This window comes from Veillonella sp. CHU740 (assembly GCF_003992055.1).
Classification (GTDB): Bacteria; Bacillota; Negativicutes; order Veillonellales; family Veillonellaceae; genus F0422.
Window position 1 is genome coordinate 1 of sequence record NZ_RQVD01000013.1, and the last position, 57,671, is coordinate 57,671.

Below are 57,671 nucleotides of genomic sequence, written 5' to 3' on the forward strand. Positions count from 1 at the left end.
TCCAATATCCATCATGTGGAGTTTCAACTCTACTTTCATATCGGTCAAATAATTCTCCCAACTTACGCTGTTCCCAATCTTCCGTAAACCCAGGGAATCTGAGTTTCGGTACTTTACGTTTTGTTTCACTCATTGTGACACCTCTCTTTATCCTTCACTTACGTAGGCATCGGCAAAGTCATAGATAGCCTCAATTAATTTGTTCCCGTACGCGATCGTTTTCATCTCTTTCACGGCTGGGTCTTGGGCTTTTACCATATACTCTTTCCGTGCTGCTTTTTTCAATTCTGTCATACGACCTGTATCATCAAAGTCCTTTTTACCATATACATGGTTCGCAAATAGTGTTAGCAATTCTTCGCTACGAATGCAATCGACGATACCCCACTTTTGGCGAAACTCAAAGATTTCATCTTTCACAATCATAGTGTTCGCCTCTTGGATGATATCCTTGCTATCATCTAATTTCACAGGATAAGAAACATCACTGCCTTGTGGCGGATATTCCCCTGTATAGATAGCCTCTGCGGCCTTGTTGATTTGTTTCGCATATTGACGGTCTTCCAGCGCCATGGCAAAGTCTTGAATCCGTGTTCGGTACGCATCTGCATCATCCATACGTTCCTCGTGGACAGCATTCATCAATTCTTCCACTAGTTCTGTCAAATAATCGTAGTTCACTTTTACGTCTTTCACGTGAGTCATACGCAATTCAATTTGCGCCACTGGGACATCGTACTTCTCTGCCATGCGCTCTTTCAAATCATTGTAGAGGGCCGTGGTCAACACTTCTTCTTGCTCCACCGTCATGCCTACCATGGCCACCAAATCTTCTGGTTTATCGTAATCGAAACCGATGGTTTCCCCATCTAGTTGCTCCGCATCATATTGTTTCAGCTTGGACATACCAGAGCTATATTTACGCATAAGGTCAAACATTTCCTCTTGCTTCGCTTCGCTAGGTGGCACTTCTGTAAACGTATCCGTCAAATCCGCTAATCGGTTCACCACATGTTGCACTTCTGCTAATTGGTCTTTAAATTTTTTTGCTAATACGCCGTCTTTTTCCAAACCACCATCGTCATCCACTGGTCCCAATGTGCCCTGCACATTTGCCGATGCACGGTTCGCATAGATACGCAAAGCCTCGTTCATCAACTTTTCGTTTTGCACAGGCCAGCGATAGTTCACAATTCGCCCCCACGGTTTGCTATGAGTATCAGCGATACGATTCGTTCTCGAGTAGGCCTGAATGAGCAACGCTCCTTTCAGTGTGCGGTCCACATACAAAGTATTCATCTGTGGCGCATCGAATCCCGTTAAGAGCTGATCCACTACGATGACAATATCCAAATATTGACCATCTCTAGCAGTACGATTCAAGCGTGTCGTCAAATCTTGGGTATACCCAGACACATCATCGAGTCCAAAATTCGTGCCAAATAGCTTGTTATAATGATTCATCGCCCGTAGCAACCCATTGTTCGTATCTAGTTGGGTATCACTATTATTCGTACTAGCACTGAAAGTGACCCCCACTTTCAAGGTAAACTCGCCCCGTGCTGCTCGCTCTTGGTTCACTCTCTCAAATTCATCAAAGTACATCATCGCCATAGGCGTACTAGGGCGGTTGCCCCCTACATGGGTAGTGAGCATCGCGTTGTACTTGCCCTCTACAGATCGGTTTTTCCAGTGCGTAAAGATGTCTTCCACCACCAAACGGACATGATCCTTGTTGTTATCGTAGAAACTTGGCTCGATCATATCGTCCATATCATCTGGCGTAAGGTTGTTGATACGATGTTGGATGTCCGCCTCCGACCAATTCGGACGTGTATGGCGGTAGAACTTAGGCAAGTAATGTTCCTTCATATCCGCTTCGTCAATGGTGGTCTCAAAGTCTACTTTAAAGCCCAATACGTTTTTGTCTACAATAGCCTCACGAATGGTATAGGCATGGAGCAATTCACCAAATACTTCTCGTGTTTTGGTAGTGTTTTTTCCTGCCACTTCGTCAAACATCGGTGTCCCCGTATAGCCAACCCAAGCAGCGCCTTTAAACACCGTTTGCAACTCCTCAAAGCTGTCACCCCCCGTAGAGCGATGTGCCTCATCGACGATGAACACAAAATTTTTCTTCGGTAAGGTAAAGTCTTTTCGTTGGATTAACTTCGTCAATTTTTGTACAGATGTGACGATAATACCATTGCCTTTTTCATTCAATTTCCGTTTCAGTACATTTGAATTTTCCGTACCACCTACCGCATCAAACTGTCTACCATCTACGTCGATCGTGCCCTCTGGGTCATAAGCCTTATAGTTTTCTTCTGTTTGTTTCGTCAAGGCAATGCGATCTACCACGAACACTACTTTATCTACATGAGGCATACGGCTCGCTAGCCAAGCTGTTTTAAAACTAGTAATAGTTTTACCAGATCCTGTAGTATGCCAAATATATCCCAATTTATTGATAGGCAATGTAAAGTCTACTTGTTTCAATTGGCTCAGCACCGCTTTCGTAGCATACACTTGGTATGGTCGCATCACTTTCAACATTTGCTTATTCTTCGTTCCATCTAAGATGGTAAACTGCGTAGACATTTGGTGCGCCATAGGAATGCTGAGGAACAAGTCAGAGAATACTTTCCAATCTGTGACGACCTTATTGGTTTCCGGATTTTGCCACTGAAAGGAAAAGTCCTTATTGAACATGTCCGCCGTCGTGTTTGCCATGTATTTAATTTGCGTCGGTGTCATGCCCACCAAGATTTGAACGGTAGAGAAAATATCGCTATACTGCCGTTCTTCAATGTATTGATGCATTTGGTTTAATGCCTCATTGGCAGCATGTCCTGATGCTTTTTCCTCGATTTGGATAACAGGTAACCCATTAATTAAGAGGGTGGTATCAAAGCGACGTTCTGGTCGTCCTGCAATCTTAGGAGCTCGTTGTATTTGTGTGACCACTTGGTACACCGTATTGCCTGCCCCAATTTGTTTCTGATCGAATACAGTGAGATACACATGGCGTCCATCATCTAAATCCACTTCTACTTGGGAGACACCATTCACCCCATAGAGAAACTGCCCCGCTAGGTACGGCGTATATAGTTCGTTAATCACTTTTTGGACTTGTTTAAACTCTGTATCACTAAGTGGCTGCTTTAAATCCTTTTGATTTAGCTGATATAAAATACGCCGAAAATTTTCCCACAACGCTTCCGTAGTCTTAATATGTGGTTCATATTTCCACAATTTACTTTTATAGACCAAATGCGATCCATACGGAGCTTGCTGTTCTTTTACATCTTGTGTCAACGTAATCGAGCCCGTGGTTAATTGCTCTACTAGTTGTCGTTCAAAATCCATTTCGTTTAGTTTTGTCATATTTTACACCCCCTGTAATTGTGCTACTCGTAATGTATACATATTATGTGCTACTCGTTGTTGTAAAGAACGCACTCGTAATTCCTTGTAATACACATCGCCGATGATTCGTTGTACTTCTATTGGTGGTAACTTCGGCAGTTCTATGTCTTTCAACAGTTTTAAACTGTACCGAATCACTTGACTGCCTTGCAAATTTTGTTGGAACTGACGTTTAATACTTGGATGCTCATTGATGAGGAACATCATGTATTTCAAGTCAATCTGCTTAGACGTAGGCACCATACGCACATAGTTCTGAGTGAAAATGTACCCTTCATGGTCTTTTCCGACGATAGTCGCTTCCCCAGAGATGGCACTAAATAGCAAGTCTCCTTCTTCTAGTAGATCCCCTGTGAAAGTCGTTTTAATTTGTTTCCGATCTTGTCGTTCACCAGGTACACCATGTATATCTTCGTATAGTTCATTTTGACCATACAATGTATATGTTTTTGCCTCTCCTGTTACATCTTCGTCCAAGCGATATTGAGATACACCTGTATTACTATGAAATAAGTCTTTGATATATACCATGGAAATCATCTCCTTTTCTCTAATTTTGCATTTAAAAAAATTACCGTGGTTAACTTATGACTTAAGTATACACGGTAATTTCAAAAAATGCAAATATATAATTGTAATTTTTAAAAATTATTGTTTTTGTGATTTTCTTATATTGTTTTAAACATTGATATTATTTTCTCTTATCTACTATATCCTGTATCAATACCCTTTTGTAACTCAAATTCAGCCTTATTAATAATCTCCATTCTAATATTTTCTTCTTTTGACAGCTGTATTCCCATATCTGTTAATCCTTTTATATCTAACTCAGATAATAGATTCATATATAGTTGTCTATCACTTTTATTAATAATAATAGGAGCAACCCCTTGTTGCAGACAAGAATGAACAATTAAGGCCCTCCCAGTCCTTCCATTGCCATCAGAAAATGGATGTATTCGTTCAAATCGTAAATGCTGCTCCATGATGACTTCTATTTTTTCTTCCACAGTATTAGAGAGATTGAGTCTATATTCTAACGTATCACACCAGTTTTTTAATTCTGATTGCACTAAATAAGGCTCTGTAGGAGTAAAATCAGCACCTATGATTATATTATGAATTGTTTTAAATGCTCCTGCATCTTCTCTAATATCTTGTAATAAATTTCTATGAGTATCTTTTATTAGTTGAATGGTAATTTCCTTGGGATAATTATCTTTTAAAAATCCCATATATTTCTTATAGTTTTTGACTTCATAAAATTCACGTTCATTCATTACTTTAGGAATAATACCATCCAATAAAATACTTTTAGTTTCATATTGTGTCAGTGTATTACCTTCAATAGCTGTACTATGATGAGCCATTCTAACTAGCATATCATCTAGATAAGTATATGAAAGGTTCAAACCAATCACCTCCTTAAAAACGAAGTTTCTATGTATCTGTTTTAGACAACCACAACTTTTCAATGCCCAATCCAATAGCCACGCTTAGCGCAATAGCACAGATTTCAAATACTGCTGGAGTAATATACACTAATGGACTACCTGTAAACGCTGGCAATGCTTTTCCTGCCCAGACTTTCACAATGTCTGGAATGTAGCCACCGAATAGGATATGTGCATTGGTTGCCACCCACCATACCGCCATTACTACGATGGCAGTGACACGAGGCCACAATGATGTACGGCGTGGATATAAATAAAATACCATGCTAGCTATGGTAGTGATGATTAATGCAATGAAACCGATTTGAAGGCTCGCAAATAAACCTACAAATCCTTCCATCCCCAAAGATGCTTGAATACGTGGATCTGTCAGATTTAAATACATAACATCGCCTAAAAACAATAATGGCAATGGCAATGCATAAGTAGAAATATTCAAGACTGTATCGATAAAATAATGACGTTCCTTGCGTTGCATCCATCTATCTAGTGCACGAGTTGTGGCTAATATCAGTGCTACCACGATGATCATCGTTAGAATCCATGCAGCTATAATCATCAATGGGTCTTGTGGTAATGTAAATGGCAAAATACCATTTCCAAAGAAGAAAAAGAAATTCCACCATATCCAAGCATATACATAATGACCTTTACCCAACTCAAAATCAAATTGACCTGCCAATCGAGGCACTGCTTTCAGCGTCAATGGAATGGCTAATGAAGATATGGTAAACATAATGATGCTAGCTGTATCAAATTGGCCTAAACTAAACACTAGACTTAACGGAATAATCCACAATAGGGACCATCCATAAAATTTTATATAACTTCTCATATTACACCTCTGTATTCTTTCCACCTGCTAATGCCAATACCAAAGACAATGTCACTTGGCAATACATGATGATGGCAAACACCACATCACGACCAATAGTAGATAAGTTCCACAACCAAGATAAATCTAAGTTGTTAAACACCAAGAATGTACCACCTTGTACTAGTGCCCAAGCTAACACGTACACACAAATCGGTATTCTACGAGCCTTAGGACCAAATCCACTTTCACTAGAACGCAAGTAAAAGATAGGAATGAACAGGGATAATATCCCATAGCTCACCCCTGCCACCATGGCACTCATGCCTGTATGAATTGTGTACGCCCCTAGGGGAATCAATATAAAAAATATACTCATATATAAGGTGCGCCGCACCACATCTTGAACTGTTGACATACCTATTCCTTTCTAAACTCATAGTATCTTTACCTATAGTATATCAAACATCGACCATCTTATAAATACATATACTATTTCATTTTTACAAACAAAAAAGCACCCTTGCGGATGCTAATTATGATATACTAATTATAAGAACTCGATGTGAGTTAGGTTCATCACCGAAACGACCCTAGCGCTCCACACGTTAGGGTCATCATATGCGAAGATTTTAAGATGAACCTAACGCCAAACACACATCGGGTTCTTCTTGTTATTACAACTATAGTATATCACATTTTAGGCTCTCGTCAAAGACGAGAGCCTTTATAAATATGTTATGCCACAACTGCTTCAACTTCGATGCAGTCATCATCAGTTGTTTTTGGTTTTTCCAATAATGGAGTCATGCTATACATACCTACGCCTAGTGTGAACAAGTTGTGGATCCATGCAGTAGAGCTAGGAGGCATTACCCCTAATACGCCCAATCCTACAAGACCACCATTCACGCCTACGATGGAGTTATAGTTAATTTTGATACGATCCATCAACTTCATAGAAATACGTCGTAAATCTACGATAGCAGATAGGTTATCACTAGACACTGTCACATTGGCAATTTTTTGTGCAATTGGTGCACCTTCATTCATACCAATACCTACATGCGCCTCAGATAATGCTAGGGAATCATTGATACCATCCCCAACCATCATCACTGTATAGCCTTCTTCTTTTGCTTTACGAACGTAATCAGCTTTATCTGTTGGCATTACTTCTGCATGTACTTCATCAATACCAATTTCTGCTGCTACGCGCTCAGCATTTTTACGACTATCACCAGTCATCATAACGATTTTCTTCACGCCTAACTCATGAAGTTCACGGATAACATCCTTTGCTTCTTCACGTACTGGGTCTTTGATACAAATAACCGCAGATAGGACGTTGGAAATCGCTAAGTATAAATAGGAACAACCTTCTGGAAGGTTTTCAAATTTAGCTTCTTCACCTTCTGGAATCGTTGTTTTTTCATCTTCAAAAATGAAGTGATGGCTACCGATACGTACTTTACGGTTGCCCACTTTAGAAGCAATACCGTGCGCCACAACATATTCTACTTTAGAGTGCATTTCTTTATGCGGCAAATGATGATCTTTTGCTGCATTCACAACAGCTTTCGCCATGGAATGAGGGAAATGTTCTTCTAAGCATGCTGCTAATGTCAACATTTCGTCTGCATCATTGCCATTGAAAGGAATAATCTCTTGGAATACAGGTTCTGCTTTTGTTAACGTACCTGTTTTATCGAAGACAATCATATCTGCTTCTGCAATACGTTCCAAGAATTTACCACCTTTTACGGTGATACCACGATTAGACGCTTCTTGCATAGCGGATAATACTGCCAATGGAATGGACAATTTCAATGCGCAGGAGAAGTCTACCATAACGAAAGATAAGGCTTTCATCACATTGCGAGTTAATGCAAAGGTTGCAAAAGCACCTAAGAAACTCACTGGTACTAATTTGTCTGCCATGCGATATGCTTTTTGTTCCATACCAGATTTCATTTGTTCAGATTCTTCGATCAAGTTTACGATTTGCTCGAAACGAGTGTGTTTGCATGTAGTACGTACTTCAAAGGAACATTGGCCTTCTTCTACAACAGTACCTGCATATACAGAAGTGCCCGCATCACGACGAACAGGTTCAGGTTCCCCGGTCATAGAGCTTTCGTTGACAAGAACAACGCCATCTACTACTTGACCATCCAATGGTACTACTTCACCTTGACGAACCACTACGATATCGCCAACTTGTACGTCACCAATTGGTTTGCTCACTTCTACGCCATCCACAAGTACCCAAACTTTATCCACGTTTAGGGACATGCTTTCTGCTAAGTTAAGAACGGATTTACGTAATGTCCACTCTTCTAAGATTTCGCCGATGCCCAATAAGTACATCACAGCGCCCGCTGTAGAATAATCTTTTTGTAACAAGGCTGCACCAATAGCTACGCCATCTAATACTTCTACAGTGAGCTTGCGTTTCCATAATGTTTTGATGGCTGTACCAATAAACTTGATACCATCAAACCAAGACCATGCTGCTGCAATAGGTGCTGGCAAGACAAGTTTTTTACCGATATACAATAATGTTTTATCGATCATTTCCTCTTTGTAACGTTTGTTCACAAGGCGAGGAGAAAGTTCATGGAGTGCTGGCGCATTAGCTAAATCTAAATCTTGCAAAGAAAACAATGCTGCCCGTACTGTACTTTCATCACCTGTATGTTGGATGATCACATCCCCAGAACGCGTAAAGAAGTTTACTTTATTGATAGTATCAGATTTCATCAATGTATCTTCGATATATTGAGCTTGTGCATCATTAAATTTACGGCCTTCGATACGCACATGAAGACGACGAGACAAACGTTGCAATACTTTAAATTGCATCATGTATTATTTACCTTCTTCTAATACTTCTTCATCGCGAGTTGCATTGATTTCTTGTGCTTCTGCCAAGATGCTACCTGTGGAAGCTTGTAATTTTTCAGTTGTTTTTAAGATGCTATCTTTTGCACGAATACCAGCCGCTACTACGTTAGCATATACTTTACGAGCATCTTTAGAAGTTAATACTTTTAAACCTACTGTGCCTAAAGCTAAACCAGCTGCGAATACATTAGCGTCTCTTAAAGTTTCTTTTTTTACGTTGAACATTATTAGTTCCTTTCTGTGATTTAATTCACATTAATACATGATAATATAATACAATTAAAAATCATAAAGATAAGAGGGGCCCGTGTTATCGAGACCCTCTTACCAAACTTATGGTATAGAATTAGTTACTTTACTTCTTGCTCTTCGTGACCACCACAGCCACAACCGCATCCTGCTTCGGAATCGGATTCGGAGGAGGAACCACATCCACCACCGCATCCGCCGCCACAACCGCCTGCGCTTGTAGCACTTTTATATACTCGGTATGCAACATATAGAACAGCTAGTAAACCAATTGCGTATACAATAACACTATCCATAGTATACACCATCTCTTTCTCATTTTCAAGTACTTTTTTAAAATTATTTTGCGAATGCAACAAACTGCATAATATCAGTGAATTTTTGAAATAAAATTTTTCTCAATCTCAATTATATTATTTATTTACTATCAATATTGATTATCCCAATCCCAAGGCACGACCAATATGAACTGCTATGTATGCACCTACCCAAGCTAGGATACTAGTGTAAGCAAATACGGCACCGAACCATTTCCAGGAGTCAGTTTCACGTTTTAATACAGCCATAGTGGCCAAGCATGGTAAATATAGCAAGGCGAATACCATCAAGCCTAAACCGATGGCTGGGTTGAAGTCTGGATCAGTAGACAAGAATTCTTCCAAGGATTTAGAATCTACATCACTTGCTTCGATCGCGTAAATAGTACCTAATGTACTTACCATTACTTCTTTCGCTGCTACTGCGGCTATTACGGCAATGTTCACACGCCAGTTAAATCCAAGTGGTTCCATTACAGGTTGAATAAAACGTCCTAATTCAGATGCATAGGATTGTTCAATTTTTTCTTTACCTTGTTGAAGATCTAATGCTTTGATTTCATCTTCTTCTGCTTTATGGTTTACATATAAAGCCCAAGCCACTGGATATAACTCGTCAGCTTTTAATTCTTCGAAGTATGCAGGTTCTTCTACAGCTTCTTCTTCAGTTGCTTTTGCACCATCTTGAGTTGCTTCTTCTGCTGTAGCTTCTTCCTCTTCAGCTGGCGGGTCATTTTTATGCTCTTCGTCTAGGGCAAGCATTTGACCTAAGATATCATTCGCATCTGCTTGTTGTTCTTCTGTTACTAACATAGCATTCACTAAAATATCATCTGCCATTTGAGCATGTGTCATTGTCACTTGTTCACGAGCCGCATCATAATCTTGAGAGTATTCTACATCTTGTGGGAAGGATGTTAAGAACCAAATAAGGATGGATGCTGCCAAGATGAATGTACCTGCTTTTTTAAGGTACATCACAGAACGTTCCCACATATGAATGCCTACGGAACGAAGTGTTGGCATATGGTATGGAGGCATTTCCATTACGAATGGTTCTGCTTCACCTTTAAATACATACGTACGAAGTACTTTTGCAGTTACAACGGCTACGACGATACCCAATGTATAGATACCCAACAAGATCGTTGGTGCATCTTCTGGAGGGAAGAATGCTGATGCTAATAATGTATATACTGGTAAACGAGCACTACAACTCATAAATGGAGATACTAAGATCGTAATCATACGGTCTCTTGGGTTGTCAAGGATACGAGCACCCATGATGGATGGCACGTTACAACCAAAGCCCAATAACATAGGGATGAAAGATTTACCATGTAAACCTACACCACGCATCACGCGGTCGATAACAAATGCCGCACGAGCCATGTAACCAGTATCTTCTAAGAAAGAAATACATACGAATAATAGAACGATGTGAGGGATAAAGCTAATAACAGCCCCTACACCACCTATGATACCGTCATTCAACAAGGATTTTAACAATCCATCTTCTAAATTAGCGCCGATGAAATCTGTTAATAATTTGAAAGCACTTTCCAACCATCCTTTAGGATATTCTGCTACGTTAATAACCAAGTAGAACATTACCCACATGATAAACAAGAAGATAGGAATCCCCAACCAACGGTTCGTTAAGATTTTATCAATGTTGTCAGATTTAGAATCTTTATGTTCTGGAACTACTTCAAGAATCTTGTTGAATACGTCTACTGCAAAACGGTGACGATATTCTTGGAACACAATATCCATATCAACAGATTTGTTCAATTCTGTGCGCAATGCTTCTGCTTTGCTCAACACGGTACCAGATTTATCTAATTCTTGTACTTTTTCTAGGATATCTGTATCTTGTTCTAACAATTTAATAGCTACCCAGCGATGTGGATAACGACCAGTGTCAAGTTTCGCTACTTCTGCTTCTAATTCTGCGATAGCTGGTTCCAATACGTCACCATAGTTAACGCGAACATTAGGAATTTTGCGTTCTTTAGATACTTTCACAATACCACGTAGCGCACCCTCTGTCCCTTTATTGGAACGGCCGATCGTTTCTACTACTGTGGAACCTGTTAATTCTTCTAATTTTTTATTATTGAACTGTAAACCCATTTCTTTTGCCACGTCTACCATGTTCAAAACAAGTAGCAATGGTTGTTCTAGTTCAATCAATTGCGCCGTTAAATATAAGTTACGCTCTAAGTTAGACGCATCCACTACATTGGCAATCAATTCTGGATTTTCATTGATGATAACGTTACGTGCTGCCAATTCATCGAGAGAACGTGCTGTTAAGGAGTATGTACCTGGTAAGTCAATGATTTCAATGTCATGACCATCAATTTTCGCTTCCCCAACTTTTTTCTCTACTGTAACACCTGCGTAGTTACCTACGTGTTGACGGGCCCCCGTCATATTGTTAAATAAACTTGTTTTACCACAGTTAGGGTTACCGGCTAAAGCAACCTCAATCTTGGCATGTGTGTTGTCTGCCATCTTAGCATCTCCTTTTATTGGACTTCAATATCAATCATTTGTGCTTCACTTACACGAAGTGATAACTCAAAGTTTTTCACTTTGATTTCCACTGGATCTGCCAATGGCGCATACTTCATCACGCGCACCGCTGTACCAGGTACGACACCCATATCTACTAAACGATGCTTGATGTTACCAGCTCCATTGATAGCTACTACAGTACCAACTTCACCTGGTTTCATCTCGGATAGTTTCTTAACCATACTACACCTCCTACATACAAAACATAACAACCAAACCTATCATATATAGTTATATGAACAATACTTATATTATAGCACATTATAAGAGATAATCAACAATGAATCTCATTTTATTTTTATCTTTTTGTGAAATTATAAATCTATTTTTATCAAGTGTATTTTGTGCAAACAATCTATTTGCTTAGGGTATACCAATTATATCTTTTTATCATTATCAATTTCAATTTTTAATTAATAATGATATATGAGCTGTATATTTCTCATTATCTATAACTAAAAATGATTCTACAAATACTTATAAAAAATACCTATTTTAAGCAGATACCCTTTCCTTCACAACTAAACTATCTATTCTATGGCATTACACCCCTATGTGAAAGAACTTTCACAGGTCCACCTAGCTAGAAGTATGATATAATATAATCATTAAGTCATTTAGAAACGGAGATACACTATGAAATCATTTCAATCCTTAGGCATTGTGACTGAGCTGATACAAGCATTACAAAAGGTAGGCGTGAAACAACCTACACCAATCCAAGAAAAATCCATCCCCCTCATCTTCAAGGGGCAAGATGTCATTGCAAAAGCACAAACAGGAACGGGAAAAACCCTAGCTTTCCTATTACCGTTATTACAACGTATCCATACAGATGTACAACAAGAGCAAGCACTCATCATCGCCCCCACTCGTGAGCTTATCCAACAAATTGCGGAGGAAGCTCGACACTTAGGGGCCATCTTAGGCGTAGATGTACTACCTCTTATTGGTGGCAAAACTATTGAAGGACAACTTCAAAAGTTAGGTCGTCGCCCTCATGTTATCATCGGTACTCCAGGTCGTTTATTAGATCACGTGAATCGTGGTACTTTACATTTGAACTCTATCCGCCGTGTTGTATTGGATGAAGCTGACCAAATGCTTCACATGGGGTTTTTACCAGATATTGAAAAATTGATCAGTGGTACCGACGGTAAACGTCAATTATTGATGTTCTCCGCTACCATTCCAGACAAAATCCGAAACTTAGCGAAAGCTTACATGCAAAAACCAACATCTGTTACAGTACAAGGAGAGAATATTACTCTTGATACGATTGAACAAAAAGTATACATGATGGAGGAGCAAGACAAAGTAAACCGTCTTGTAGCTATGTTGGAAGCAGACAATCCATACCTTGCCATTGTATTCTGTAATACGAAAGAAGGGGCTATAAAGCTGGCTTATGATTTAGCTCGAAAAGGTGTAACACTAGGTGAAATTCATGGCGATATGACACAAGGTCGTCGAACACAGGTACTAAAAGAGTTCGCGAAAGGCAATCCACCTATTTTAGTAGCTACCGATATTGCAGCCCGTGGCATCGATATCGAAGGCGTTAGTCATGTGTACAATTTTGATGTGCCTCATGATATGGATTATTATATCCATCGCATCGGCCGTACTGGTCGTGCCGGTTCCACCGGTGTTGCCGTAACCTTCGCCACTCCAGCCGAAGAAATTTGGGTACGTCGTATCGAACGATCTATTCAAGCTACATTAACGAAATATACAAAAGACGGTCAAGTCAAAACTAAAGGGTCTGGCTTAGCGCCTAAGAAGGAAATTGCTAGCAAGAAACCTAAAATTAAAAGTACCTACCAAGCTACGAAAGCAAAAGCTCATAAAGCTCGCGGACACAAAGGTGCCAACACTCGCGTACGACGCGCTAAATCCAGTGGCTCTAGTAGTGGCGGACGCAAAAGAAGATAGATCTATTGCTTACTGGCAGTAGGCCCTATACGAAGATACAAGCACAATAAAAAGAGGAATGTTGAACACATCGTATCAACATTCCTCTTTTTTATTATCTGGATTATATAATTTGTTACTGACTATGGATCTAATACAACAAGTATAGATCATTTCCTATGCGCATAGATGGCTGGTTTTCCTCCTACATCGGCGCAACTCGTACGACAAGAACTACCCTCGCTGCACTTCCAAATAGGTTCTGGTTTCTGTTCGTATTGGACTAAATATCCTTTTTTGCATCGCGGACAAGTATACTCTTTGTGTGTTTCATCCAATATCTTTCCTGAAGTTTCAAAGTTCCCCCTGTTTCCTTCTGTATTGGAAACACTACGAGTAGAATTGCTCGCTGATTCTCCTTTTACAGCGATTTGTTCCGTATGTTTACATTTAGGAAAGTTAGAACATCCATAAAACTCTCCATACGGACCTTTACGTAGCAACATGTCACCAGTCTTACACTTCGGACAACTGCGGCCTGTACGTTGTGCCGTCGCCCCTATTCGGCGCTGTGTACCAGCTCTTTTATTTGCACTGTGCACCATATCTGTTTTTGGTGTATGCCCCACACGGTCCTTTACAAAATCAATTAGTTCCACTATGAATTTAGATTGATCTTGCAAAAATATATCTAGTTTTTCTTTTCCCTCACTCATCTGAGCCAATCGTTCTTCCCAAATCGCTGTGGAGTCTGGATACAACAGGGTGTCTGGCAAAGCATCCACCAATGTGTAGGCTTCCTCTGTAGGTATCAAGGTTTTCTTTTTTCCTTCTTCCTTTAGGAATTTGCGACTCACTAACTCTCCAATAATCGTAGCCCGTGTCGCTTCTGTACCAATACCAGACACATCCTTTAGTTGTTTTTTTAACTCTTCCTGTTTCACATATTTGTGAATCTCTTTCATTGCCTGAACTAATGTGGCCGACGTAAAGCGGCTAGGTGGCTTCGTTTTACGTTGATCCACCTTGCTATCCTGCGCTGTTACAGAGTTTCCTTTTTTCACAGCCGGCAATGATGCTTCTTCTTGGTCTTCTTCTGTCTCATCAGAGGATTTTATTTTTTTATACAACACTTTCCAGCCTAAGTCTATCACTACACGTCCTGATGCGGTAAATAATTCCTCTTGATGCGTCACTTCAATACGCGTTTGTTCATATACATGTTCTGGGTAAAACTGCGCTATATATGCTTGGGCAATTAAAAAGTAAATATTTTGTTCCTGTTTTGACAACGTATGATACGGGCATCGTACAGTCGTAGGAATAATGGCGTGATGGGCGGTAACCTTTTTATCATTCCAAGCACGACTCTTAATACTTGGAGTTCCTCCTTTTGCCCATTCCCCTAATTCTTTGTGACCCATTGCAATTATATTTGATAGAATCGTCTGCCCATCTGAAAGCTGATTCACTGGCAAGTATTCACAATCCGACCGAGGATAAGAAGTATATTTCTTTTCGTATAGCTTTTGAGCAATATCTAGTACTTCTTGTGGCGTATAATTAAATAATTTTCCCGCCACAATTTGTAGAGAAGATAAAGAATACGGCAATCGCTGTCCTTCTTTTTTCTTTTTCTTTTCTACAAGGGTGACTAAAGCTTGCGGCTCTCCCATTAATCGATCGCGCAAAGACGTAACGACAGCTTCCTCCAACATATGTCCATCTGGATCTAAGCCTATTTGAGTGTCTTTCGGTTTCCAAGTAGCCCAAAATGCGCCTTTTTCATGAGCATATTGTATTTGTAAGACATAATATTCTACAGGTACAAAGTTCTGTAACTCTCGTTCACGGCGCACCACCAAGGCTAACGTTGGCGTTTTCACTCGACCGATAGGAAACGTAACTCGTCGCCCCAAATGCTGTTGTTCTAGTGTATAGGCGCGAGATAAGTTCATCCCCATCAACCAATCTGCTCTAGATCTAGCTAATGCGGAATCTCTAAGATAACGAAATTTCTTATTATCTTCCAAATGGTCTAAGGCATACCGCATCGATTTTTCATCTAAGGCGTTTAATAAAATTCGTTGCACTGGTTTTGTGTTACCCAAATAATCCAACATTTCATCAATCAGCAACTGCCCTTCTCTGTCTGGGTCACCTGCATTCACGATCGTTGTCGCCTTTTGCATAAGTTGGCTAATCACTTTAAATTGTTTCGCACTATCCTTTTTAACTTTCAATTTCCATGTATCTGGCAGTATTGGCAATGCGTTAAAGTTCCAATATTTATATTTTTCGTCATATTCTGCTGGTTCTACCTGCTCTAACATATGTCCAAAGGCCCAGGTAATGACATTCTCACCTTGTTCAATATATCCATCACGTCGCTTTGCACTCTGTGGGTTAGGCAAGACTAAGCTCAACTCTCGGCCTACACTCGGTTTTTCTGCAATAAATAAACGCATATGCTCCCTCTTCCTAACTACAATCTATTACCAAGAACCTTTTTTACATTAGTTTTTATTATACTACATATTGTACCAAATAAGTAAAAATCTACTCTAATTATTCTCCCTCTATCTTGTATAATCCTTTAAAATTTCCTACCAGTGCTACATATTACATATATCATTAAGAGTGTTATAGCGCAAAATATTCCTATAGATACGGTCCGTTTTCCAACTTTCACTATCCTCTCCTATACAGGAAGGGCTCAAATAGTATATAATTTTAAGGATATGAAAGTATATAACATACACATGTATTAATAGAGGTGAATTATGACATTTTTAGAAGAAGTTACACGGCGTCGCACGTTCGCCATCATTTCTCACCCAGATGCGGGTAAAACAACATTGACGGAAAAACTGTTGCTATACGGCGGCGCCATCCACTTGGCAGGTTCAGTTAAGTCTAGAAAAACGCAGAAATATGCTGTGTCTGACTGGATGGAAATCGAAAAACAACGTGGTATCTCTGTCACTAGCTCTGTATTACAATTCGATTACGATGGTCATCGTGTCAACATTTTGGATACACCTGGTCACCAAGACTTCTCCGAAGATACATACCGCACCTTAATGGCAGCTGACAGTGCTGTCATGTTAATTGACGTTGCAAAAGGTGTAGAAGCGCAGACGAAAAAGTTATTTGCTGTTTGTAAAGAACGTGGGATTCCTATCTTTACCTTCGTCAACAAAATTGACCACTTCGGTCGCAATCCATTTGATTTGATGGAAGAAATTGAAAACTCCCTTGGCATCCGTGCTGTCCCTATGAACTGGCCTGTAGGCATCAATGGTGAATACCAAGGTGTATACGACCGGGAAACGAACACTGTAGAACTGTTCGAAAAAGATGAATCTCATGGCCAAAAAAAACTGGCTTCTACAAAAGGCGATGTGCATGATCCAGCATTCCGTGACTTATTAGGGGAAGAAGTGCATCAATCCTTAATCGATGATATTGAACTTCTCGATGTCGCTGGCGATGCATTCGATTTAGAAAAAGTAAAAGCTGGTGAGTTGACACCGATGTTCTTCGGTTCTGCTATGACAAATTTTGGGGTAAAACCATTCCTTGAAAAGTTCTTAGAACTAGCTCCAATGCCTGCGCCTCGTACAGCTCGTGAAGAAACAGTAGAACCTACATCTGAAGACTTCTCTGCTTTCGTATTTAAAATCCAAGCTAACATGAATCCAAATCACCATGACCGCATTGTGTTTATGCGTATTTGTTCCGGTAAGTTTGAAAAAGGCATGAATGTACTTCACCAACAATCTGGTAAAACGTTACGTTTGTCTCAACCACAACAATTCTTAGCTACTGAGCGTACGATTATCGATGAAGCCTTCCCTGGCGATATTATCGGCGTCTTCGATGCTGGTACGATGGGGGTAGGTGATACTCTATGTGCAGCGAATCACAAGGTAACTTTCAGTGATTTCCCTGTCTTCCCACCTGAGTTCTTTGCCCGTGTTACACCAAAAGATTCTATGAAGCGTAAACAGTTCCTAAAAGGCATGACGCAATTAGCACAAGAAGGTGCAGTACAAATCTTTGAGCCACTATACTCTATGGACTCCTTTGTAGTGGGTGCTGTTGGTATGCTTCAATTTGAAGTACTACAATATCGTCTCAAACACGAATATGGTGTCGATTTAGTCAATAATTCCCTACCATATGGTGTGGCTCGTTGGATCGATGGCGAGGTCGATGTAAACAGTCTCAAAGGTATGGATAATGCGATGATCGTAAAGGATAATCGTGGCCGCTTAGTTGTATTGATTTCTAACGAATGGCAAATGGGTTGGGTGGTAGAACGTAATCCAGATGTAACATTCTTGCACACACCGAATATTGAAGCGTAATTACATACCGTAAATAATAAAAACCTAGACGATGTCACTCATCGTCTAGGTTTTTTATTATGCCAATATATAGGCAATAATCACTAAGCGTATCTCTTACTATGTAACTATATGCAGAAACAGATACTAACCTTTAACATGCATGATAGATATTACTAAAACAATGGTAACAAATCAGCCAATCCTTTCATGTTCCACTCTAACAATGTATCATGAATTTTCCACAAGAATGCATTTTCCCATGGATAATGGAGGCGAATCCAGAAATTTTCAAATGGTGTATCATTGAAAAATACTGCTTCTCGTGGTAATTTATAGAGATCTTGCCCTGGCTCTACATTTCCAGCCTGTACCGTAAAGGCCATCCGGTATCCACTTTCTTGCGCCATTCTATCAATATCTTTATTTGCAAATCCTCCTGGATACGCAATATAGCGAACTTGATGACCGATACGATCCTCTAAAATCGCTTTGGAGCTAATTAGTTCATCTCTTGCATTATCTAATGACATATCTCGCAAGTCTTTATGATTTACCGTATGGCTTTGAATATCAATGCCATTGGCTTGCATCTCTTTCAATTGAGGCAGATTCATAAATCTATTCTCGCCAATAGAACTAGTAATCATAAACAAAGTAGCCTTAAAATTATATTCTTTTAAAATGGGAAAGGCCTCGTTGTAATTATCTATGTATCCATCATCAAAGGTAATCAATACAGGTTTATCTGGCAGCTCTTTACCATTCGTTACATACTCATATAAATCATCTAATGTAATCGTATGGTATCCCTCATCATGAAGATATTGCATTTGCTTTTTAAATTCTTCCGGAGGGACTACCAAAGAATGCCTAATGCCAGAGTCGATACGATGATAATTTAACACAGGTACTCCTGTCGCCTTATAATCCAAAGAACGTTGATATTGTATACCGAGACACAATCCAATACATATAATACTACCTAATATTATTATTAGTGTTTTTTTCACAGTAACCTCGCATACTAGTACGTTTATAACTTTATATCCACATGGATCTTTCCAATACTCTTCAAAAAGTACACGTACTATAGTACCATAGTTCGTCTAATTTATCAGTGTTTTTTTCATAAATTGTTCAAGATATCTTTATTACCATGACACAAATAGTATTCTGCATGCAAATTCTTACTTATCCTGTACATCTATATCAATACGATACCATGATACATATAGACAATATAGTGCCTATTTTCTAGTTCAACACATATGTAAATAACTTCCAGTTATATCTATTTTGCATTATATTTATTACAAATTGTAATGCGCTTATATCTGTGTATACATCATGCACTGCTTCCTCATAACTATAAATGCTTTATTTTTCTACATTCTATAGAATTATCAATTGAGTTGTGCGCAATTTTATTGATGCCCTATTATGAGACACCTTATGTTATCACTACATTAATGGCTATAAACCCGAAAAATAACATATGACGAGTGACTCTTTTTCATGCTATGATAGAACTATAAGTTTATTCTAACAAGATTCTTATACCAAAGGGGGTTATACTATGAAAGGTCTAATAGACTTGAGTTTAGTCAATGGAATCTGGACATTGAAACTGTCTATGATTCAAACGGTAGCCTTAGCTATTGTCACATTGTATTTAGGTGAATTTATTAAAAAACATTCCACCTTCTTGCAACGTGTCAGCATGCCTGCACCTGCTGTAGGTGGGTTACCATTTGCATTCTTATGTGCCTTTTTATCCTATTATAAAGTTGTTAATATTGTCTTCGATGGTGCCTTGCAATCATTCTTGATGTTAGCTTTCTTTACTACTATCGGCCTTATGGCAAGTCTTAACGTCTTAAAAAAAGGCGGCGTTGCCATTATCTTCTTCTGGATTGTGTGTACGATTTGGATTGTCTTCCAAAATGGTGCCGGTATCATGATTGCCAAAGCTATGGGTATTGAACCGATCTTCGGTATCATGGCAGGTTCTGTTTCCATGATGGGTGGCCTTGGCACAGCAGGCGCCTTCGGTCCTCACTTTGAAGAACTCACTGGTGTCCCTGGTGTAGCTTCTGCTGCGATTGCTGCCGCTACATTTGGTATGGTGGCCGGTACATTGCTAGGTGCTCCTGTAGGCGACCGCATCATCAAAATGCACAATGTCCCTACTCCTGTAGATCATCCTGAATTATTAGAAGCTGATGGTATCGATATTAACGAATCCGACTCTGAAAGTAAATTATTTGACTTACAATCCTTAATGCATGTCATCGCTTTTGTAGGCATCTCTCTAGGTCTTGGTACATTAGTGAGCGCTGCTCTATCCTCTGTATTTGGCCCATTACCAGCCTATATTGGTGCTATGATTGTTGGTGCTTGCATTCGTAACTATGCTGATTTTACTGGTCATATTACTATTAATGGTGCCGCTCTTGATGCTGTATCAAATGTATCTTTGAGTATCTTTGTTACTATGGCTATAAATAGTTTAAAATTAGCACAATTAGTAGATCTAGCATTACCTTTAATGGCTATCTTAGCTGCACAAATGGTGTTGATTACTATCTTTGCATATTTAATCTACTGGCTGTTCAAACGCAACTACGATTCTGTTATGTTAGGTGCTGGTGCTATTGGTTTCGGTCTTGGTGCTACACCAAATGCGTTGGTGAACATGTTATCCTTAGCTTCTAAATATGGCCCATCTCCAAAAGCATGGCTAGTCGTATCTTTAGTAGGTGCGTTCCTTATCGACTTTACTAATGCATTCTTAATTACATTTATGGCGAAATTGATTTAATCAACTCGTACATATAAACTACTCTAAACGAAAAAGGATTCTACAACATCTGTTGTAGAATCCTTTTTCATATGTACTTATTTATCTTCTTGGTCTAGTTCATACCACGCATTGCCAATGAGAGCAAATTCATCTAATGTAAATGTCTCTCCACGACGAGATCCATCAATATTCGCTTTTGCTAAAATGGCTTCAATTTTCTCCTTACTGAGACCAGTCGTCTTCATCGTGTTGCTAAACGTTTTTCGTCGTTGTGCAAAGCCAGCTTTCACAGCACGGAAGAAGTAAGCCTCACTATGGACTTTCACAGGTGGCTCGCTACGCAATGGGCAGCAGATGACTGCACTTGTTACCTCAGGAGCTGGTAAAAATGCCTTCGGTGGCACATCTATGACAATATATGGATCTGTATAATATTGTACAGCCACAGATAAGGCGCCATACATTTTTGTACCTGGTTTGGCAATCATGCGCTCTGCTACTTCTTTTTGCACCATCACAACTAATCGTTCGATAGGCAATTTAGACTCTAGCAAGGACATAATGATTGGCGTTGTAATATAATATGGTAAATTCGCTACTACTTTGAATGGCTTATGGTCCATCAATTCAGGAATATTAACTTTCAATACGTCCCCATGAATAATGCGCACATTATCGTATGCCTCTAGGGTTGTGTCTAAGACCTCTAACAAACGTCTATCTAGCTCTACAGAGGTAACGTTAGCCCCACTTTGGGCCAAGCCTTGAGTCAATGTTCCAATCCCCGGTCCTACCTCTAAGACAGCATCCCCTGCGTCAAGTTCTGCAGCCTGTACTATTTTGTCGACCACGGTGCGCTTAATCAAGAAATTCTGCCCTAATTTTTTACTCATTTGAATGCCAAATCGTTTGCATATATAATGCACAACCTCTGGACTTGCAATGACTGATTCTATCATGAATTCTCCTACTATTTGTTTTCGTCTTCTGAAAGAGCTGCAAAGAAAGCCTCTCTACTAATGCCATAATGATTTAACCGATATAAAAATTGCTTCCCATTGCCATACCCTATACCAAGTTTAGCACCTATACGAGCCCTCATAGCAGCGCTACTCGAGCCTCCACTTAAATCATATTGGACTAAATCTTGCATCGTAAATAACTCTGATGATTCCATAGATTCAATATGCAGTACCTCTAATGCCTTACGTATAGACTCAGGACTCGCTTGCTCAATTCCTATATCATCATTGGCATACGCTTCTTCTCGTGGCACAAATGCATGCTGAGCCAAGGGAAAGCGCTTCGTTAAAAATCGACGAATCCGCTCACCTGCATAGTCAGGATCTGTCAAAATAATAATCCCTCGTTTTTCATACGCATCTTTAATACGACTTAACACAGGCTTGCGTAAATTAAACCCCTCCGTGGCAATACACTCCACCTCTAAAGCTTGTTGCACCCGTTGAATATCCGATTTACCTTCTACCACCAAGACCTGTTTTAACATAAGACCGAGCTCCTTCACACCTTCGTATTTTATTATTATACCATACATAGGATATATACGCATAATACACCACATTGCTATTCACAACAAGCAAATAATATCATCCCGAGGAATGCCGTTACAAGTAGTAGCCTTATGGCGATTTTATTTAGAAGTAAAAGTAAAAGCCCGTAACATACTCCTGAACAAACCTACCGTAGGATCAGTTTGAGAAGGAGTATGTTACGGGCTTTACCACCTTTTAGCACTATATAAACGCCATAGATTACATAGTGAAACAAGTAACGACCCTGAACAAACATACCGCAGGATCAGTTTGAGAAGGAGTGTGTTACGGGCTTTACCACCTTTTGGAACTATATAAATACCATAGATTGCATAGTGGAACAAGTAACGACCTAAAGAACATATACCTCAACGGTACGTCTTCCAAATTGTATAGCTTCTCCGTAATCTTCCATGACAACATCGATTCGTGACCCTACAATATCACCGCCTGTATCGGCAGCCAAGGCCTCTCCATATCCAGGAATGTATAACTTTGTTCCCAATGGAATCACATTAGGATCTACAGCCACTACACCGTGTTTTGCCTGTATACCAGAAGCCGTGATACCATCTCCCCCACCATCAGTCGGAAGATATGCAGTTGCTTCCATTGTTAACACTTGCTTGACCTGTCCATGAGATTTAGCCATTTCCATACTACTCACACCTGTACGGATAATTGTAGGTTTCATAGGGGTAATAATAGTTCGTCCTATTTCATGTACATGTACAGGTTTTCCATTTTCATAGGTGACTTCTTCATTCACCTCTTCAACCCCTTCTGAACCCGTTTGTGCTAATTCTTGGGTTCCTTCTGGTAATGTATCCACTTGTTCATATTGTACTGCGACCGGTATTTTTGCTTGCCGTGTTTCTATTTGTTTATGTTCCCATCCCATTGAACTCCACATATATCCAGCGACTGTGAATACCACTAAAAGCAAAGCACCTGCTATAAAAAACTTGGTTCTCTTATTCTGTATCAAAGTCTGTATCATTGATTACCTCCATGGGTGGCATTCTACCATAGGTGGATATTTTACGTCAAACTAACACCAGAAAACCGCTTAATAAAGCCTTTTTAAATAAAACTCCATTTTCCTTCTATCAATTATATCTCTATTTTGTCTTTTCTATGAAGACACTTCTATTTGAATTTAAGCTTTATAAATTATACTCAAGCATTATCAATTACATATCTTACTAGTATATACACTTCTATAATAATCCATAGATTGATTTACTTATGCACAGCTCATCCCCTGTGTATAACTATATCCACAGATATATTAAGTGTATCAATCTTTCTGTCATGGATTTCTATGTCACTCTCTATTTCTTTCATTTTTTTGATAATGCATAATTGATATGATACGCATTTTAAGAATAGGTATTTCTTAAAACTCATAGCATGTCTTTTCTAACTTTATAAAAAATAGTCGCAAAATACACGAATTGTGTTATTTGCGACTATATATCTATGGATTAGCACTATTTATAACTCTAAAATAGGCTCCCATGTATTCATTTTTTCGATTAATATTTCCCTATCATTTTTACATTGTTTCATAAAGAATGTCTGTGCCGAGACTTTATGATCCTTTTCTATTACCTTTCTATAGGAACCATCAGCACGCATACTATGAGCTTTTTGATTGTCCTCTAAGTACAATTGCAGAATATGCTTCAATGTTTCTTGCAACGCCTTATCCTCTACAGGAACCATCAGTTCTACACGGTCATTCAAGTTTCTAGGCATCCAATCAGCACTAGAAATATAGTATGGACTTTCACTATGGTTTTTAAAATATAAAATCCGATGATGTTCCAAGAATCGTCCTACAATAGATCGCACTGTAATATGATCACTAACTCCTTCAATTCCAGGACGGAGTGTGCAGATACCACGTACTATAAGGTCGATTTTAACGCCTTTACAAGAGGCTTCATAGAGTTTGGCAATGATATCCTTATCTAATAAAGAGTTCATCTTCGCTACAATATGCCCCTCTTTACCCGCTGCTACTGCTTGAATCTCCCCATCTATCAGATTCATCAAAGCAGTACGCAAAGTCAATGGCGCTACAATCAATCGTTGCCATTCTTGCGCTTCTGCATAGCCAGATATAGTATTAAAGAATAGAGAGCTATCATCGGCATAAGAGTCTCTGCAAGTCAATAATCCACAATCGGTATAGAATCGTGCCGTCTTGCCATTGTAATTACCGGTCGCAAAATGCATATATCTTCGAAGGACTTCTCCTTCTTTTCGAACAACCATCGTAATCTTAGAGTGCGTTTTTAACCCACGCAATCCATAAATTACATGACAACCAGCCTTTTCTAACCGTCGTGCCATGAGAATGTTGTTCTCTTCATCAAAGCGTGCTTTTACTTCCATCAATACTGTCACTTGCTTACCTAATTCTGCAGCTTTTACCAAGGAAGCAACAATAGGGGAATCACCACTGACACGATACAAAGTTTGTTTAATTGCTAGGACATCCGGATCTATTGCCGCCCGAGCAATAAATTCTTCTACAATAGAAAAAGAATCAAATGGATGATGCAACAACCTATCTTTCTCTCGGATATAAGCAAAAATACTATGGGGATCTTTTTCCTTTACACAGTCTAACTCTTTTGGCTCAAATGGAGTATATCGTAAATGGTCATACCCTGCTATATTACAAAATTCATTAAATGATGACACATCTAATATACCTTCTGCAATATACACCGCTTCTTTTTTTGCCTGTAAGCCTTGTAAAACAAACTCCAATAATTCTGGACTGTAATTTTGACATACTTCTACACGGACCACTTCCCCTCTTCGACGACGGCGAAGTGATTTTTCAATTTCTCGTAATAAGTCTGTTGCTTCTTCTTCAATATCTAAATCTGCATCACGAGTCACTCGGAATGTGGTAAATGAGTCAATATGATGACCTACAAAGAAATCTTCGCAATAATAATTGATGACATCTTCGAGCATTACAAAATGACGGTGTACATCATTAGGGACTTCAATGATCCGATTTAGCACAGATGGAATCGGTAAGATTGCCATCTTTTCTTGTTTCACATCATGGATAGGATGAATTTTTACCACGGAATTCAGTGTCTTATTCACCAAAAACGGAAATGGATGACTCGCATCTACTGCCAAAGGGGTTACGACAGGAAAGATATGACTACGAAAATATTGATATAACCAACGTAACTCACTTTCTTTCAAGTCTTTTACTTTGACAAAGTGTAAACCTTCTTTTTGTAATCGTTTCAAAATGTCATGAAAATACGTATACTGCAGTGATACTAGCTTTTTCGTGGCTTCACTGATTGCCTTTAACTGTGCTTTTGCATCCATATGAGCCGCATCATATTTAACGACACCACTCTGCTCTTGATGTCGCAATCCAGATACTCGAATCATAAAAAATTCATCTAAATTAGAGCTTCCTATTGTTAAGAATCGTAACTTTTCCAACAGTGGATTACTTCTGTCGATTGCTTCTTGTAATACACGTTGGTTGAACTTAAGCCATGATAATTCGCGATTAAAATAATACTTCGGATTATGAAAGTCTTTCATAGTATCACTCCTAACCCAATTTCCAATGTACCACTAATTCTCTTCTAAACTCTTTCTTGCATTGTTTCTTTAACTTTTCAATGGCCAAGTCCATCATGGAAACATGACTTAGCGCTTGTACTTCTACATACACATCGATACGTTTCTCTCCAATGTGGCTTTGAATAGACCGAATCGTCCGTTCATGGCTTTCATCAAAAGCTTCCGCTAAGGCTAAGGGAAAGGATAATTTATTGATGATATCTCTGTCCCCATCTTTCAATATGGAAAGGTACGGTGACTGTTTTAAAAATTTGCTATTAACCCCATGAGAAAAGGCTGCCACAAACGCACTGATTAACTGCTCTCGATGCGATAGTCCATAAATATTACTATTAATAATCATATACGCACTATGCCTTGCATGACTATAATAATTGATTTGCTTCCCTAAGTCATGTAATAAAGCCGCCACTTTCAGTACTATTTTTAAGCGGTCCCCCTTTGGCATGATTGATTTCCACTGTTTCCGAAGATTATCTGCTAGGCCTGAAATATACTGAGCATGTTCCACATCATGAGGTGTAAATGCACGTAATATATTTAATGTGGAATGGGTGACAATATCATCTATCATACCTTGATTTTTCAAATAATGTTGACCATAGTACTGAAAGAATAATCCTTCCCGCAATCCACAACCACTCACAATCATAGCAGAAGCTTTCGTAAATTCCATTAGCTCTACAATAATCGCCATTCCTGCCACAATGATATCTGCTCGCTCTGAGGATAGACCAGAAATCTTTTTCCGTTCACCTCGAGGTGTCTCTTTAATCTTAGTAAATAACTCTCCAATGGAAGCCTTCTTGACTTTGTAATTGTGCAATCGAGGGATAGGATAGTTTTTCTCTCGTTGGTCCATTTTAGCAATATTACGAGCGGTTCCGCCAATCCCAATAAGAGGTAACTTTGCATTTCTCAGCCAGCTTTCACGATGCAATACATGTTGTATTTGCGATATCATGGAATGATACTCTTCGGGTGTAAATTCCTGACCTGATTGAAATTGCCCCGTCATCACCAAGGCCCCCATCGGTAAGCTAATAGATTTTTTTAATTCTCGGTTTTGAATTAAGCTAATTTCTATACTGGCTCCCCCAAGATCAAAGACAATAAAGTCATCTAAGCCTATGGTGTTCACAACCCCTAAGTATCCTAAATAGGCCTCTTCTTCTCCACTAATGGCTCGTAAAGAAATGCCCGTTTCCGCATAAACACGATGGATAAATTCATCTCCATTGTTAGCTAATCGTACAGCTGCTGTAGCAATACCATACACTTCTGTCACTTCCATAGCCTTCGCCATATGCGATAGAGCCTTCATCGTTTTGATAGCCCTATCCATAGCCGGCTTTGTCAGCATTTGGTGGCTCCACATCCCTTCGCTGAGTCGAATGGATTCTTTCTGTTGATATACCAAGCGATAACTGCCAGACTCTGTAATTTCTGAAATAACAAACCGTACTGAGTTTGATCCTAAATCTATTAATGCTACTCGTTTCATAGGTCTCCTGTGTGCACAGAAAGGCACTTTCCGTATATGCTACTGTGAAAGTGCCTTTCTCATTCTATATTACTCAATACCAAAACAGCGCTTGCCATTCTCTAAAGCAATAGACGCTAGTTCTTCTACATCCATACCACGCAATTGTGCAATTTCTTGAGCTACAAATTGTGTTTTAGATGGGTCATTGCGACGACCTCTGAATGGAGGTGGCGTCAAATAGGGTGAATCTGTTTCGATGAGCAGACGATCCAATGGAATGTGTTTCGCCACTTCTTTTAGATTCGTAGATTTAGGGAATACTACAGGTCCTGCAAAGGATATGTAATAGCCCATTTTAATAAATTCTTTTGCCATTTCTAAACTGGTTGAGAAACAATGAAAGACCCCATAATTGCCTTTCCCATGTTCCAATAGCATATCTCGAATGGCACCATGTGCATCACGATCGTGAATAATAATCGGTAAATCCACTTCTCTCGCAATGGCTAATTGGCGTTTAAAAGACTCAGCCTGCACATCTCTATCGGAAAAATCATAGTAATAATCTAAACCGATTTCACCAATGGCTTTTACCTTTGGATGGGAAGCCATTTGTTTGAACCATTCATAATCTTCTTCGGTAGCATCTTTAGATTCATGTGGATGCACACCTACTGCTGCATAGACACGATCATACTGTTCAGCCAACGCAATGGCAGACTCTGCTGTTTTACGATCGACGGCAGGACACATAATATACTCTACACCTTGATCAAAGCAGTCCTGTATCATCTGTTCCCGATCATTATCAAATCGTTCATCATTGATATGCGCATGTGTATCAAACAATCGCATTATCTCACCACACTTCCTGGAGTTAAGGATTCAATATTTGTTACTTCTAATTGATCATCTTCATTAGAGGCCGATAAAATCATACCTTCTGACATATGGCCCATGATTTTTTTCGGTGCTAAGTTCGCCAAATAAATCACTTTTTTACCAATTAAGTCTTCTGGTTTATAGAATTGAGAGATTCCACTCACTACCGTGCGTGTTTCAATGCCTAAATCTAAGGTAAACAACAACAATTTTTTAGATTTTTTTACAGCTTCGCAAGTCAATACTTTCGCTACCCGTAAATCTAATTTTGCAAAATCATCGTATTCGATAGCCTCTTTAATCGGTGGAATATTGCTAGTATCTACCACTTCCTCAGTGGATTCTTCTGCAGCTTCTGGAGCCACTTCTACCATTTCAGGAATTTCAAAACGTGGGTAGATTGGATCCCCTTTCACCACTTTGGTACCAGTTGGAATAGCCCCAAATGTGCGTACATCATCTAATTTAGCCTCTGCAAAGCCTTGTAAGCCAAGTTGTTCCCAAATTTTAGGTGCCCCTGTTGGAATCACTGGATCCACTAAGACAGCGATAATACGCAAGGATTCTGCCAAATGATACATGACAGCTTCTAAGCGCTCTGTATCGCCTTCATTAGCACCTTTTGCCAATACCCAAGGCATCGTTTCATCAATGTATTTATTGGTACGACCGATGAAAGCCCACACCGCTTTGAAAGCTTTGTTATACTGCATATCTTCCATCAATTGCTCGTAGTCTTTTACTGTTTGCTCAGCTAGAGCAATTAAATCCTTGTCAACATCTTCTGTTGGCGCATGTTTTGTAATGATACCACCATGATATTTTTCAATCATTGCTACGGTACGATTCAACAAGTTACCCAAGTCATTGGACAAGTCTGCATTAATTTTTGTAATGAAATTAGGCAAACTGAAATTACCATCATTGCCTAAATGCACTTCATTCACCAAGAAATAACGCAATGCATCAGAACCGTAAGTGTCAATCAACGGAATTGGGTCGATCACATTGCCCAAAGATTTACTCATTTTTGTGCCATCTACTACAAGCCAGCCGTGACCATATACTTTTTTTGGCAATGGCAAGCCAAGGCTCATGAGCATGATAGGCCAAATGATTGTATGGAAACGCACAATTTCTTTACCTACTAAGTGTAAATCTGCAGGCCAGTACGTTTCAAATAAATCACTGTTTTCATCTAACGGGTTTAATGCAGAAATATAGTTAATCAACGCATCAAACCATACATACATAACATGTTTTTCATCAAATGGTACCGGAATACCCCAGTTAAAGCTAGTACGAGATACCGCCAAATCTTCTAGGCCCTGTTTCACGAATTGAATCATCTCATTACGACGTGATTCTGGTTGAATAAAATCAGCATTTTCTTCAATAAATTTGAACCATTGATCAGCGTATTTATTCATACGGAAGAAATAACTCTCTTCTTGTACCACTTCTAATGGACGACCGCAATCAGGACATGTTTTTTCTGGACCTAATTTAGATTCTGGCCAGAATGTTTCGCATGGTATACAATACAATCCTTCGTAAGAAGATTTATAAATATCTCCATTGTCGAATGCCTTTTGGAATAAATGTTGGCAATATTTAATATGTCTTTCATCGGTAGTTCTAATGAAATCATCATGAGAGATGTTCAATTTTTCCCATAAATGCTTAAAGCCATCTACGATTTGTGTCGTATATTCTAAAGGAGTAATGCCCATCGATTCTGCCATACGTTGGATTTTTTGGCCATGTTCATCAGAGCCTGTTAAGAATCTCACATCATAGCCAGCTCTACGTTTGAAACGAGCGATTGTATCAGCAATGGACGTACAGTATGTATGCCCAATATGTAATTTCGCACTTGGATAATAAATTGGTGTCGTAATATAATACGGTTTCTTAGTCATCTGTTCTCTCCTTACTATACAATTCAATTTCATTATATACATCGCGCCGTGAAAGGCCACGTTCCTTTGCAATTTGACGGGCTGCCTCTTTTTTAGGCACTCCTTCCTTGATTAAAGCTAAGGCTGCTTCCAATGGTGAAAGTACAACTTCTTCTACCATTGATTCTTCTGTCATCGTTTCACTGCCACCCACCAAGAGGACAAATTCCCCTTTTTCTACGATGTGACTGAAATCATTTCGTAACGCTAGCAAGGTGGTTCGTGTGAAAGTTTCAAATTTTTTCGTCAGTTCACGACCTACTGTAATAGGACGATTCCCTAACCCTTCATATAAACTTTGGATCGTTTCTTCTATACGGTGAGGAGCTTCATAGAAAATGAGAGTCCCCTCATAGGTAACAAGCCGTGATAGCATATCTTTTACATTCTGCTTTCGTTTTGGTAAAAACCCGACGAAGTGAAATTCCTTTGTGTTTTGCCCTGATGCGATAAGCGCCGTTAAACCTGCATTCGCCCCTGGTAAAGCAACAATAGGTATACCCACCTCGATGGCTTCTTTCACCAAATCTTCACCGGGATCAGAAATAGCAGGCATCCCTGCATCACTCACAAGCCCTACCGATTGCCCTTCTAATAGGCGTCCAATCAGTTCTGCCCCTTTGTCCGCCTTATTATGTTCGTGATAGGAAATCATAGGCTTAGCAATATTAAAATGTTGTAATAATACCCCTGTATGACGCGTATCTTCCGCTGCTACCACATCCACCTCTTGCAATGTGCGCACAGCCCGATACGTCATATCCTCTAAGTTCCCAATAGGTGTGGGAATTAAAAATAATGTCCCTGTATGACTACTCATAATATGCTTGTACCTCATCTGTATAGGAACCATCTAATTCATAGATATATAAAGGTGGTTCAACCATCATACCTTGCTTGCCACCATATTTTAATTCTAGTAATACTAGCTTACTCACTTTATCTTGATTACCATGAATAAAGCGCATTCGTTTTACCCTAAATTGAGTCTGTTCTATAGCACTTAACAAAGATTCTAATCGTGGGGATGTATAAATCATCCACAGTGTACCGCCAAATTTTAAATACCGTTGGGCTTGTAGCAATCTATCTTTCATAGAGTGTTGTTGTTCATGTAAGGCTAATGCTATACTTTCTTCTTGTGATAGAAGTCCACTATTGGTTTCAAAGTATGGAGGATTCATGTAGATACCATCAAACTGACCATAGTAAGCTTTACCTGTATCACTCATGTAATCTAGCTCCACCATAGATACAGCCTCTGCAATATCATTATTAATGACACTTTTCTGGGCTAACTCAATCACATAGGAGTTACAATCTACCCCTACCACATGACGGGCCCCACGATGATACAGTACATGAGGAATCACCCCCGTACCTGTACCTAACTCTAAATAGTGTTTCCTCGGTTTTGCCTCACCAAAATGAGCCAATAAGATAGCATCAATAGAAAACTTAAACTCTCGTTCATCTTGAAAAAGCTGAAACCCACTTAATAACAATTCTGTAATTGTAATATTACTCTTCATCAGGTAATGCCACTTCCGACCAGTGTAAGTCGATGGTACGTCCTGCTTCTAATTGTACCTTTACGGTCTTTTTCATGGTATTAATCTTCAAGACCTTACCTAATCCTTCATCGGTAACTACTTCTTTACCAATACCTGGTGGCTCTGCCACAATAGTTGGTTGTTTTGCTTTTTGTGAATATAGATCTCCTCCTTTTTGGTAGGAGTCATTTTCATAGTTTAAGCAGCACATTAAACGGCCGCAAATACCGGAAATTTTTGTTGGATTCAAACTTAAGTTTTGATCTTTCGCCATCCGAATAGACACAGAAGCAAAGTCTCCTAGGAACGTCGCACAGCATAGAGGACGTCCACAGGCACCGATGCCATTTAATACCTTCGCTTCATCACGTACGCCTACTTGACGTAATTCAATACGCGTGCGGAATACATTGGCTAAATCCTTTACCAATTCACGGAAATCAATACGCCCCTCAGCAGTAAAGAAAAAAACAATCTTATTTAAATCAAATGTGTACTCCACATTGATCAGTTTCATCGGCAGTCCACGATAGGCAATTTTTTCCAATCCGATCTCAAAGGCTTTTTCTTCTCGTTCTCTATTTTTTTCTACTTGCTTATAATCTTTCGGCGTTGCTTTACGCGTCACCTCTTTTAATGGTTGGACCACGCTATCTTTCGATACTTTACGAGGTCCAATTACGACTTCCCCAAATTCCAACCCACGAGAGGTTTCTACTATCACACCATCTCCTGTCGTTAGGGTTACAAACCCTGGGCTAAAGTAGTAGATTTTTCCAGCTTTTTTAAAGCGTACTCCTACTATTGTAACCACTATATATCCTCCTTCACAGCCTCACGCAAGGCTAATATAACTCCATCTATGACAAGGCCTGTGCGCACATTAAGTCGCAATGCCTGTTCTGCTTCTAATGTAACAGGAATCACCCGTTGTAATGCTTTTGATGACCATCGCTCTAGAGTAGCTTGCATAGAAAATCGATAATCACTCAAAATCATTTTTTCAAGAGGTACACCATATCGCAATGCCAACATATCTCTTGCTAATATACGTAACCAACGCAATATATCTATGACTACATCTTTTGAAAATCCCTCTAAGGATAGGCTGATCGTCGTAAAAAAGTAGCTTCTTTCTACTAGCTGTTCTAGTATATCCATAGCCTGTTCTAAACTTTCAATACCACCAGCCTGCGCCCACTGACGAGCTAATGTTGGATTTCCACGAGCACTTCGCACAGCACGTCGAATATCTCCTGTATACCCTTCTTTAGTTAAAACTTGCACCAATTCCTCTTCTGGCACTGGTTGCATACCGATAAGCATACATCGTGACACGATGGTGGGTAGTACATTGTCGATATTAGTAGTGACAATGATAAAATACATATTCCGTGGTGGTTCTTCAATCGTTTTCAGCATCGCATTCGCTAGAACCGTATTGGCCGTCTGAAACCCTTCTACGATAACCACCCTCGGTGTATCACTAGATACATTGATATACTTCTCTAATAAGGTATACCATTGTTCTACACTGAGCTGTGTTTTCATAGGGCGAATCCAAAAGGCTTGGCCTTGATCAATATAGATTGGCAATCCTTTATCTTTGACTGCGCTCTCACTTTCACCAGACTCAATGCGTTGTTGCTCTATAGTGGATAAAAAAGTTCGTCCTTCATCAGGAGAAAAAATCTGACGTCCCACTAATAGGGAGCCAATGGCGATGGCCATGGATGTCGACTCTAAACCTGTTTCTCCGTAGAGCAGTAAACTATGGGGCAAAGCAGAATCTCGGATTAATGTGGTAATTTGTTCTTTCACTTGATGTTGACCAAGTACAGTTTCAAAAAATGACATACATCCTCCTTTACCTCATAAGACTACCCTTTATTATAGCATGTTATGGCAATAATTACACGGCTAAAAGAACAAACACGGCATAGGCTGTGCAACATTTTGCAAGCCTACGCCGTGTCTAGCCTCTTACTCTATATTCGCTATGATTCTAGTCTACCCATGATTACCATCAATATACTGTTTTACAATACCATACACTTCCTCATGAATGTCATCAATGGTGCGTAACTGATCATTTTCATTTTCGCAGTGCACACGATGCCAATCATAAGTGCTCACTAACATATCGTAAGCATCATGCACAGCAATCAAATGTGAACGGTCCTGTTCATGAATATCCCCAGTATTGCCCCCTGTTTTACCTGTTCGTTCTGCTAATAAAGCCTCAGACAACGATAAGGGCATATCCAGTAAAATGACCGCATCAGGGCGAGGAAGTCCATATAAGTCATATTCTAATTGATCAAGCCACTGCAAAAATGTTTTACGTTCTTCTAAATCTGTGTACTTTATCATTTGATGCACCATATTAGAGGTAGTATACCGATCTGCAATAATGATACCACCGTCTTCGTAAAACCGTTGCCAGTCTTGGCGATACGATGCAAATCGGTCTATAGCATAGAGTGTGCTCGCCACATAGGCATTCACAGAACTTGCTTCTTTCCCAAAGTCGCCACGCAAATACATTTTAATCGTTTCTGCAGCTGGACTATCGTAATTAGGGAAGCTCACTGAACGAGCTTTATATCCTTCGGCTTGTAATCGTTCTAATAATTTGGCGGTCTGCGTGGCCTTGCCACTACCGTCGCCACCTTCAATAATGATTAACTGTCCCATATATATCTCCTTATTTACAAACAATGATTGTATCTAGATTACGGTCCCTAGCACCATTCGGCACATATCCATCACGCCGTTTCTGCTCTATATAGGCCAACACTTCTTCTGTAATTTCCTCTCCTACACCCAAGCACGGTATGCCTGGCGGGTAATAGGTAATCGTTTCTCCACTGATCCGTCCGCACGCTTGTACTAATGGAATTTCTTCCATATCAGTATAAAATGCTTGTCGTGGTGAAAGCACCACAACTGGTGTTGGTAATGTTTCCATGATGCTTGCATGCAGATCACTAGCATCATATGCACTATCCATTACACGGATACTTTTATCATTACTTTGGTCATATACAAGTGCATCGCCATCTTGATGATCTCCGCTGAAATCTTTTGTAGCCTCTTCTAAGTTATGCGTATATGCATCTGATATGTCCTGTACTGCCTCTATGACGTGCTGTATGCTTGTCTCTGTATCACCTATCGTAATCAGCAACAATACATGATACGCTTTCATCAATTCCACTTCAATATGGCGCACCCGCAGCTCTTGTTCTAATTCTTGTGCAGTCAATCCCAGATGCTTAGCATCGATAATAATCTTTGTTTCATCAAAACTGAAAGCCCCATCTATATCCTCATGCCCCGGACATACAATACCTGGAATCTCATTCAATGCCATTCGTAGTGTACGAGCTAACTTCAATGTTCGTTCCATAAGGACCGGTCCTTCCATAGCCCACTGGTAACGCGCCATATCCAAAGAGGCCAAGAAAATATAGTTTGGACTTGTACTCATCAATAATTGTTGTAATCGTTGAATCCGATGTGTATCAATACGAGGACCTTGTCCATGAAGCATCGATGTTTGCGTTAAGGATCCTAATAATTTATGCGTACTTTGCGCCACTAAGTCTGCACCACTTACTAATGCAGGCACAGGCATGCCTAAGGATGGGATGAGGTGTGGCCCATGTGCTTCATCCACCAAGACTACCATGTTTCTTTCATGGGCTGCCTCTACAATTCGTTTTACATCTACACCGATACCATAATAATTAGGGTGAACCAGTACGATAGCCTTCGCCTCTGGATGTACATCCATCGTAGCAATCGCATCTTGTGCTGTTACACCGACTGGAATCCCCCAACGGTGATGAAAGCGGCCAACCATATAGATTGGTTTAGCCCCACTTAACACTAAACTATTATGTACAGAGCAATGAGCCTCTCTAGGGATAATGACCGATTCCCCCTCTTTTACAACGCTCATAATCATCATTTGAATGGCTCCAGATGTACCATTGATAGAGAACCAAGTATGTTCTGCGCCAAAGGCCTGTGCTGCTAGGCGTTGTGCCTCTAGTAATTCACGCTCTGGTTCGTGATAATCATCAATGGCATACATCAATCCCAAATCATACGGCAATGCTGGTCCCATCCACTCCTTAAGCAGATTTGGAGCGCCGTGCCCAATTTTATGACCTGGCGTATGAAATGGAATCATACGCTGTTCTTTATATCGTTCCAAGGATTCCACAAAAGGAAGTCTATCTTGTCGCCACGTTTCTTTCATATATCACTCATGTATTCCTTATCTATATCACTTCAAACATATGATGTATGTCATTAATTATGTTCCATGCTACGTATTATTGTACCCTACTCTGTCATGGCATTCAACAGTATCTACCATAAGAGTAACAACAAAAAAACTGTTACAACTTGTAATATCTTACAAACTGTAACAGCTTTATATTATTTGCTATATTCTGCAACGTATTGAGCACCTGCTTTTACATAGTGTTCCATCGTGTTCGCCACTTGATATAAATCTTGACCAGTCATAGCGTTAATGTCTTGACCGCCCGTTGCACTATTGATAATTTGTGAAATTTCGTAACCACTATATCCTAGCACAGACAAGCGGTTGGATAAACTTTTAATTAAGCTCATTGCTAACCTCCATTTGTGTAGTAATTTTTGAATTCATTTCCTCAATGAGGATCCTTCTGCGGTCGGGTTTAACCACCATAGCCAAATATCCGTTATACGTATATGAAAGTTTGCATCTACACTTCCTATACATTGTATATACAGCATCGGCCTATTTAACTATGTTGGAAACTATTATAACGATATATTTCGATATTGTCAAGTTAATTCTATAGAACTTTTACATGAATAGAAAAAATCGACCCCAAAGGGGCCGATTTTCCATACTAACTTGTAATCAAAAGCGATTAGCTAATTAAAACCTGTAGTACTATCGAACGCACAACTATTTTCGATTTTTGGCTGCTAACGTAGCTAACATAGCTTCCTCAGTACGACGTCGTACTGCATCTACTAATGGTTTGACTTCTAAAAACTCAGCATCAGTCAAACGGAATGTACGTCCTTTACGTTCAAATAAGGATTTTTTGCGACCTGCACCAGCCCGCTTGCCGCCCCAATTATTACCTTTCATGATAATGCCTCCCTCACAATAAGTAAAAATAAAGACGATTCACATAAAATACTAATTATACTGCTCTAAACTTAGTATATACTTTTATTCTCATAATTTCAAGATGAAATAGTACATATAGTGAATTTATTTGATTGAATTCTTTCATCAATTGAAAGATAGTCTGCATATCGACGAAAATGCACAAATTACACACGATTTGCACATAATAAAAACCAAGATGGAACATAATCCTCCATCTTGGTTTACTATTAACGAGGTCGTCCTTTTTTAGGATTGTACAAATTCATCCCTTTATCGAGACCCACTTCTACGCAACCTAATACGGCTTTCACCATATCCTTGACGCCTTTTTGTACAGAACTTTGTTGCTCCTCTGGAAAACGAGCCAATACATGATCTACTACCGTCCAATCAGGTAACGGACGACCTATGCCAAATCGGAAATGCGGAAATGCATCAGTCCCTAAATGACTTATGATCGATTTAATACCATTATGACCACCTGCACTACCATTTTGGCGGATTCGCAATTTTCCAATTGGAAGATCCATATCATCATAAATGACAAATACATCTTCTGGGCTCAACTTATAATAGCGCATCAGTGGACCTACTGATTCACCACTCAAATTCATATACGTTTGTGGTTTCACTAGTAGTACCTTTTCACCCTCGATTGTACAAGAGCAAATTTCCGCTTTATAATCTTCTCTCCACGGCGTATGACTTACTCCATCTGCAATAGCATCAATCACCATGAATCCAATATTATGACGAGTTCCTTCATAGTCTCTACCAGGATTTCCTAGTCCAACTAATAATTTCATATTATTTATCAAATAAAGAGCTTACTGACTCTTCTTGAAATATACGCAAAATCGCTTCTCCTAGGAGCGGAGCTACGGATAAAATCGTAATATTTGGTAAACGGCATGGTTCTGGAATATCGATTGTATTTGTTACAATTAACTCTTTAATGTTAGAGTTTGCAATACGCTCACATGCTGGATCTGTTAATACTGCATGTGTTACACAAGCTGTAACAGATTTAGCGCCAAATTCTTGCAATGCTTTCGCACCTTCTACAAGAGATCCTGCAGTATCTACGATATCGTCGATGATGATACAGTTTTTACCTTGGACATCACCAATTAAGTTCATAACTTTCGCAACACCTGGTTGTGGACGTTTTTTCTCGATAATTGCAATTGGTGCACCAATACGATCTGCTAAATCACGGGCACGGGTTACGCCACCAAGGTCTGGAGATACAACGATGACATCTTCCATTTTCTTTTCATTAATATAGTTAGCAATAATGGATGCACCCATCAAATGATCTACTGGCACATCAAAGAAACCTTGAATTTGACCTGCATGAAGATCTACTGTTACAAGGCGAGTTACACCAGATGTTTGTAGTAAATCTGCCATTAATTTTGCTGTAATTGGCTCTCTACCACGAGTTTTTCTGTCTTGGCGAGCATATCCATAATATGGTACAACGGCTGTGATATGACGAGCTGATGCACGTTTTAATGCATCTGCCATGATTAACAATTCAACTACATTATCATTCACTGGGTAGCTAGTTGGTTGAACGATAAATACATCTTTACCACGTACACTTTCATCAATCATGACTTGTACTTCTCCATTGTTGAAGCGACCTACAAATGCTTCACCTAATGGAAGGTCTAAATAATCACAAATTTCTTTGGCTAACGCTGGATTTGCATTGCCTGTAAAAACTTTGAGTCGTTTACCATCTTCTAATGCCATGTCATTACTCCTCTAAAACAATTGACTTACAATTTGATGCACAAAGGCTCTACTTCTATTGTACTTCATTTTCTCAATTTTGTGTAATATATTTTACCAAAATTTCTAGTACCCTATTATTTTTTGAAAGTATCCTCTGTTACCCAGTTTTCTTTCACCACTTGACGAGCCCGTCCAAATGCTAATGCACGACTTGGCACATCCTTTGTAATCGTAGAACCTGCGGCCACGTAACTTTCACTACCCACCGTAACAGGCGCTACTAAATTAGAATTGCAACCTACAAATACTTTATCTTCAATGGTGGTACGATGTTTCTTTTTACCATCGTAATTGACTGTGATAGTACCACAACCAATATTCACTTTAGATCCTACATCACTGTCACCAATGTACGATAGGTGTGGGAATTTTGTACCCTCTCCAACTACGCTATTCTTCACTTCTACGAAGTTGCCGATTTTTACTTTATCAGATAATACTGTATCTGGTCGCAAATGAACAAACGGTCCAATGACTGTATCATTTTTAATTTCACAATCGTGTGCATACGAATCGTGAATATGATTATTATCGCCTACTGTCACATTAGATAAACGTGTATTAGGTCCCAAAATATTATTTGTACCTACCACCGTATTACCTTCTAATGTTGTATTTGGATAGATAATCGTATCTGGTCCCACAACAACTTCTGGCGCAATGTATGTGCTATGCGGATCCACTAAGGTAACGCCGGCTTCCATCAAGGCTAAGTTAGTACGATTACGTAAAATCAATTCCGCTTGTGCCAATTGTAAACGACTATTAACCCCTAAGGATTCGTCACTATCCATCGTCATGTAGGCACTTACTGTTTTTCCTGCTTTTACAAGGATACTCACCACATCTGTAATATATAGTTCTCCTTGTGCATTATCATCTGAAAGTTGCTCTAAACAAGGCCATAATTCTTTGGAGTTGAAAATGTACATGCCCGTGTTAACTTCGTGCACTTTTAACTCGTCCAATGTACCATCTTTTTCTTCTACAATGCGTTCTACAGACTTAGCTTCATTGCGAATGATACGGCCATAGCCATACGGATTATCCATATAGGCTGTTAACACAGTGGCTGCTGCTCCTGTTTCTTTGTGGTGCGCCAATAATTGTTCTAGCGTTTGTTGTGTTACGAGTGGCGTATCTCCACATAATAGTAAGATAAGCCCCTCATGATTGCCTAGTACAGATTCTGCTTGTTGTACTGCATGACCAGTTCCTTTTTGTTCTAATTGTGTCACGTATTCAGCGCGATCGCCTAAGTAGGCTTTCACATCATCACCGCCAAAACCAACAATGACAACATTGCGCTGTGCCCCTACCGATTGAGCCGCTTCTAATACACGTTCCACCATTGCCTTACCAGCTACTTTGTGCAATACCTTTGGAAGTTTAGATTTCATGCGAGTGCCTTTACCGGCCGCTAAAATCAAACCTACTAATTCATTCATATGCATCCACCTTTATTGTTATTGAATAATAATTATATATAAATTAGCATACCATATTGTGGGAGATTTTTCGACTGTTATTTGTCTTCCATAAGCCATTCTAGTACATTTCTCTGTTGAATCCCATTATAACTAGCATTCTTATTAATCACATCGAAGGTTAATAGATATTTAGGATAATGGTCTTGTATTTGCTCTAACGGCGTTAGTTCTCTCTCTAACGTATGGGGATCTAATACACTTTGACTTACTTGGTAATATTCAATCATACCCTGTTTTTGGGCAATAAAATCTATCTCACCTTTTTGTAGATGACCTACATACACTTTGTACCCTCTACGTATGAGCTCTAAAAATACAATATTCTCTAATATATGTCCTGTATCCTCGCCACGATTAGGTAATAAGAATTGTTTTAACGCTACATCTGCTGCATAATACTTCGCATTCAGCTGTAGCACTTCTTTTCCCCGCACATCATATCGATTGACTTGATACAGTAACAATGCATCTTGTAACGCTGATATATATCGCTCAATGGTTCGACCATCTACTTTTCGACCTGCACTAATAAGCGAGTTTTTAATCTTTGTAGGATTGATAAGACTCCCTATATTGGCAAATAAATATCTAGCCACACTTTCCAATAATTGAGGGTCTCCAATTTTACTGCGAGCAATGATATCTTTTAATACAATGGTGTTAAATATTCCTTGTAAATAATCTAAGATCATCGGCAAATTATCGCCTAAGCGCAAAATACCTGGAAAAGAACTGTATTGTGTGTAGCGTTGATATAGTTCTTCCAATGGTTGCCGTTCATCCTTGCGATGGGCTTCACAAAATTCTTTGAATGAAAGTGGTAACATATCTAGCTGTACATAGCGCCCCGATAATAAAGTGGCCATTTCAGAAGACATAAAATACGCATTAGATCCAGTGATGTACACCTTCACCTTATCTTTGATGTACAAACTGTCCACCACTTTTTCAAAATTAGGCACATGTTGTATTTCATCAAGAAAGATATACATCTCCTGATTCGGTATAATCCGTTCTAAAATATATTCGTACAATGTACGATACTCTTGTAAATGTTCATACTCTAAATCTTCAAAGTTAATACTTATAATCTGCTCTGGCTGAATACCTTGATGTAACAATTCTTCTTTATACAATTGAAAGAGTGTAGACTTACCACACCGACGAATACCAGATACAACAATAATCGCATCTGTGTACCGATGATTACGCAAAAAGTCTAAATACTGTTTTCGTTCAATTAACTTCATCGCGTTCCCTCCTTTATGTTATGGTTCTTATTGCAAACCTAACTTAACTTTTATCATTTTATGGATTCCATAACATATTTTTATAATTATTATATCATTTTATGGAGTAGAATGTAACTTTTTATATATTTCAACATTTTTATGGAGTCTGTGACAAGTTTATCTTCATATAACAAAAGGAAAGCTGAAATAAACCAACTTTCCTTTATTAAGTATTATTTAACTACAACGCAAATCGATAGCTTCTTGTTGCATAGGCACGAACTGGTCGTCCATTTCTAGTGGCTGGCACAAATGTCCATTGGTATGCTACTCGCATTACTGCTTGTTCAAATTCTGGTTGGCCACTACCGCCTATGACACTGACAGAACTAACAGAGCCATCTTTTTCCACCACTAATTGAACAACTACACTACCGGTTTTCCCTTGGCGTAGCATTTTAGGTGGATACGGAGCCTCTACATCTCTCACTTGAGAAAGGCTGCCCGCATCGACGATGACACCGTCATCACTGCCGTCTACTCCATCGCCACTTCCATTGCCATTACCATCACCGCTACCGTCTCCAGTACCATTGCCATCCCCTTGACCAGTACCATTTCCAGAACCATCCCCGCTACCTGATCCTTCACCAGATGTAGCTGGGCCCGATTCAGAAATTGCACTAGTACTCGGCGCTACAATAGCAACACTTTTAGGCGCTTCTGCTTTGACTTGCTCCAGTATAGCTTCTGCTTCGGCTATGTTCGTAATTGGGGGCGGAATTTCACGTTTTTCCGTGTGTGGTGCCGTAATCGCTGGTCCTGGATTAGCTTGTCCTCCGCCCCCTTTTTCCTCGTGCACTAACTGCACCTCTACTACTTCTTCCGTATCTGGCGTAGGCGTTTGTATATGACCCAATACACCTAGAAGTACTACAAGACCTAGATTTGTAAGTCCGGATATCACTGCGGGAATTCGCCATCGTCTATCCATAGTACCTCCTTATTTACTATCTGTCGCAATAGATACTTTCACAATACCCATTTGTTTCAATGTATCTAAGACAGTAACAAATGCACCATATTCAGCTTTTGCATCGCCACGTAGAATAACAACCATATCTCCACCTTTTGCTTGTTCTGCTTGTAGGTAACGAATCATTTGATCTAGTGTCACTGGTTGCGTTTCTACATAGATTTGGCCATTATTCGTAACCGTAATTGGAATTTTACGTTGCAGGTCTACTTTTGATGCCACTGCTTGTGGTAATTGAATCGGTACAGATTTTTGAACGACCATCGTTAACATACTCATCATGAAAAAGACCAGTAGAAAGAAAATAATATCAATCATAGGAATAATCATGAGTTTCGGTTTTGATGTCGTCCGTAAGGATCTAAGACGCATGGTTTTCACCTGCCAATTCTGCCATATACATAGCACTAGCATCTTCAATTTGGCTAATTAGAATATCTTGCTGTTGTACTAAGTATGTATGCAGAATCAATGCAATGATTGCTACAATCAAACCTGTAGCTGTGGCAATCAAAGCTTCCCCTACACCACCTGTGATGGCAAATGGTTGACCTTCAGAAATAGATAATACACTGAAAGAACCAATCATACCTGTTACAGTACCCAACAACCCCAATAATGGAGCCATGGTAACGATGGATTCAATGTAATTCAAATATTGGCGAAGCTTAGCGGATTCGCTAATCGCTGCTGCTTCTAATAATTTTTCTTGTTGTTCTTTATTGTTGCCACCACGAGCTGCTTCTGCAATCACATGTGTAGCCATTCCTTTATTAGTTTCTTTCAAGGCTTGTAATCCCTTCCAGTTACTTTGTTGTACAAGAGGGATGATAGTTTCACGTAGCGCATTTACATCATCTAACATAGAGCGATAAAAACGTAACCGTTCTACGAAAATAATCACTGCAATAAAAGAGCAAATTAGCAATGGATACATCACATATCCACCTTTTATAAATAATTCAAACAATCCCATGTCTTACCTCCTTATCCATGGTTCACATTCATACAGTATATGTAACGGATCGAACTAGCTCTATCCTTACAATAGACAACAACAAAAAGTGACTGCTTACTTTACTGTTTCTGTAAAAATAATATGAATTGAATCTTTCGTCGGACCTTCTACGATACGACTATGTACACCATATAAGTTTTGAATAAACTCTGGTGTCAATAACTCTTTAGGAGTTCCTGTACCGACTACTTGACCACGGTCTATAGCCACCAATCGATGACAGAACTGAGATGCTAAGTTTAAATCATGAACTGCCATCAAGACTGTTACCCCTGCATCACGAACGATTTCCAACATCTCCAATTGGTACTTAATATCCAAGTGATTCGTTGGTTCATCCAAAATCAAGCATGGGCTTTCTTGTGTTAAGGCTCGTGCCAAGATCACACGTTGTTGTTCTCCCCCTGAAAGGCTCAAGAAATTCCGTGTTTCCATATGGTCCATCCCCACCTGTGCCAACGCCCGTCTAGCTATAGTATAGTCCTCTGGTGTATCTCCTTCAAGTAATTTTTTATGTGGCATACGACCCATAAGAACAATGTCCATCACCGTAAAATCAAATTGGTACTGATTATGTTGTGCCACTACAGCCATTTGTAAAGCACTTTCACGGAATGAAAGTTCATCCAAGGAGCGGCCGTTCAACTCAATGCGTCCTGCATTGGGATGTAAGGTACGATAGATGCACTTTAACAGTGTACTTTTACCACTACCGTTAGGCCCTATTAGGCCGACAATTTCACGATCTTGCACTTCTAAATCTATGCCTTGTAAGATTTGCGTTTGTCCAATGCCAAAGGCAACTTGTTCTACTTGTAAATTCATCAATTACCTCCGAATGCATAGGTTTGCTTAATCATTAAGTATACAAAGGCAGGTGCGCCGATAACAGAAATTAAAATACCAATTGGTAGCTCTGTATGTGGAATAATAGTTCTACTCAATGTATCTGCTACTACAAGCAACAAAGCTCCTCCTAATGCGGAAATAGGAATCAGTCCTTTGTGGTTCGTTCCTAATGCTTGTCGTACGATATGCGGAATCAACAACCCAACAAATCCAATAATGCCTGCTGCATACACAGCAAAACCAATCATAATAGAACTCATCACAAGGTATAATTGGCGATATCTGTGAAGATCTACACCTAGGGTAATGGCTACTTCATCACCTAGTAACATCAAATTCAAAATGCGTGTTTGGAGCCAGAAGAATACGATTGGTATTAGAATGACAAATACCATGATGCCAATCAACTCCCAATTAGCTCCTGCCAAACTACCCATCATCCAGAAGGCTACGTTTTGAATACCTTCCTTATCTTTGGCAAAGTATACGATAATGCTCGTAAAAGCACTACAAACGGCACTCAATGCCATACCAGCTAATAACAATTTGATCGCATTAGCTCGTCCACCCATATTGGCAATAATAAGCACACCAAACGATATAACCATAGCTCCTATAAAAGCCATAATACCTACGTATTCTTCACCAAAAGCAATACCTACGCCCATTAAAATAGCTACTGTAGCACCTGTAGATGCCCCTGATGAAATCCCTAAAATATATGGATCTGCCAGAGGATTTTTAACAATGGCTTGCATAATGACACCACTAACAGCGAGTCCCGCACCTACTAGAGCCGCTAAGATAACCCGTGGCATACGCAACATCCATACAATATCATTCAAAGCTCCTTGCCGTGGATCATCTATGACAATAGTATTAACAAATTTTGATGCCACTACTTGCCATAAAGTCTGTGCTGGAATATGTACAGTGCCCAAAAACAAGGACCATGCCATACCCAAAATCAGCAATGCGATGAGTACAATTCCTACTCCCACTACAGTGAGTGTATGTGTTCGATTACTCATGAGTACCTCCTGTAAAATTTGGATACAATCCGTGAATCATAATATCCAATCCATCATGGATTCGTGTGCCAGCACTGTACACCATAAACAATGGAATTCCATGTACTCGATGGTTACGTATGGCATCCACATGCTGTAATGTAGGATTCTTATATAGATTGTCTATGAGTTCATCTTGCCGTTCATAATCCTCTTCCACTAACACTAAAAAGATAACTGATGGATTCAAATGAATTAATTCTTCTGCATTGATTGTCTGTCCTGCTTCCGAAATAAGATGACCTCCTATTTCTTCTAGCATATTTCCTGCTAATGTTTCTTTATCATACACTCGATACTGTCGCCCAGAATTTTCCAGTATCAAAACAGTATCTTTGGTATGCTGTGCTTCTCCATAGGTCTTTGCCTCTGTCACTGCACGTTTTGTTCGGTTCACAAGTTCTTCCGCCCGTTCTTGTCTATTGACGATAGCACCTAAATCAAGAATATATTGATATTCTCCCTCTACTGTTCTCTTAGATTTTTTATAGGATGCTCTTGATATGTAACTATCAATTCCACGTTGTGCCCAGAAATCTGTACTCTTCCAATTATTCTTCTGAAAGGTTGAATACCATCCTACAAGCAAATCTGGTTCCCATAGTAATGTAGTTTCTACATCTGGAATTTCCATACTTTTATAAGGAATTTTTTCATAGGCATCACGATATTCCTCTGCAATATATTTACTATCTGGCACCCCTATAGCGGCAATCATACGATCACCTACTCCTAGAGCAAGCAATGTTTCTACTGAACTTTGCCAAACACCCATGATACGTCGTGGTTCCCCTTCATAGGTGACAACTTGATCAGTACCTTTGCTTGTTAACTGATTCACTATACGTGGCCCTACTTCATGAGATACAGCAGTACTTTCCACATAGTCAGGCATAGGAATGAATTCTTCCATGCCATGTAAATGTGCGCTATACAAGCCTCCTAGCAAAGCCACTACACAGCCTGTTATATATATTTTTTTCATCCGTTCACCTAAACGAAAGAGCTACAAATTGTAGCCCTTTCTAGCATCACTTTTAGAATTTGTATTTAGCACCAATCATAGCTTGACGAGCTGGCATTGCAGAACTACCTGGGCCATATACGGCATAGCTAGTAGTTTCGTATGCTTCGTTCGTTAAGTTTGTCACTGCAACATATGTTGTTAAATCTTTATTTACATCATAGTTTAAGTTCCAATCTAAGATTACGAAACGTTTTGAAGTAAAAGCTTCAATATTGGAACCAGTATAGTAGTTAACCAATAATCCAGAAGATACTTTACCCGCATCATAATTTACATTGAGTGTATAATGATTCGCTGGACGCAATTTGTTGATACCTGTGTTGATATCACCAGAGTTATTATAGTTCCATGCTGGATTTACTACATAACCTGGTTTTGCTGACCATCTATCTTTTAAATGACTGTATGCCACACCAACAGTCCAGTTTTTATTAATCTTATGATCTACTGTAAGATTAAAAGATGTTTTCTTTTGATTTGCATTCACAGGAACACTTTCAAAACCATTCGGAGTTCTTACTTCAAAGCTAGCAATAGCATTTGTCATGTCGGTAAGACTATAGTTTACACCTACAGTGGTTTTCTTGTTAAATATTTTTTGATAGCCTAATGTATATACATTTCCTTTTTCATCCTGTAAGTTTGTTTTTGTTCCATCATAGGCTGAAACATAATCACCACTACGTAATGGGCGAAGAACTTTTGTCCAGCCAGCATACACTGTGCTACCATCATGCAGTTGATATTGTAGATTTAAGGAAGGTGTCACAACATGTGGGTCACCACCTAACGATTTTCCCGCCTCTGTTATGTAATCACTATATTTAGCAAATCGTACAGCAGGTGTCACATCAAAATTATCATTTACATGAATTTTATCTTGTACATAACCATATAAAGAATTACGTTTTACAGATGTTTTTACTTTTCCTTTAGATGTTTGATACACATGATCATTTTGATCTTTATCGTAGGAAACATTCGCGATGATATCATGTTTACCTATAGAACGTGCTACTTGTAATTGAATCCCACGCTTTCTCTCATCATAATAATGTCTTGGGTCTTGTGCTTTTCCACCCGTTTTGGCTACCCATTCTTCCAAGGCTGCTTTACTACCGCCAGGGAATGGGGCTAAATTTTTTTCAATCCATGCATCTAATAATGCACCGTCTTTAGCGCCATCTGGGAAGTCCTTTGTAAATTGATCTCCCGTTAAATTGAATGCCTTATTACTCATTCCATCATCATGTAATACCCAAGCATATTTATCACTACTTAAATACTGATGACTTTGGATATAAAAACGAACAAAACTTTCCATATCAGATTGACGATCGAAAGTGTATTTTACATCCACATCATTATTTTTATACTTACTATAGGAATTGTAACCAAATCCATCTAAAGCAAATAAATTATGGTAGGCAGGGTTTCCTTTTTCATTTTGCACAACTTTATATTTATTTTCGTTATCATAGTCCCCTGAATAGTCTTCATTTAGGACTAACTTGCCATCTTCATCCCGTTCACCCACAGCAGCTTTAAATATGATTTGATTCCAATCTTTTTTATTCCAATATTTTTGGTTTGGCGTAGAAATCGGATATCCATCTTTGCCTTGTTGATGGTTAATAGATACAGTTAAACGTTCTGTATCACTGAAATCTTTATCAAGTCGCACATTAGCGCCTCGCTCATCAAAACGAGAACCTCCCAATATTCCAATATCACCTGTATGTCCGTCACGATATTTTGTATCACCAGACACCACTCGATGTAATCCTACATAATAGTGTAGCGAGTTGTCATTACCCGCACTGCCGGAGTACGACAGATCATAATTATGCTTACCCCATGTTCCTGTAGATACGTCAATAGAGCCTTGTTTAGTGGCCTCACCTTTTCTAGTGATAATATTAATAGCACCACCAGTAGCATCAGAACCATATACAGAGGCACCTGGACCTTTAATAACCTCAATTTTATCTACTGCATTAATATTGATAACTTGGTCAAGATTTACTCCTGTAGACTTACTACCTGACTCACTGCTACCTGCAATACGAGTACTTGTAGAGTTATCTACACGACGACCATCAACCAATACTATAACGCGAGTATCACCGTTAATAGAAATACCATTATTGAAGAATTGGAATCCATATTCCCCACCACGGTATCCTGGGTTTTGGAATGTAATACCAGGGATACGTTTGATGGCCTCTGTTAAGTCAGAATAATGGCGTTTTTCGATTTCATCACGAGTGATTACTTTTACATCACCACCAGTACGATAATAGGATTGTTCTGTTACTGTATTGCCAAATTGGTCTTTCGAACGATCTCCTTTTACTACCTTTGTATCTAATTGGTAGTTGTCTAAATGCTCATCAAATGCTGCTTGTGCACCATTAAATGTAGTCAATGCTACACAGGCTAACAAAGCCGCAGAAATACGTTTACTTGTTACTTTCATGAATATACCTCCAAAATGTTTGTACGCCCGTACGTTTTATATGAATATGTATTGCTTTTTTCACATGTAAAGCATACCTTTTTATTGTACTTCATAGTTTCTTCATTTTACAATAGATTTATCAAATATAACATAATTTCATAGTTAGATTTTCCTATGTTCTGTATTATATTTTTAATTAACTTACATCTTGTATAACAATATATTGCATAATATTTAAAACCAATCTTGGACTAGAACATGTATTCATTCTATGTTACTATGGTTTAGGTACAATATTAAACAATACATCCATCCGTTGTATCCAGGAGGTAAAGATGGAACAACTCAATAAAAAAGGGCTTATCACTGGTTTAAGCTGTTATATTATTTGGGGACTTCTCCCCTTATTTTGGGCCCTCTTGCATCATATAGCACCTATGAGTGTGCTAGCACATCGCATTATTTGGTCAGCCGTATTCATGTCATTCGTTGCTATCGGCATGAACTATACACAATTTAAAATAGACTGTCACCATTTGCGATCCAATATTTCACAAATTGTACTCTTAGTATTAGCTGCTATCTTAATTGCTTTTAATTGGGGCATTTACATTTGGGCTGTCGCAAACAATCGTGTTATGGATACTAGCTTTGGCTATTATATCAATCCGCTGTTAAATGTAGTGCTTGGTGTGTTTATCTTTAAAGAACGTTTATCTACCATACAATGGTGTAGTGTCGGTCTTGCCACGCTAGGTATTCTATTCCTCACCTTCCAATTAGGGACTATTCCAGATATTGCCCTAGAATTAGCATTCACTTTTGGCCTATATGGAGTCGTTAAGAAAAAACTAGTGATTCATCCTTTCACTAGTATTGCTTTTGAGGCTTGGTTAATTACACCATTTGCACTAGCATATACCCTGTATATTGACCCTAGTTCCTGGACTTCCTTCCAATATGATACATATACGGCCCTATTATTCGTGATCTCAGGTCTTACCACATCAGCTCCACTTGTGTTATTTAGTTATGGGGCTCGGCTATTACCCTTGAACTTATTAGGGTTCTTGCAATACGTATCTCCAACCATCGCCCTAATGTTAGCTATCTTCTATTTCGGTGAAAGCTTCGATACTAATAAACTCATTGCCTTTTCATTTATCTGGGCAGCTCTAGCTATGTATACGACATCAAATCGCACAAAATAAATAACAAAAGCCTGTCCCTCATTGGTGCAGGCTTTTTCCTATAGAATATAAAAGCTCACGCCTTAAGAATGCTGTGAGCTTTTAGTATATATTATTTAATCTAGGTATATGATTATATAATCTTTACTTCACATACTCGATGAATCGTTCTCCTATCTTATCATACACATCAAGTGTGTCATCAAACTGTATGCCTTTCGCATAAGAATTCGCACCTCTATATTTTTCCCATAACTTTTGCAATCCCTTACTACCACGTAGCAACTTTGTAATAAACTTATAGGATCGTATCATATCATCCGTGCCTCGTTGAGTGCTGGTTCTTTCTATCGCTTTACATAATATATCATCCTTTATTTCTTTCTTATACATTGAATAAATTATGTACAAATCATAAAAATCTCTTGCTCTTGTGGTTGTAATATTTCTACTTGTGATTGTTTCGAATTTTTCTGCAAGAACCGTTTCTAATGTATACGACATTATTGGAATTATTCCATCCTCTAATATCTTAGAATATCCATAAGTCATTTCCTTTGGAGTTATAACATCTCCAGTTGTAATATCAATTCGGAGAATCGCATTTATTTTACCAAATGTGCACCTAATTGTAGCACAAAAATCTTCGTAAAGACCATCTTCTCTTATAGGTTTCAATGTAACTAATTCATATTGTATCTCTACATCAATTTTTTCATCTAGGATTTCATCCAAAATAACTTTAATATTTGTTTCATGTACTGGTAATCCTTTAATCGTCGCATCCATATCTAGAGTACTTCTCATATCTACCCCGATTAATGAAGATATTAGCAATCCACCTTTCAAAATAAAATTTTCACAATATTTAGACTTTGAAAGCTTTTCAAGAATACCTTCAAATAAGCACATGTGCAATAATGAATTTGGATTTGCCCCAGTCTCTTTAGATATATTTCGAATTGCTCCTTTTATCTGTTCTGCAGTCTTCATAGCATTATCTCCGTATATTGTATCAATTCATCTTCCATATCCATCAACATTGCATATTGAGATAACCTTAATAGATTAATAGCATCATTCAAAAAATAGGTTCGTATCGTCTCTCTAAAAATTTGCCCCTCGATTCTATCTTTATCTCGAATTATATCAAGTACCGTTCTTTCCTTATCATAGGTTGATAATCTCCGTCCAAAAGGGCTCAATTGTTCTACTTTCCCTAGCTCAAATAATTCTTTATTCACATATTTAAAATTAATATTATCTTTTAACCTTGTCACTCGACTAACATTATCCCCGGCCATTATCGTCATCACATAGTTACTTGGTATTTTTGTTGTTAATCCTTGCAAGTAAGCAGCCGTCTCGTGCGAAAATACCCCTTTCCTAATGCGATGTGTAAAATATAGATACTCATCAATATTCTCATGCGGAAGTGCGTATAGTCCTGTGGCTACTTTTTCTAATTTAGCATCTACGACTAATGCCTTTAAGGTATCTTTGTGAAAGCCATGCTCCAAGACTTCTTTCGTAGTAATCACTCCTGCATTATTCTTTATAACTTCCAATAAACGATCCTTTTTTTTCACTCTTTACACCACCTTTTTATTCTTAAATATTATATCTTCTAAGAACAAAAGTCAATATAAAGGTTGATAGGAATCAAACGTATTACCAATCTGTAGCCTCAGCAACTGAAAATTATTTTTAATTAGTTTATACTACATATATACAATGAAAGTTATTCGATTAGGTGGATTCTATCACCACTTCTTACCAAATAGTATATGACGTATATCTTAATAAAATGGTTATATAACAGATATACTCATTAGACTCAGTAGAAAGGAGATCCTCATGGATACAATGAAACAAGCCCTCGGCCTAACTGGTAATGACAGAATGGAAGTCATGATTGACATTAAAGATCGTTTTCTAAGCGGAACCTTAGATTTAGAAACAGCACGCACTTTATTAAAAGAAAAAATCGGCACATGTACGCCTGATGAATTTGCCTACGGTGAACAACAATTAAAAGGTTCTTACACAGATGAAGAGATTACTCATAGAATGGATGACTTATTAGAGTTATTTGATGGTATCTTGATTCGAGCTAACAATGAATATCCTGTACATCATCCATTGACAGTATATCTTGATGAAATCGACGCCATGGAACAACAATTAGGCGAAATGGAAACCATGTTACAAGCCCCTCACTTCATTCTCAATCCTTGGCTTGGTGTATATGATGCACTTACCACTTGGCGCATTCATTTGGCACGCAAACAAAATCAATTATACCCTGTGTTAGAGCGATATGGTTTCGACCGTCCTACGAAAATCATGTGGACTTTCGACGATGCGGTTCGTGATGCTATCTCTGAAAGTAAACAACTGCTCGAATCTGGTCAAGAATCTGAATTTTTAGCTAAACAAGCGGATGTCATCGATATTATTCGCGATTTAAACAACAAAGAAAAAGAAGTCCTTATCCCTACGGCATGGAAACTGTTACAAGACATCGATTTTATTACTATGAGCCGTGGAGATCATGAAATTGGCTTTGCTTTCATCACGCCTCCACCATTCTACGAAGGTCGCCCCGATGCTGTGCCATCCCATCATTCCGAACCATCTACAAACAACGCACCACAACATACTTTCACAGGTGCTAATCAAGGACATGTAACTCAAACTGGCTCAGTTGCATCTACTGGTTCCGTATCTAGCACAGCACTAAGTGGCGGTGCTAATCCTACAGCCTTATTACAAGAGTTAGCCCAATTAGTTGGCAAATACGGTATCAATGGGAATGCAGAACAAACCCACGATCTTGCAGTAGGCTCTTTAACCATTGAACAAATTAAGTTAATCTTTAAATTCTTACCAGTGGACATTACATTCGTAGATGAAAATGATTTAGTCCGCTTCTATAATGATACAAAGCACCGCATTTTCCCTCGTAGCTCTAATATTATCGGTCGTGTTGTACAAAACTGCCACCCTAAAAAGAGCCTCCCTTTGGTCCAAGAAATCATCGATTCTTTCAAAGCTGGCAGACAAGATTATACTGAAATGTGGATTGACAAGCCTGATCTATTTATCCACATTGAGTACATCGCTGTTCGTAATGAAGAAGGCCAATTTAAAGGCATCTTAGAAATGGTACAAGATTGCACTCACATTCGTAGTCTAAGTGGTTCTCGTAAAGAACTCATTTGGGAAGGATCTGATTCTGCGTACCATGCAGTAGACCACATTGATTACAAACATGTACGCAAAGAGGATGGTACAGCTAGTACTACTGAACAAAATACAGTGCAAAAAAGTGCTTCACAGTCTACGGTCTATGAAAACGATCTAGGGTTGACTGGTGACACCAAACTATTCCCTCTATTCGATGTAATTCCAGGCCTAAAAGACCACATGATTCATATCAATCCAAACTTTAAAATGCTAAACTCCCCATTAGCCAAACTTATGAAATTTAAAGCCACACTGTCCATGGTAGCTGAACGTGGTGAAATGCCTTTAGATGATTTAATCCAAGCTATTTTAGCATTCAAACACAACCAACAATAATATATTTACCTATATCGATGAAAAGGGTCCTTCGGGACCCTTTTGTATATTAAAAATATAAAAATAGAGGAAAGTTGATACTTTCTAATCAACTTTCCTCTATTTTATTTGTAGGCTATTTTGTTATAGCCCCTCTATTCTATTACTATATTTCTTTACTCTTAAGTTTTTGCAAAAAGATTTCAATCCGTTTGACTGCTTCTTTTATATTTTGTAACGATGTGGAATAGGCCACTCGCACAAAGCCTTCTCCACAATCTCCAAATGCATTGCCTGGTACAATAGCTATCCGTTGATCATACAGAAGCTTTTCACAGAAATCCTCCGAACTAAGGCCTGTGCTTTTAATAGATGGAAATACATAAAAGGCCCCTTCTGGCTCAAATGTATGAAGTCCCATACGGTTAAAAGCGCTCACTAATAAGCGACGACGCATATCGTATTCTTCACGCATGTATTGGATATCTTTGTCTCCGTTTTTCAACGCTTCTATCGCCGCATATTGAGACATGGACGGCGCACTCATAATACCATACTGATGCATCTTCGTCATTTGCGCAATAATCGGTGCTGGACCTGTGGCAAACCCAAGGCGCCAGCCAGTCATAGCATAAGCTTTGGAAAAGCCATTGATTAAGATAGTACGTTCTTGCATACCTGGAATGGATGCAATAGATACATGTGGTTCATCACCATACGTCAGCTCACTATATAGCTCATCGGACAAAATGAATAAATCATACTTGATCACAACTTCTGCTATGGCTTCCAGATGCTCACGACGTAATACAGCACCTGTTGGATTATTAGGAAATGGTAAGACTAACAATTTTGTTTTTTCCGTCACTGCTGCTTCAATCGCTTCTGGCGTTAAACGAAACTCATCTTCTTCTTTCGTAACAATTTGCACTGGCTTTGCATTACATAATTCCGCTAATGGCGTATAACATACAAAACTAGGTACAGGAATCAACACTTCATCCCCAGGATTTAGCAAGGTACGACAAGTTAAATCAATGGCCTCAGATCCACCTACTGTCACAATCACTTCTGTTGCTGGGTCATAGGATACTTGATACTTCCGTTCTAACCATTTAGAAATTTCTTCCCGTAGTTCCATGAACCCGCGATTAGGGGAATACCAAGTTTTTCCCTTTTCTAATGTACTAATTCCCTCTTCACGAATATGGTAGGGCGTAGCAAAATCTGGTTCACCAATACTGAGGGAAATAACATTATCTAATTCATTAGCAATTTCAAAAAAGCGTCGAATCCCAGATGGCTTCACAGCTTTGATTTCAGCATTTAAATAGTTGTCATAATTAATCATCGAATACATTTCTCCGATCTTCACGAACTCCACCAGTGTGGAACACAATATTATTATCTTTATAACGTGTTAAGATAAAGTTTGTTGTAGTGGAAAGCACTGAATCTAATGTAGATAGACGGCGAGATACAAATAAAGCGATGTCACGCATGCTAGCCCCTTCCACGATGACCGTTAAATCATAGCTACCAGACATAAGGTAAACACCTTGTACTTCTGGAAAATCCATAATTCGTTCTGCTACTTTATCAAATCCTTGATCTGGAGCAGGAGTCACACCTAATTGAATGAGTGCTGTAGACTTATTTTGGTCTACTTGTTCCCAATCAATGACTGCTTGGTACCGTTTGATGATTCCAGACTCCTCGAAGGCTTGAATACGACTTGCCACGTGTGCTTCTTCACTATTGAGCATAATGGCTAAGTCTGCGGCCGACATGGAGGCGTCCTCATCTAATAAACGTAATAAACGATGATCCAATGTGTCTAATTGTACTGTCATAAGGGAGACTCCTTTCTTATGATTACTATCTATTTATTATGAAATATAGCATTGAATATAACGACGAGCAATACTATATCTATTTATTATAGTCAGTTTCTCTGAAAGTAGCAATACATTATATTACACCTATGTAAAATCTCCTATTTCAACTAACTATGTATCACACATATTTGAATATTGTATAAATAAAGTTTTTCAGTTTTACGAGACTCTAAATCATATACATACAATTAAAATGCTCTAAAATTTTTTTATAGCTAAAGAAACGCATCACTATATTCACACATGATATGAACCTATTAAAACAATGGGATTGTAGGCTTATTTTTACATAATCCTAATCAAATATTTTCTCCTTTGTATTGTTAACTTAATTATACACTATAGAAAATATTTATATAATCTTTACAAGTTTACAAAATAGGTATATTCTATAAAACATGTTACAAAAGGAGGAGTTATGTATGAATGACCAAATGATAGAACCTCAAGAGGAAAAATTATTCAATCCTGGATTCATCAGCATTACTATTATTAATTTCATTGTATTTTTAGTGTATTATTGTTTTGTTGTGATTACGGCTAGCTATGCTACTAAAGAGCTTCATTCTACCGTGGCAGAGGCTGGTTTCGCAACAGGTATTTATATCATTGGTACCCTTTTTGCACGACTTATTATGGGACAACGATTAGAACTTATAGGTCGTAAAGAAGTGCTTAGATATGGAGCTATCTTCTATTTTCTAACCACCTTAGCCTATTTAATCGCTAAAGATATATTAATTCTTGATACGGTACGCTTTTTAAACGGTTTTGCTTATGGTACTGTATCTACTGCAGCCAATGCGGTTGTTACTGCTTACATTCCTAAATCAAAAGATGGTGAAGGCATTAACTACTACGGATTAAGTACCAGCTTAGCAGCAGCTATTGGTCCTTTCATCGGCATGATTTTATTACCTGCTGTTGGATTTACTTTTATCATTTATTTAGCTGTTTTATTATCGGTAGCTGTGACTATCGCTTGTTTACGCTTCCCCGTTAAAAATTTATCCTTATCCAATGCAGAGGCTAGCTCTATGCGTTCTTGGTCCTTAAAAAACTTTATTGAACCACGTGTATCCTTCATCGCTTTCCTTGGATTTTTAATGGGTCTTGCCTATTCTAGTGTTCTTGGATTCCTATCCATTTTTACACATGAAACTGGACTGATCACTGCAGGAGCCTTCTTCTTCGTTGTGTATGCTCTTGTTATTACTGTGACACGTCCAATTGCGGGGCGCATCTTTGATGAACGCGGGGAAAATGCCGTCATGTATCCAAGTTACGTATGCTTAACTATTGGCCTTCTTCTCATTGCCTATAGTACAACTGCAGCTTTATTACTCATTGCTGGCGCCTTCGTTGGACTAGGCTATGGTACATTCATGTCCAATGGTCAAGCCATCTGTTTGAAAGCCGTAGAACCCGCTAAAATTGGTGTTGCTCTTTCTACCTATTTTATTGGATTAGACTTAGGACTAGGCGTTGGACCTTATACATTAGGAGTTCTTCACGGACTACTATCGTATAGTGGTATTTATTTAGTATCTGCGATTATCCCGGTCATCGTATTACTACTATATGCTATCTATTACCATCCTGCAAAAGAAACCATGATCTACGAAGAAAATATACCTCACAAATAATTACATCGTATATGTTAATAAAGCCATACATCTGTAGATACCGATGTTTAGTACACACTTACAATCACTCAATATACACGTCTAGCGATTGTAAAGATCTAAACAAAACTATCTATACAGGTGTATGGCTATTTTTTTATGGATAGTATCATTAACATAGTTCTTTACTAACCTGATAGAATCTACAACATTCTTGCACCCAGAAGTCTATATCAATTCACTACCCTATCATACTATCAAATATAAATAATGGCTCTATAATAAATGTTGGGGCTACTCATATAAGAGTAGTCGCCA

Annotated in this window: 49 protein-coding genes; 6 read left to right on the top strand and 43 right to left on the bottom strand. The window is 38.8% G+C overall.

Features of this window, described 5'->3' with window-relative positions:
- Positions 1 to 147 precede the first annotated feature (147 nt).
- The 10 genes from EO115_RS07260 to EO115_RS07305 form a co-directional block, all read right to left on the bottom strand.
- Positions 148 to 3,387 carry a type I restriction endonuclease subunit R gene (locus EO115_RS07260; RefSeq protein WP_126938291.1) on the bottom strand — a complete coding sequence of 1,080 codons (3,240 nt, stop codon included), beginning with the start codon at positions 3,385 to 3,387 and terminating at the stop codon, positions 148 to 150.
- A 3-nt stretch (positions 3,388 to 3,390) separates the two neighbouring features.
- Positions 3,391 to 3,960: a restriction endonuclease subunit M gene (locus tag EO115_RS07265; RefSeq protein ID WP_126938292.1), complete on the bottom strand. Its 570-nt coding sequence runs from the start codon at positions 3,958 to 3,960 to the stop codon at positions 3,391 to 3,393.
- Positions 3,961 to 4,130: 170 nt separating this feature from the next.
- A complete protein-coding gene (locus EO115_RS07270; RefSeq protein ID WP_371413266.1) occupies positions 4,131 to 4,850 on the bottom strand; it encodes a Fic family protein in 720 nt (239 codons plus the stop codon).
- Positions 4,851 to 4,869: 19 nt separating this feature from the next.
- Positions 4,870 to 5,718, bottom strand: a complete 849-nt coding sequence (locus EO115_RS07275; RefSeq protein ID WP_126938293.1) for a hypothetical protein — start codon at positions 5,716 to 5,718, stop codon at positions 4,870 to 4,872.
- A 1-nt stretch (position 5,719) separates the two neighbouring features.
- Entirely contained in the window at positions 5,720 to 6,115 is a 396-nt protein-coding gene (locus tag EO115_RS07280; RefSeq protein ID WP_126938294.1) for a hypothetical protein, read from the bottom strand.
- Positions 6,116 to 6,435: 320 nt separating this feature from the next.
- Positions 6,436 to 8,565, bottom strand: a complete 2,130-nt coding sequence (locus EO115_RS07285; RefSeq protein WP_126938295.1) for a heavy metal translocating P-type ATPase — start codon at positions 8,563 to 8,565, stop codon at positions 6,436 to 6,438.
- 3 nt (positions 8,566 to 8,568) lie between these two features.
- Positions 8,569 to 8,829, bottom strand: a complete 261-nt coding sequence (locus tag EO115_RS07290; RefSeq protein WP_126938296.1) for a DUF6110 family protein — start codon at positions 8,827 to 8,829, stop codon at positions 8,569 to 8,571.
- A 125-nt stretch (positions 8,830 to 8,954) separates the two neighbouring features.
- Positions 8,955 to 9,149: a FeoB-associated Cys-rich membrane protein gene (locus EO115_RS07295; RefSeq protein WP_126938297.1), complete on the bottom strand. Its 195-nt coding sequence runs from the start codon at positions 9,147 to 9,149 to the stop codon at positions 8,955 to 8,957.
- 141 nt (positions 9,150 to 9,290) lie between these two features.
- Positions 9,291 to 11,690 carry a ferrous iron transport protein B gene (gene feoB, locus EO115_RS07300; protein ID WP_126938298.1) on the bottom strand — a complete coding sequence of 800 codons (2,400 nt, stop codon included), beginning with the start codon at positions 11,688 to 11,690 and terminating at the stop codon, positions 9,291 to 9,293.
- Between the two features lie 14 nt (positions 11,691 to 11,704).
- Positions 11,705 to 11,935 (bottom strand): FeoA family protein, encoded by a 231-nt coding sequence (locus EO115_RS07305; protein ID WP_126938299.1) that lies wholly within the window; start codon positions 11,933 to 11,935, stop codon positions 11,705 to 11,707.
- 454 nt (positions 11,936 to 12,389) lie between these two features.
- On the opposite strand from EO115_RS07305, the gene EO115_RS07310 reads away from it, so the two are divergent.
- Complete coding sequence (locus EO115_RS07310) at positions 12,390 to 13,688, top strand: DEAD/DEAH box helicase (protein ID WP_126938300.1); 1,299 nt, start codon at positions 12,390 to 12,392, stop codon at positions 13,686 to 13,688.
- 149 nt (positions 13,689 to 13,837) lie between these two features.
- On the opposite strand, the gene EO115_RS07315 is transcribed toward EO115_RS07310, so the two are convergent.
- Positions 13,838 to 16,135 carry a DNA topoisomerase 3 gene (locus EO115_RS07315; protein WP_126938301.1) on the bottom strand — a complete coding sequence of 766 codons (2,298 nt, stop codon included), beginning with the start codon at positions 16,133 to 16,135 and terminating at the stop codon, positions 13,838 to 13,840.
- Between the two features lie 315 nt (positions 16,136 to 16,450).
- Here EO115_RS07315 and EO115_RS07320 point away from each other — a divergent pair, with 315 nt between their 5' ends.
- Positions 16,451 to 18,040: a peptide chain release factor 3 gene (locus tag EO115_RS07320; protein ID WP_126938302.1), complete on the top strand. Its 1,590-nt coding sequence runs from the start codon at positions 16,451 to 16,453 to the stop codon at positions 18,038 to 18,040.
- A gap of 155 nt (positions 18,041 to 18,195) precedes the next feature.
- Here EO115_RS07320 and EO115_RS07325 read toward each other — a convergent pair whose 3' ends face one another.
- Positions 18,196 to 18,927 (bottom strand): polysaccharide deacetylase family protein, encoded by a 732-nt coding sequence (locus EO115_RS07325; RefSeq protein ID WP_126938303.1) that lies wholly within the window; start codon positions 18,925 to 18,927, stop codon positions 18,196 to 18,198.
- Between the two features lie 671 nt (positions 18,928 to 19,598).
- Between EO115_RS07325 and EO115_RS07330 the strand changes: the two genes are divergently transcribed.
- A complete protein-coding gene (locus EO115_RS07330) occupies positions 19,599 to 20,843 on the top strand; it encodes a sodium/glutamate symporter (RefSeq protein WP_126938304.1) in 1,245 nt (414 codons plus the stop codon).
- Positions 20,844 to 20,920: 77 nt separating this feature from the next.
- Here EO115_RS07330 and rsmA read toward each other — a convergent pair whose 3' ends face one another.
- The 27 genes from rsmA to EO115_RS08565 form a co-directional block, all read right to left on the bottom strand.
- Positions 20,921 to 21,784: a 16S rRNA (adenine(1518)-N(6)/adenine(1519)-N(6))-dimethyltransferase RsmA gene (gene rsmA, locus EO115_RS07335; protein WP_126938305.1), complete on the bottom strand. Its 864-nt coding sequence runs from the start codon at positions 21,782 to 21,784 to the stop codon at positions 20,921 to 20,923.
- A gap of 11 nt (positions 21,785 to 21,795) precedes the next feature.
- The gene (rnmV, locus tag EO115_RS07340; protein WP_126938306.1) at positions 21,796 to 22,335 is read right to left on the bottom strand and encodes a ribonuclease M5; all 540 of its coding nucleotides are present in this window, start codon (positions 22,333 to 22,335) and stop codon (positions 21,796 to 21,798) included.
- A 398-nt stretch (positions 22,336 to 22,733) separates the two neighbouring features.
- The gene (locus EO115_RS07345) at positions 22,734 to 23,282 is read right to left on the bottom strand and encodes a G5 and 3D domain-containing protein (protein ID WP_206168436.1); all 549 of its coding nucleotides are present in this window, start codon (positions 23,280 to 23,282) and stop codon (positions 22,734 to 22,736) included.
- A 596-nt stretch (positions 23,283 to 23,878) separates the two neighbouring features.
- Complete coding sequence (gene ppk1, locus EO115_RS07350; protein ID WP_126938308.1) at positions 23,879 to 25,978, bottom strand: polyphosphate kinase 1; 2,100 nt, start codon at positions 25,976 to 25,978, stop codon at positions 23,879 to 23,881.
- A gap of 10 nt (positions 25,979 to 25,988) precedes the next feature.
- Complete coding sequence (locus EO115_RS07355; RefSeq protein WP_126938309.1) at positions 25,989 to 27,524, bottom strand: Ppx/GppA phosphatase family protein; 1,536 nt, start codon at positions 27,522 to 27,524, stop codon at positions 25,989 to 25,991.
- A gap of 69 nt (positions 27,525 to 27,593) precedes the next feature.
- Positions 27,594 to 28,361 (bottom strand): TatD family hydrolase, encoded by a 768-nt coding sequence (locus tag EO115_RS07360; protein WP_126938310.1) that lies wholly within the window; start codon positions 28,359 to 28,361, stop codon positions 27,594 to 27,596.
- The gene (gene metG, locus EO115_RS07365; protein WP_126938311.1) at positions 28,361 to 30,310 is read right to left on the bottom strand and encodes a methionine--tRNA ligase; all 1,950 of its coding nucleotides are present in this window, start codon (positions 30,308 to 30,310) and stop codon (positions 28,361 to 28,363) included. Before metG ends, EO115_RS07360 begins: the two co-directional genes overlap by 1 nt.
- On the bottom strand, positions 30,303 to 31,169 hold the full coding sequence (gene rsmI / locus EO115_RS07370; protein ID WP_126938312.1) for a 16S rRNA (cytidine(1402)-2'-O)-methyltransferase: 867 nt from the start codon (positions 31,167 to 31,169) through the stop codon (positions 30,303 to 30,305). The genes metG and rsmI overlap by 8 nt, the downstream gene beginning before the upstream one ends.
- Positions 31,162 to 31,881, bottom strand: coding sequence for a tRNA1(Val) (adenine(37)-N6)-methyltransferase (locus EO115_RS07375; RefSeq protein ID WP_126938313.1), 720 nt, complete (start codon positions 31,879 to 31,881; stop codon positions 31,162 to 31,164). The genes rsmI and EO115_RS07375 overlap by 8 nt, the downstream gene beginning before the upstream one ends.
- Positions 31,871 to 32,716, bottom strand: a complete 846-nt coding sequence (locus EO115_RS07380) for a stage 0 sporulation family protein (RefSeq protein WP_126938314.1) — start codon at positions 32,714 to 32,716, stop codon at positions 31,871 to 31,873. The genes EO115_RS07375 and EO115_RS07380 overlap by 11 nt, the downstream gene beginning before the upstream one ends.
- A complete protein-coding gene (locus tag EO115_RS07385) occupies positions 32,716 to 33,759 on the bottom strand; it encodes a hypothetical protein (protein ID WP_126938315.1) in 1,044 nt (347 codons plus the stop codon). Before EO115_RS07385 ends, EO115_RS07380 begins: the two co-directional genes overlap by 1 nt.
- Positions 33,760 to 33,912: 153 nt before the next feature.
- Complete coding sequence (locus EO115_RS07390) at positions 33,913 to 34,599, bottom strand: thymidylate kinase (RefSeq protein ID WP_126938316.1); 687 nt, start codon at positions 34,597 to 34,599, stop codon at positions 33,913 to 33,915.
- 10 nt (positions 34,600 to 34,609) lie between these two features.
- Complete coding sequence (locus EO115_RS07395) at positions 34,610 to 36,172, bottom strand: aminotransferase class I/II-fold pyridoxal phosphate-dependent enzyme (protein WP_126938317.1); 1,563 nt, start codon at positions 36,170 to 36,172, stop codon at positions 34,610 to 34,612.
- A 182-nt stretch (positions 36,173 to 36,354) separates the two neighbouring features.
- Entirely contained in the window at positions 36,355 to 36,552 is a 198-nt protein-coding gene (locus tag EO115_RS07400) for a hypothetical protein (protein ID WP_126938318.1), read from the bottom strand.
- Between the two features lie 325 nt (positions 36,553 to 36,877).
- Positions 36,878 to 37,066, bottom strand: coding sequence for a hypothetical protein (locus EO115_RS07405; protein ID WP_126938319.1), 189 nt, complete (start codon positions 37,064 to 37,066; stop codon positions 36,878 to 36,880).
- A gap of 251 nt (positions 37,067 to 37,317) precedes the next feature.
- Positions 37,318 to 37,896: an aminoacyl-tRNA hydrolase gene (gene pth / locus EO115_RS07410; protein ID WP_126938320.1), complete on the bottom strand. Its 579-nt coding sequence runs from the start codon at positions 37,894 to 37,896 to the stop codon at positions 37,318 to 37,320.
- Position 37,897: 1 nt separating this feature from the next.
- A complete protein-coding gene (locus EO115_RS07415) occupies positions 37,898 to 38,851 on the bottom strand; it encodes a ribose-phosphate pyrophosphokinase (RefSeq protein WP_126938321.1) in 954 nt (317 codons plus the stop codon).
- Between the two features lie 116 nt (positions 38,852 to 38,967).
- Positions 38,968 to 40,341, bottom strand: a complete 1,374-nt coding sequence (gene glmU / locus EO115_RS07420) for a bifunctional UDP-N-acetylglucosamine diphosphorylase/glucosamine-1-phosphate N-acetyltransferase GlmU (RefSeq protein ID WP_126938322.1) — start codon at positions 40,339 to 40,341, stop codon at positions 38,968 to 38,970.
- Positions 40,342 to 40,418: 77 nt separating this feature from the next.
- Positions 40,419 to 41,633 carry an ATP-binding protein gene (locus EO115_RS07425; RefSeq protein WP_126938323.1) on the bottom strand — a complete coding sequence of 405 codons (1,215 nt, stop codon included), beginning with the start codon at positions 41,631 to 41,633 and terminating at the stop codon, positions 40,419 to 40,421.
- A 223-nt stretch (positions 41,634 to 41,856) separates the two neighbouring features.
- Positions 41,857 to 42,609, bottom strand: coding sequence for an energy transducer TonB (locus EO115_RS08405; RefSeq protein ID WP_164724079.1), 753 nt, complete (start codon positions 42,607 to 42,609; stop codon positions 41,857 to 41,859).
- 9 nt (positions 42,610 to 42,618) lie between these two features.
- Complete coding sequence (locus tag EO115_RS07440; protein ID WP_126938325.1) at positions 42,619 to 43,023, bottom strand: biopolymer transporter ExbD; 405 nt, start codon at positions 43,021 to 43,023, stop codon at positions 42,619 to 42,621.
- Positions 43,013 to 43,627 carry a MotA/TolQ/ExbB proton channel family protein gene (locus tag EO115_RS07445; protein ID WP_126938326.1) on the bottom strand — a complete coding sequence of 205 codons (615 nt, stop codon included), beginning with the start codon at positions 43,625 to 43,627 and terminating at the stop codon, positions 43,013 to 43,015. The genes EO115_RS07440 and EO115_RS07445 overlap by 11 nt, the downstream gene beginning before the upstream one ends.
- A 96-nt stretch (positions 43,628 to 43,723) precedes the next feature.
- A complete protein-coding gene (locus EO115_RS07450) occupies positions 43,724 to 44,494 on the bottom strand; it encodes an ABC transporter ATP-binding protein (protein ID WP_126938327.1) in 771 nt (256 codons plus the stop codon).
- Positions 44,494 to 45,549 carry an iron ABC transporter permease gene (locus EO115_RS07455; protein WP_126938328.1) on the bottom strand — a complete coding sequence of 352 codons (1,056 nt, stop codon included), beginning with the start codon at positions 45,547 to 45,549 and terminating at the stop codon, positions 44,494 to 44,496. The genes EO115_RS07450 and EO115_RS07455 overlap by 1 nt, the downstream gene beginning before the upstream one ends.
- Positions 45,542 to 46,573, bottom strand: a complete 1,032-nt coding sequence (locus EO115_RS07460; RefSeq protein ID WP_126938329.1) for an ABC transporter substrate-binding protein — start codon at positions 46,571 to 46,573, stop codon at positions 45,542 to 45,544. The genes EO115_RS07455 and EO115_RS07460 overlap by 8 nt, the downstream gene beginning before the upstream one ends.
- 52 nt (positions 46,574 to 46,625) lie before the next feature.
- Positions 46,626 to 49,094, bottom strand: coding sequence for a TonB-dependent receptor (locus EO115_RS07465; protein ID WP_126938330.1), 2,469 nt, complete (start codon positions 49,092 to 49,094; stop codon positions 46,626 to 46,628).
- Positions 49,091 to 49,189, bottom strand: a complete 99-nt coding sequence (locus EO115_RS08565) for a Cas8a1 family CRISPR/Cas system-associated protein (protein WP_371413267.1) — start codon at positions 49,187 to 49,189, stop codon at positions 49,091 to 49,093. The genes EO115_RS07465 and EO115_RS08565 overlap by 4 nt, the downstream gene beginning before the upstream one ends.
- A 222-nt stretch (positions 49,190 to 49,411) precedes the next feature.
- On the opposite strand from EO115_RS08565, the gene rarD reads away from it, so the two are divergent.
- Positions 49,412 to 50,287, top strand: coding sequence for an EamA family transporter RarD (gene rarD, locus EO115_RS07470; protein ID WP_126938331.1), 876 nt, complete (start codon positions 49,412 to 49,414; stop codon positions 50,285 to 50,287).
- A 123-nt stretch (positions 50,288 to 50,410) separates the two neighbouring features.
- Here the strand turns inward: rarD and EO115_RS07475 are convergent, their stop codons facing one another.
- Positions 50,411 to 51,259 (bottom strand): nucleotidyl transferase AbiEii/AbiGii toxin family protein, encoded by an 849-nt coding sequence (locus tag EO115_RS07475; RefSeq protein WP_126938332.1) that lies wholly within the window; start codon positions 51,257 to 51,259, stop codon positions 50,411 to 50,413.
- Positions 51,256 to 51,855 carry a type IV toxin-antitoxin system AbiEi family antitoxin domain-containing protein gene (locus EO115_RS07480; RefSeq protein ID WP_126938333.1) on the bottom strand — a complete coding sequence of 200 codons (600 nt, stop codon included), beginning with the start codon at positions 51,853 to 51,855 and terminating at the stop codon, positions 51,256 to 51,258. The genes EO115_RS07475 and EO115_RS07480 overlap by 4 nt, the downstream gene beginning before the upstream one ends.
- A gap of 268 nt (positions 51,856 to 52,123) precedes the next feature.
- On the opposite strand from EO115_RS07480, the gene EO115_RS07485 reads away from it, so the two are divergent.
- Positions 52,124 to 53,851 carry a DUF438 domain-containing protein gene (locus tag EO115_RS07485; protein ID WP_126938334.1) on the top strand — a complete coding sequence of 576 codons (1,728 nt, stop codon included), beginning with the start codon at positions 52,124 to 52,126 and terminating at the stop codon, positions 53,849 to 53,851.
- Between the two features lie 145 nt (positions 53,852 to 53,996).
- On the opposite strand, the gene EO115_RS07490 is transcribed toward EO115_RS07485, so the two are convergent.
- Positions 53,997 to 55,181 carry a pyridoxal phosphate-dependent aminotransferase gene (locus EO115_RS07490; RefSeq protein WP_126938335.1) on the bottom strand — a complete coding sequence of 395 codons (1,185 nt, stop codon included), beginning with the start codon at positions 55,179 to 55,181 and terminating at the stop codon, positions 53,997 to 53,999.
- The gene (locus EO115_RS07495) at positions 55,174 to 55,683 is read right to left on the bottom strand and encodes an Lrp/AsnC family transcriptional regulator (protein ID WP_126938336.1); all 510 of its coding nucleotides are present in this window, start codon (positions 55,681 to 55,683) and stop codon (positions 55,174 to 55,176) included. The genes EO115_RS07490 and EO115_RS07495 overlap by 8 nt, the downstream gene beginning before the upstream one ends.
- Positions 55,684 to 56,150: 467 nt before the next feature.
- On the opposite strand from EO115_RS07495, the gene EO115_RS07500 reads away from it, so the two are divergent.
- On the top strand, positions 56,151 to 57,374 hold the full coding sequence (locus tag EO115_RS07500; RefSeq protein WP_126938337.1) for an MFS transporter: 1,224 nt from the start codon (positions 56,151 to 56,153) through the stop codon (positions 57,372 to 57,374).
- Positions 57,375 to 57,671 lie beyond the last annotated feature (297 nt).

Excerpts from the sequence above, each read along its gene's own strand:
- EO115_RS07260 (WP_126938291.1), bottom strand. The coding sequence starts at position 3,387 with ATGACAAAACTAAACGAAATGGATTTTGAACGACAACTAGTAGAGCAA.
- EO115_RS07265 (WP_126938292.1), bottom strand. The coding sequence starts at position 3,960 with ATGGTATATATCAAAGACTTATTTCATAGTAATACAGGTGTATCTCAA.
- EO115_RS07275 (WP_126938293.1), bottom strand. The coding sequence starts at position 5,718 with ATGAGAAGTTATATAAAATTTTATGGATGGTCCCTATTGTGGATTATT.
- EO115_RS07280 (WP_126938294.1), bottom strand. The coding sequence starts at position 6,115 with ATGTCAACAGTTCAAGATGTGGTGCGGCGCACCTTATATATGAGTATA.
- EO115_RS07285 (WP_126938295.1), bottom strand. The coding sequence starts at position 8,565 with ATGATGCAATTTAAAGTATTGCAACGTTTGTCTCGTCGTCTTCATGTG.
- EO115_RS07290 (WP_126938296.1), bottom strand. The coding sequence starts at position 8,829 with ATGTTCAACGTAAAAAAAGAAACTTTAAGAGACGCTAATGTATTCGCA.
- EO115_RS07295 (WP_126938297.1), bottom strand. The coding sequence starts at position 9,149 with ATGGATAGTGTTATTGTATACGCAATTGGTTTACTAGCTGTTCTATAT.
- feoB (WP_126938298.1), bottom strand. The coding sequence starts at position 11,690 with ATGGCAGACAACACACATGCCAAGATTGAGGTTGCTTTAGCCGGTAAC.
- EO115_RS07305 (WP_126938299.1), bottom strand. The coding sequence starts at position 11,935 with ATGGTTAAGAAACTATCCGAGATGAAACCAGGTGAAGTTGGTACTGTA.
- EO115_RS07310 (WP_126938300.1), top strand. The coding sequence starts at position 12,390 with ATGAAATCATTTCAATCCTTAGGCATTGTGACTGAGCTGATACAAGCA.
- EO115_RS07315 (WP_126938301.1), bottom strand. The coding sequence starts at position 16,135 with ATGCGTTTATTTATTGCAGAAAAACCGAGTGTAGGCCGAGAGTTGAGC.
- EO115_RS07320 (WP_126938302.1), top strand. The coding sequence starts at position 16,451 with ATGACATTTTTAGAAGAAGTTACACGGCGTCGCACGTTCGCCATCATT.
- EO115_RS07330 (WP_126938304.1), top strand. The coding sequence starts at position 19,599 with ATGAAAGGTCTAATAGACTTGAGTTTAGTCAATGGAATCTGGACATTG.
- rsmA (WP_126938305.1), bottom strand. The coding sequence starts at position 21,784 with ATGATAGAATCAGTCATTGCAAGTCCAGAGGTTGTGCATTATATATGC.
- rnmV (WP_126938306.1), bottom strand. The coding sequence starts at position 22,335 with ATGTTAAAACAGGTCTTGGTGGTAGAAGGTAAATCGGATATTCAACGG.
- EO115_RS07345 (WP_206168436.1), bottom strand. The coding sequence starts at position 23,282 with ATGGGATGGGAACATAAACAAATAGAAACACGGCAAGCAAAAATACCG.
- ppk1 (WP_126938308.1), bottom strand. The coding sequence starts at position 25,978 with ATGAAAGACTTTCATAATCCGAAGTATTATTTTAATCGCGAATTATCA.
- EO115_RS07355 (WP_126938309.1), bottom strand. The coding sequence starts at position 27,524 with ATGAAACGAGTAGCATTAATAGATTTAGGATCAAACTCAGTACGGTTT.
- EO115_RS07360 (WP_126938310.1), bottom strand. The coding sequence starts at position 28,361 with ATGCGATTGTTTGATACACATGCGCATATCAATGATGAACGATTTGAT.
- metG (WP_126938311.1), bottom strand. The coding sequence starts at position 30,310 with ATGACTAAGAAACCGTATTATATTACGACACCAATTTATTATCCAAGT.
- rsmI (WP_126938312.1), bottom strand. The coding sequence starts at position 31,169 with ATGAGTAGTCATACAGGGACATTATTTTTAATTCCCACACCTATTGGG.
- EO115_RS07375 (WP_126938313.1), bottom strand. The coding sequence starts at position 31,881 with ATGAAGAGTAATATTACAATTACAGAATTGTTATTAAGTGGGTTTCAG.
- EO115_RS07385 (WP_126938315.1), bottom strand. The coding sequence starts at position 33,759 with ATGTCATTTTTTGAAACTGTACTTGGTCAACATCAAGTGAAAGAACAA.
- EO115_RS07390 (WP_126938316.1), bottom strand. The coding sequence starts at position 34,599 with ATGGGACAGTTAATCATTATTGAAGGTGGCGACGGTAGTGGCAAGGCC.
- EO115_RS07395 (WP_126938317.1), bottom strand. The coding sequence starts at position 36,172 with ATGAAAGAAACGTGGCGACAAGATAGACTTCCTTTTGTGGAATCCTTG.
- EO115_RS07400 (WP_126938318.1), bottom strand. The coding sequence starts at position 36,552 with ATGAGCTTAATTAAAAGTTTATCCAACCGCTTGTCTGTGCTAGGATAT.
- EO115_RS07405 (WP_126938319.1), bottom strand. The coding sequence starts at position 37,066 with ATGAAAGGTAATAATTGGGGCGGCAAGCGGGCTGGTGCAGGTCGCAAA.
- pth (WP_126938320.1), bottom strand. The coding sequence starts at position 37,896 with ATGAAATTATTAGTTGGACTAGGAAATCCTGGTAGAGACTATGAAGGA.
- EO115_RS07415 (WP_126938321.1), bottom strand. The coding sequence starts at position 38,851 with ATGGCATTAGAAGATGGTAAACGACTCAAAGTTTTTACAGGCAATGCA.
- glmU (WP_126938322.1), bottom strand. The coding sequence starts at position 40,341 with ATGAATGAATTAGTAGGTTTGATTTTAGCGGCCGGTAAAGGCACTCGC.
- EO115_RS07425 (WP_126938323.1), bottom strand. The coding sequence starts at position 41,633 with ATGAAGTTAATTGAACGAAAACAGTATTTAGACTTTTTGCGTAATCAT.
- EO115_RS08405 (WP_164724079.1), bottom strand. The coding sequence starts at position 42,609 with ATGGATAGACGATGGCGAATTCCCGCAGTGATATCCGGACTTACAAAT.
- EO115_RS07440 (WP_126938325.1), bottom strand. The coding sequence starts at position 43,023 with ATGCGTCTTAGATCCTTACGGACGACATCAAAACCGAAACTCATGATT.
- EO115_RS07445 (WP_126938326.1), bottom strand. The coding sequence starts at position 43,627 with ATGGGATTGTTTGAATTATTTATAAAAGGTGGATATGTGATGTATCCA.
- EO115_RS07450 (WP_126938327.1), bottom strand. The coding sequence starts at position 44,494 with ATGAATTTACAAGTAGAACAAGTTGCCTTTGGCATTGGACAAACGCAA.
- EO115_RS07455 (WP_126938328.1), bottom strand. The coding sequence starts at position 45,549 with ATGAGTAATCGAACACATACACTCACTGTAGTGGGAGTAGGAATTGTA.
- EO115_RS07460 (WP_126938329.1), bottom strand. The coding sequence starts at position 46,573 with ATGAAAAAAATATATATAACAGGCTGTGTAGTGGCTTTGCTAGGAGGC.
- EO115_RS07465 (WP_126938330.1), bottom strand. The coding sequence starts at position 49,094 with ATGAAAGTAACAAGTAAACGTATTTCTGCGGCTTTGTTAGCCTGTGTA.
- EO115_RS08565 (WP_371413267.1), bottom strand. The coding sequence starts at position 49,189 with ATGAAGTACAATAAAAAGGTATGCTTTACATGTGAAAAAAGCAATACA.
- rarD (WP_126938331.1), top strand. The coding sequence starts at position 49,412 with ATGGAACAACTCAATAAAAAAGGGCTTATCACTGGTTTAAGCTGTTAT.
- EO115_RS07475 (WP_126938332.1), bottom strand. The coding sequence starts at position 51,259 with ATGAAGACTGCAGAACAGATAAAAGGAGCAATTCGAAATATATCTAAA.
- EO115_RS07485 (WP_126938334.1), top strand. The coding sequence starts at position 52,124 with ATGGATACAATGAAACAAGCCCTCGGCCTAACTGGTAATGACAGAATG.
- EO115_RS07490 (WP_126938335.1), bottom strand. The coding sequence starts at position 55,181 with ATGATTAATTATGACAACTATTTAAATGCTGAAATCAAAGCTGTGAAG.
- EO115_RS07495 (WP_126938336.1), bottom strand. The coding sequence starts at position 55,683 with ATGACAGTACAATTAGACACATTGGATCATCGTTTATTACGTTTATTA.
- EO115_RS07500 (WP_126938337.1), top strand. The coding sequence starts at position 56,151 with ATGAATGACCAAATGATAGAACCTCAAGAGGAAAAATTATTCAATCCT.